Below are 57,671 nucleotides of genomic sequence, written 5' to 3' on the forward strand. Positions count from 1 at the left end.
TCCTAGTCAAGCACATAAACAGCAGAACATAAAACTTAAAAAATGGACAAAGAAAAACCATCAAAAGCTAGCTTTTGATGGTTCAAATATTAATACTAATTTTATTCAATAATCGGTCAACCTATTTTAGGACGACTCATTTATTTGATTACTACTCTATAAAAAGAGTTCTATATGATCATGCATTACTCAGAATAAAACGAGCTAATCTCTCAAAATACTTCTAGAGATTACAATCTTTTGAATTTCACTAGTGCCTTCATAAATCTGTGTAATTTTGGCATCTCTCATAAGGCGTTCTACATGGTATTCTTTAACAAAACCATTGCCCCCATGAATTTGAACTGCTTCAACGGTATGTTTCATGGCTACTTCAGAAGCATAGAGCTTAGCCATAGCACTAGAACGGTCGTAATTATTTCCAATATCTTTATCATTAGCGGCTTTCATAACCAATAATCTGGCTGCTTCAATTTCAGTATACATGTCTGCTAGTTTAAAGGCAATAGCCTGATGATTGGCTATTTCAGTACCAAAAGCTTTTCGTTCCTTGCTGTATTTTAACGCCAATTCATAAGCGCCTTGAGCAATGCCCAAAGCTTGCGCCGCAATACCAATGCGTCCGCCAGATAAGGTTTTCATCGCAAATCTAAATCCAGACCCATTGGCACCAATTCTGTTTTCTTTTGGGACTTTAACGTCATTAAACTGCAGTGTATGGGTGTCACTACCTCTAATGCCTAGCTTATCTTCTTTAGGCCCAATATCAAATCCTTTCATACCTTTTTCAATAATAAAAGCATTGATACCGTGAGAACCTTTGTCTCTGTCGGTTTGTGCTATCACCAGATAAATTTCAGCACGCCCACCGTTGGTAATCCAATTTTTAGTACCATTTAAAAGGTAATAGTCCCCTTTATCAATGGCTGTGGTTTTTTGTGATGTAGCATCACTTCCTGCTTCGGGTTCACTTAAACAAAACGCTCCAATGCATTCTCCTTTGGCAAGTCGTGTTAAATATTTCTCTTTTTGAGCTTCAGTTCCGTAAGCTTCCAAGCCATAACAAACTAATGAGTTATTTACAGAGACTATGACTGAAGCCGAGGCATCAATTTTAGAAAGCTCTTCCATAATTAGAACATAAGATATAGTGTCCATGCCACTTCCGCCATACTTCGGATCTACCATTACCCCCATGAAACCTAATGCCCCCATTTTTTTTACTAGCTCATCTGGGAATACTTGATTATTATCGCGTTCAATAACACCTGGTAATAATTCGGTTTGCGCAAACTCTCGAGCTGCATTTTTAATCATGATATGTTCTTCAGAAAGCTTAAAATCCATAACTTCAATAAATTACTGATTTAATAAAATTAATAACAAATATAAATATTTGGTACAATATTTTTAACAAATATCTTTATTTTTGTGAATATGATAAAATACAACTATAAAATCATAGGGGTCATGTCGGGAACCTCATTGGATGGTATCGATTTGGTTTATGTTTCTTTTGAATGTAACAACATTTGGGAATTTCAAATTCATCTTGCAGAAACAATTCCGTATAGCAGTCATTGGAAAATGGTTTTGGCAGATTTAACGTTAAGATCCTCAGAGGATTTATATCAAATAGATCGAGATTATACGGACTATTTAGCTTCAGTTATTTGTGATTTTATAAACAGGCATGATATTATTGATATTGATGCTATTTGTTCACATGGGCATACTGCTTTACATCAGCCAGAAAAAAAACTAACCTATCAAATTGGGAATTTACCTCTTTTAGCCACTTTAGTAAACAAAAGAGTGGTATGTGACTTTAGAATTCAAGATGTTATACTAGGTGGACAAGGAGCTCCTTTGGTGCCTATTGGAGATAAGTTCCTTTTTTCTGAATATGATTATTGTATCAATCTTGGTGGGTTTGCTAATATCTCCTCTGAAGTCAATAACAAGCGTATTGCTTATGATATCTGTCCGGTTAATATTGTTCTAAATCATTATGTGAAAAAATTAGGTTTAAATTATGATGATAAAGGACAATTAGCTTCCAAGGGAAACCTTAATTTTGATTTGATAGAAGCGCTAAATACACTAAGTTTTTATGAAAAGTTGCCACCTAAATCCTTAGGATTAGAATGGGTAAAACGCTATGTGATACCCTTGGTTGATTCCTTTAATTTAGAAATAAAAGATGTATTACGCACTTTTGTAGAGCATATAGCTATTCAAATTTCAAAAAGTATTTCAGAAATTCCTAATGGTTCTGTTTTGGTAACTGGTGGAGGGGCCTACAATACTTTTTTAATAGAAAGGGTAAAAGAACTTTCAGGGAATAAAATTATTATTCCTTCAAAAGAGATTATAGAGTTTAAAGAAGCATTAATTTTTGGTTTTTTAGGTGTTTTAAAACTAAGAAACGAAATAAATTGTTTAAAAAGTGTCACTGGAGCATCAAAAAACCATAGTTCTGGAAAAGTTTTTATTCCTTAAAAATAACAGCAAATTAATATTAAAGCTGCCAAGTTTTTTATATTTGTTACTTAATGAAATCAAAAAATGCTTATACAAAATGACTCAACTTTAGTTACAACAAATTCATGATTCTAGTCTCAAATAAGTTGACTTTATGTTGAATTAATGCTGTATAACAAATGAAAGATTTATTAAAACGTTACGAAAACAAAGAACCAGAAATAGTTTTTAATTGGAAAGACTCCAAAACAGATGCAGAGGGATGGGTAGTGATAAACTCTTTACGGGGAGGAGCAGCTGGTGGTGGAACACGCATGAGAAAGGGGTTGGATATGAATGAAGTGTTATCGCTAGCAAAAACTATGGAAATTAAGTTTACAGTTTCAGGACCCGCTATTGGAGGTGCTAAATCAGGTATTAATTTTGATCCCAAAGACCCAAGAAAAGAACAGGTTTTAGAACGTTGGTACTCTGTGGTTTCACCATTACTAAAAAGCTATTATGGTACTGGAGGCGATATGAACGTAGATGAAACTCATGAAGTTATTCCAATTACAGAGCAAAGTGGGGTTTGGCACCCACAGGAAGGCGTTTTTAATGGACACTTCAAACCTACCGAAGCTGATAAAATAAATAGGATTGGTCAGTTACGGCAAGGTGTAATAAAGGTTATTGAAAACCCTATTTACTCACCAGATGTTTCCAGAAAATATACTGTTGCAGATATGATAACCGGTTTTGGTGTTGCTGAAGCCGTAAAGCATTATTACAATATTTATGGCGGTGACATTAAGGGAAAACGAGCTGTAGTTCAGGGGTTTGGAAATGTTGGGGCTGCCGCCGCGTTTTATCTGTCTCAAATGGGAGCTAAAATTGTTGGTATTATTGATATTGCTGGCGCCCTGATAAATGATGAAGGTTTTTCATTTAATGATATAAGTCATTTTTTTCTAAACAAAAAGGGTAATACTTTAGCTGGTGAAAATTTAGTTTCTTTTGAGGAGGCCAATGAAAAAATTTGGGGCTTAAACACAGAAATTTTTGCTCCTTGTGCTGCATCACGTTTAATTACTATTCATCAAATTGATGAAATGATAGATAGCGGATTGGAAGTAGTGTCTTGTGGAGCCAATGTGCCTTTTGCTGATAAAGAGATTTTCTTTGGACCCATTATGGAGCATACAGATTACCGTGTGAGTTTAATTCCAGACTTTATTTCAAACTGTGGAATGGCAAGAGTTTTTGCCTATTTTATGGAACGTAGAGTACAAATGACAGACGAAGCAATTTTTAACGATACATCAAATACAATAAAAAAAGCCATGGAGAAAGTATATAGCAAAAATCCTGCTAAAACAGGATTGAGTGCTACCGCTTTTGAGATAGCGCTTAACCAACTTATTTAAATAAATTTATGGAAGCAGCAATTATTTTAGTTTTTGTAATGGGTTATTTAGCCATTACCCTTGAGCACAGTATAAAAATAGATAAATTAATTCCTGCTCTGGTGATGATGGCCATTTGTTGGGCCTTAATAGCTTTAGGATTAGAGCATTTTTCACAGTGGTTTGATTCTGGAAAGCATGCCCTTTTAGAGAATTTTGGCTTATTGGAGCACGAAGAAAAGGTGCATTTAATGGAGGAAACCCTGTTGCATCATTTAGGGAAGACTTCCGAAATTCTGGTATTCCTTTTAGGCGCTATGACCATTGTTGAAATTATTGACTATTTTGATGGGTTTGCAACCATCAAAGGATTTATTAAAACTAAAAAGAAAACCAAGATTTTATGGATTTTTTCAATCTTAGCATTCATTCTTTCAGCTATTATTGATAATCTTACGGCAACCATCGTACTTATTTCAATCCTTCAAAAAATTGTAAAAGATAGAAATACAAGAATATGGTATGCTGGTTTAATTATCATTGCTGCCAATGCAGGTGGTGCTTGGTCTCCAATTGGCGATGTAACCACTACTATGCTTTGGATAGGTAATAAAGTATCTACTGGAAATTTAATAGCTTATTTATTAATACCGTCGTTCTTCTGTATGGCGGTTCCATCTTTAATAGCTTCCTTTTTGCCAGCTTTTAAAGGTGAATTAGATATTGAAGAGGTAGATGATAAGCCAAAGTCTAGGTTTAGTTCCACCATGCTATATTTAGGATTGGGAGCTATTGTATTTGTGCCAATTTTTAAAATGGTAACACATTTACCTCCTTACGTTGGAATGATGCTTTCTTTAGGTGTAGTAGCAACATTTGCCGAAATTTACAGTAGTTCTAGGTTTACTATGACTATAGTTGATTCACATGAAAGCGATGCGCATGCACATCATAGTCCAGTGCATTATTCATTGTCAAAAATTGAATTACCAAGTATACTATTCTTCTTAGGAATTTTGATGGCTGTAGCCGCTTTGGAATCTTTAGGAATTTTATTTGGGGCAGCTGATTGGTTACGAGAGAGTACTCCGCAATTAGGAACTGAAATTGAGTCAAGAGGTGTGTCAGATTTGGTAGTTATGTTTTTAGGAGTTGGGTCTGCGGTAATAGATAACGTGCCTTTGGTGGCAGCTAGCTTAGGTATGTTTTCAGAACCATTAGACAATCAACTTTGGCACTTCATTGCATTTTCTGCTGGAACGGGCGGAAGTATGTTAATTATTGGGTCTGCTGCAGGAGTAGTTGCTATGGGAATGGAAAAAATAGACTTCTTCTGGTACTTACGCAAAATATCTTGGTTAGCATTCATTGGTTTTGTTATAGGTTCTGCTGCATTTATGGTGATGAGAGCCATTCTTTAGATAAATTTTTGTAATATTTAGCATTTGGTCTAATAATTGTTTGTCTGGTTTTAATCAAAAGCTATTTTTGTTATACTTTAACAAAAAAAGTGACGTTATACAGTTGCAATAAATTGATATTATATGCTAAACCTATTTTTAACCTTACCAAATGCTCAAGAAGGAGCAGAAGCAATAGCTGAAGGAGAATCAGTAGAAAAAACCTTATCTATAATTGAACTAATAACCAGCGGTGGTGCAGCAGGACAAGTTATTATTGCTATCCTGTTCTTGTTATTAATATTTGCTGTTTATATTTATTTTGAAAGGTTATTTGCTATTAAAGCAGCATCAAAGGTTGATTCAAATTTCATGAATCAAATAAAAGACCATGTTAGTAATGGCAAAATAGATTCAGCACAGGTACTATGTGCTCAGGTAAATACACCAGTTTCAAGATTAATAGGAAAAGGTATTACCAGAATTGGTAAACCTCTTGCAGATATTAATACAACCATAGAAAATGCTGGTCGTTTAGAAATTTACGGATTGGAAAAGAACGTTAGTATTCTGGCTACTATTTCGGGTGCAGCTCCCATGATTGGGTTCCTTGGTACGGTTGTTGGAATGATATTGGCAATATTTGAACTGGCCAATGCTGGAGGGTCTATTCAAATGGATGTCTTAGCTGGCGGATTGTATACAGCAATGACCACTACCGTTGGTGGTTTAATTGTGGGTATTGTTGCTTACATTGCTTACAACCATTTAGTGGTTAGAACCGATAAAGTGGTGTATCAAATGGAAGCTAACTCTTTAGAGTTTTTGGATCATTTAAACGAACCTACGTAGTATGAATTTTAGAGGAAGAAATAAAGTTACACCAGAATTCAATATGTCGTCAATGACAGATATTGTATTTCTGTTATTAATTTTTTTCATGATTGCTTCTACTTTGGTGTCTGCAGAGGCTATAGATTTATTGTTGCCTAAGTCGTCTAGTAAAACTACTCAGGTAAAAAACATATCAGTAAGTGTCAACCAAAAGCATCAATATTTTGTAGATATGAAAATGGTACCCAAGAGTCAGCTAGAAGAGACTATTCTCAAGGCTATACAAGGTAGTAGTACATCGTCAATTACGATTAGATCGGATCAAGACGTTGAAATGAAACATGTGGTTTATATCATGGATATTGCTAATAGAAATAGGATTAAATCTACCTTGGCGGTAAAGTCTGCTAATTAAATTCTAGGATTAGAAAATCATTAATAATGAAGTATTTTGAAACAAAACATGAAAAGGATTCGGCAAAAATAACGTTGCTGATTACCTTGATTTTGTTACTAATGATTTTTGTCATGGGACCACAATACATGGATCCGCCAGAAGAATATGGGGTAGCCGTTAACTTCGGGAATTCAAGTGTAGGGCAAGGAAGAATACAGCCAAAAAAGCCAGTTAAGTCTGAACCTAAACAAATAGAGCAACCCCCGCAACCTGAGGCTTCAAAATCAGAACCAACAAAATCTTCCGAAGTAAAAGAAGATATTTTAACCCAAGAGGATGAAGAAGCCATCACTATTCAAAAACAAAAGGAAGCCGAGGCTAAGGCAAAAGCCATTGCAGAAGCTAAGGCAAAGGCAGAAGCTGAACGTATTGCTAAAGAAAAGCGTGAGCAAGAAGAAAAGAAGAAAAAGTTAGACGCCTTGATTGGAGGCGTTAGTAACTCTGAAGGTTCAGAAACAGGAAGTGAAGGTAATGACAATACCCCAGGTGATAAAGGCCAGCTAGATGGGAATCCTTATGCATCAAGTTATTTTGGTGACCCCGGAACTGGTAGTGGTGGTGTTGGTTACGGGCTTAATGGACGTGGAGTGCCTACTCGTGAAATATTTAAACAAGATTGTAACGAATCTGGATTGGTGGTGGTGCAAATAGAAGTTGATAGAAACGGGCGAGTTACAAAGGCTATTCCTGGAGTAAAAGGCACAACCAACAATGCGTCATGTTTACTAGAACCTGCAAAAAAAATAGCACTTTCTCACAAGTGGCGCCCAGATTCTAAAGCGCCTTCAAGACAAATAGGTTTTGTTAGTGTTAACTTTAACTTGGGGCAATAATTCATGAATTATAAAGATACTCTCAATTGGATGTTTTCGCAACTTCCCATGTATCAGCGTCAGGGTAAATCAGCTTACAAAGCAGATTTAAGCAATACGCATTTATTAGTAAACCATTTAAAAAATCCGCATAAAAAGTTTAGGTCTGTTCATGTGGCAGGAACTAATGGAAAAGGTTCTACCAGTCATATGTTAGCCTCCATCTTACAAGAGGCAGGATATAAAGTGGGACTATATACGTCACCTCACTTAAAAGATTTTAGAGAACGTATTAAAATTAATGGGCAAGTAGTTAGTAAACAATTTGTAATTGGTTTTATAAAGCGTAATAAACCTTTTTTTGAAGCACATCAGTTGTCTTTTTTTGAAATGACCGTTGGAATGGCTTTTGATTATTTCGATAAACAAAAAGTTGATATGGCAGTTATTGAAGTTGGTATGGGAGGACGTTTAGATTCTACCAACGTTATTATGCCTGAAGTTTCCGTAATTACCAATATAGGTTTAGATCACACCCAATTTTTAGGAGAGACACTAGAAAAGATTGCGACCGAAAAAGGCGGTATTATTAAACCTAACATACCTGTTGTTATTGGTGAGACCCAAAGTGAAACGAAAGAAGTCTTTAAAGAACTAGCTCAACTAAATAACTCCAAAATTGTATTTGCCGATAAAGAAATTGATGTGGTTTTAGAAAGTGATTTAAAAGGAACTTATCAACCTAAAAATATTAAAACAGCAGTTCAAACTATTCAAGAATTGAGGTTAAAAGGATATCATATTTCCGAAGCACATTTAAAAAAAGGACTATTAAATGTAGTTAAAAACACCAATTTACAAGGACGTTGGCAAGTTTTAGGGTCTCAACCCAAAGTGGTTTGTGATACGGGGCACAATAAAGAGGGACTTAGTTATGTAATGTCTCAAATTTCAAAAGAAACCTTTCAGAAATTACATATTGTTTTTGGTGTGGTAAACGATAAGGATGTCAATTCTATTATTGATTTATTACCAAAAGAAGCCACCTACTATTTATGTAAACCAGAAATTTCTAGAGGGCTACCAGCTAAAGACCTAAAACAGTTTTTTAATGACTATGGATTAAAAGGGGAAGCTTATAACTCTGTAAATAAGGCGTATAAAAAAGCCTTAAAGAACGCTTCATCTGAGGATTTTATTTTTGTAGGAGGGAGTACTTTTGTGGTGGCTGAAATAATTTAAATTTTCTTTAAAAAAGTTTTTGGAATATTAAAAACTAGGTTATATTTGCACACCTATTTATAGGGCGCGTAGCTCAGTTGGTTCAGAGCACTTGGTTTACACCCAAGGGGTCAGGGGTTCGAATCCCTTCGCGCCCACAGAAGCTTCCAGAAATGGGGGCTTTTTTTTTTGAATATGAAATACTTCCTATATATCCTTTATTCTCAAAGTTTAGACAAATATTATGTAGGTTCAACTTCAAGCGTTGTTGATAGGCTATCAAAACATTTATCCAATCATAAAGGGTTTACTTCCAAAGCTAGAGATTGGATAATTAAATATTCAGAAGGTTATACAACTAAGGAGGATGCTTTAAAAAGAGAATTACAAATAAAAAAATGGAAGAGTAGGAAAATGATAGAAAAGTTAATTAATGGAAAGTAATTAGCTCTGATTCAGAGCATCCCGATTTTACATCGGGAGGGTCAGGGGTTTCCCGAAGCTAGTTCGGGACAAGCTGAATCCCTTCGCGCCCACAGAAGCTTCCAGAAATGGGGGCTTTTTTTTTGAATATGAAATACTTCCTATATATCCTTTATTCTCAAAGTTTAGACAAATATTATGTAGGTTCAACTTCAAGCGTTGTTGACAGGCTATCAAAACATTTATCCAATCATAAAGGGTTTACTTCTAAAGCTAAAGATTGGATAATTAAATATACAGAAGGTTATACAACTAAGGAGGATGCTTTAAAAAGAGAATTACAAATAAAAAAATGGAAGATTAGGAAAATGATAGAAAAGTTAATTAATGGAAAGTAATTAGCTCTGATTCAGAGCATCCCAATTTTATATCGAGAGGTCAGGGGTTTCTCGAAGCTAGTTCGGGACAAGCTTAATCCTTTCGCCCACAACAAGTAAATGTCCGATTTGAAAACCCAAGTCGGATTTTTTTTAGATAGTACAATATTCAAGCAAATTGTTTTTCTAAAAACAAAAACTTAAAATGAACCATTGATGGCGTATTGCAATTATACTTGTGGGGTTGGTTTTACTTCAGGATATTCCACTTCACTTATTAAAAAGTTTCTAGAGCTATAATAATTTCTTTTATTCATAATTTTCAGACAATATACATAAGGTAAATCTACTGCTATAAATTTTATTTGTATATTTAATTATCCTCCCAATGTTTACCTGAAGAAAATCCCTAGTTATGGGGATAGTATTAGACTAAAATTTGAACTACATTTAAAAATATTTTCGATAATTATTAATATTAATTACTAAAGTGATGAGCAAAACAATTTATAGAGCTTTCGGTATTAGATACAAACAAAATTATGCAAAGACAAAAGAAGTTGAACTTCCTGGAGGAGGTTCAAATATTTATTTAGAAGAATTAAGTTTTAAATTTTACCATCCAGAGGATCTAAAATTTAAAGGAGTTATAGGAAAGTTAGAGGTGAAAAATGATATGATTATTTTAAGACTTGGATTTCAAGGAGGAGAGTCTGATAAGAGAGAGAAAGCCTTAAAATCTAAGAGGTCTTGGAATCAACTAAACTTAAAGAATGTTTTGAATGAAAAAATAGTTTTAGATAAAAATATTGAAATACAGTTTATTTGGCAAGGATACAACAATAAGGATGAAGTTACGGGTTATATGCCGGAGACAACAGGTAAAAGTATTCTGATTTCTCCATAAAACCTTGAAAAATATTAAAATAAATACTATGTTATTTACAGCAAGCCTCTGTCTTGCTGTTTCCTCTTTTGCCCAGAATAAAGCGTTAAAAGTAGTTGATAGCCTAGTTGAGAATAAACAGATTAAAGAGGCTTATCTATGGTTAGAAAAAGTAGATACCACCAAGTTATCAACTCCAAATAAAGCCAATTATTATTACTTGTTAGCTCAAAATTCACTTCTAGATAATCAAGCCAACAAAGCTTATTTAAACTATTTGAGGTCAAAGAAGTTATACCTTCAAATGGAAGATAATGAAAAGGTAGCAGATATAAATTTAGATCTTGTGGTCTTATTAAACGCAACAGACTTTGAGAACTTAAATTATCAACCTTTTTTAAATGAGTATTTAGACTATGCCAAAAGTAAAGAGGATCCTTTATTATTGGCCAAAGCTAATATGCAGGTAGGTAAGTGTTTTATTAACTCACAACCAGAAAAGACTATTTATTATTTTAAGGAAGCACTTAGGTTTGGCAAACAAACTAAAGACACTTTGCTAAATGCCAAAATTAATCATAATGTAGGGGTGTTATATGCAGAACATACATCGCATTTAGATTCGGCTTTATATCATTATGACATTGCATTTAAAGAGTATAAAAAGCATGATTTAATTGATTATATGTCTTATATCTATAATAATAGGGCTACGGTTTATGAAAAGCAGAAAAAATTTGATTTAGCTATTCAAAATTATCTAAAAGCAGATTCACTTCCTATAAAAGAATTTAGAAAAAAGAACAAACAGCTGTTATATGGTTTTGTGGCAGATGCTTACGAAAAGAATGCTCAGTATGATAAGGCCTTGGAATATTTAAAACTTCATTTAGTCTATAAAGATAGTGTTGGAGAAGATGTGCAAAACACTCAAATATTTGATATACAAACTAAATATGAAACAGAGAAAAAGGAAAAGGAAAATCTAAAACTCAAACAAAATAAATTATGGCTTTTAATAGCTTTAGCCATTGCGTTATTACTACTAACAACAAGCTATTTTGTACTTCGTCATCAAAAGAATAAAAAGAAAATTACTCTTAAAGAAAAAGAAGTGCAACAGGAAAAATTAGAAAAACTTCTTAAAAGTCAGGAGTTACTGAGTATTGACGCTATGATTGAGGGGCAGGAAAAAGAACGCCAACGTATCGCAGACGATTTACACGATAATTTAGGTAGCCTATTAGCCACTTTAAAGCTTCATTTTCATAATTTAAAAGTAAAGCGAGATAGATTAAAAGATGAAGAAGATATGTTATTCAAAAAAACAGATGATCTAATAGAAGAAACCTATCAAAAAGTAAGAGGGATGGCACATGCAAAAAATGCGGGTATTGATGTGAATGAAAGCTTATTACCCGCCGTTAAGAATTTTGCCTCTAAAGTTTCTATAATTAATAAGTTGGTTATAGATGTTATAGATGATGGTATGGATGTAAGGTTAGATAGTGCTTTAGAAATGACATTGTTTAGAATTATACAAGAGTTAATAACAAATATAATTAAGCATGCCAATGCTTCAGAAGCTCAAATACATTTAACACATTATGGTAATGCTTTAAATATTTTAGTAGAAGATGATGGCGTAGGTTTTGATGTTTCTAAAATTGAAAATAAAGAGGGCATGGGCTTGTATTCCATTCAAAAAAGAATAGAACATGTAGATGGAACCGTTACCATAGAATCTATCAAGGAAAAAGGAACCAGTGTCATTATAGATATACCAATAACATGATAAAATTAGCCATTGCCGAAGATCATAACGCCTTAATTGATGGTGTAAAACTTTTTCTTGAATATGAAGATGATATTCAGTTTGTAGGGTTTGCAAACAACGGCAAAGCCCTGTGTGAACTTGTAGATAAAAAGCAACCTAATGTAGTTGTAACCGATATTAGAATGCCTGTTATGAACGGTATTGAGGCTACCAAAAAAATTTTAAAAAAAAATCCAAATATTAAAATTATAGCTTTTACTATGTTTGATCAGGATAAAGCGGTTAATCAAATGATAGAGGCCGGTGCTAAAGGATATATTCTAAAAAATTCAAATCTAAAAGAATTATTATATGCCATAAGGCAGGTTTATAACGGACATATTTATTATGATTCTAATATAAATACCGAGAAAGCATCTATAAAGACTAAAACTAAAGGCATTTTAACTAAACGACAAATAGAGATATTAAAACTTATTGCAGAGGGTAAAACCAATCAAGAAATAGCAGATACCTTATTTATTGGTAAAAGTACCGTAGAGACACATAGAAAAAATATGGTACAAAAATTAAAGCTTAAAGGTACAGGAGGTCTATTACGTTATGCCATGGAAAGTAAATATAAGTTTTAAGAATTTTTTAGTACATCTTAGCAGCACTAACAAAAACAAGGAGTATTTTATTGTTTTAGTTTACAACAACATTCTAGACTTTTTAAAGCTAACAAAATAAATACCCAGAAATGGGTATTGTTTGCTTTCATGTTCAACCTTAAATTTGAAATGCTATTAATTAATTCTTTGGGAGAATTTATGAGTGCCTGTTAGAAAAGACATTTTTAGCAGGCATTCTTTTATTGAAAAACTTTATATAAGTAGTTTCTATAATACTCATTTAAGTATTCCTACAAAATAATTATTTTTTTGTAGATTTAGGCAATTGCTATTAACATGATAATAAAGGATATAAAACTTGCTTACCAAGACATTTTTAAGTCTTATGATAACCCAGCGTTAGAAAAACACATCCATAAAATTATAGAAATGGATGCTTACTGGCCTTACAGCTCTACCTTTTTTTGCATAACTAATACCCAAGATCTAACTTTTGAGTATATAAGTAAAAGCATGACTTCTTGTTTAGGTATTGATGCTAAGAAATTACTAGAAGGAGGCATGAAATATTTTTGGAGCCGAATACACCCAGACGATATTGAACCATGGCTCAAAGCTCTCAACGATCTAATGAATTTTACTCTAGATGCCATATCTGAAGAAGATAGAAAACGTATGAACTACACCTGGAATTACAGATTCAAAAATGCTAAAGAAGAGTATGTTAACGTTATTCAAAACACAACACCTTTAGAGCTAGACAGTAAATTAAAACCAGTTATAGGGCTGGCACATTATACTGTTTTAAATGCTGGTATGAAGCTAGATATTACAGCTACAGCTAAGTTATTAAATGCTAAAAACGAATATGAAACCAAGTATTACAATAACTTCTCGCAAAAATTACTAATAGATGGCTTAAGTAATAGAGAGCGCGATGTTATTAGGTTATTGGTACTTGATTATTCAAGTAAGCAGATTGCTGAAAAGTTTGATATATCGTCTAATACCGTAGATACACACCGACGCAACATTTTAAAAAAGCTTAACATATCTTCTACTGGTGAGCTTGTTGGTATGCTTAAAATGAACAAAAACATCATGTAGCAGGTTTACATTTTGTTGAAATCTTGTTCAGAAAGTTGGTTTGAGTGATTTTTTCTCATCTCGAGCACCGTAGAGAGGAAACAATCGGATTGAGAACTATTAAAAGAGTAAAATTTGTATTCTCGATAGAAATTTCAAAATTCTTCAACCGTAAAATTCACCTGAATTGACAAAATTTTATCAAAATCCAGAACAGTTATACTTTAATAATTGTTTTGGATTGCCAAAAAGTGTGTTTTACCTAATTTACGACTCGTTTCATCGAAAAAAAGGGTGCAATACTCAAATTGAGTATTGCAGCACTAAACAATTAGTACGAAATTTACATTGCTATTAATTAGTTCTTAGGGAGAATTAAAAAAAGAGTTGCGGATTTTTTAGAAATGAAGCAGCTCTTTTTGTTTTATAATGCATGCACCACTCTCTCTAAAGCCATGCCTCTAGAACCTTTTATTAGAAGGGTTGAATTTTTAATTTGAGACATATCAAAATTGGTTTTAAAAGTATCAAACGACTTGAACTTTGAAGCTTTAGTGGTATTTACGCTAGTCTTGAAAAAGTTTTCTCCAATAAAAATAATTTGGTTAATATTTAAATAAGAGGCTAAATTGACTATGTTTTGGTGTTCGGTTTCAGCTTCACCTCCTAATTCAAACATATCACCTAGAATAGCAATTTTAGTTCCTGCTTGTTTTTCAAAGTTGAGCAACGCAGCTTTCATGCTAGTAGGATTGGCATTATAGGCGTCTAAAATAATTTTAATGCTTTCTTTTTTAATAATTTGAGAACGGTTGTTACTTGCAATGTAATTTTCTATAGCGGTTTTAATGTTGGTGTCATCAACTTTAAAATAATTACCAATAGCTATTGCAGCTGCAATATTGCTAAAATTATAAGCGCCAATTAATTGACTTTCAATAACTAAATTGTTGTATTTAGATTTAACATAAGGCTGGGCATCAATTAAAGAAATAGTCACATCAGAATTAGTATTGCCAAAACTATAAGTTTGAGCATGTTTAGTTTTTTCAACCTGAATAGAATCATTAGCATTTACAAAAATGGTTTTCCCTCTAGGGATTAAATGATTATACATTTCGCTTTTACCTTTTATAACACCTTCAATGCCTCCAAAACCCTCTAGATGCGCTTTACCAAAATTAGTAATATATCCATAATCGGGTTTTGCGATATTACATAAGAATTCAATTTCCTTTTGATGGTTGGCTCCCATTTCTATAATACCTATTTCGGTATCTTGATTCATTGAAAGTAAGGTTAAAGGCACGCCAATATGATTGTTTAAATTGCCAGCAGTAGCTGTAGTTTTAAATTTTTTTGATAATACAGCATTTATGAGTTCTTTAGTGGTGGTTTTACCATTACTTCCCGTTAGCGCAATAATTGGAATGTTTAAATAGTCTCTATGAAATGTTGCTAGTTTTTGAAGACTTTCAAGCACATTATCTACTAAAATAATATTAGTACTATTTGCAAAATCCGCTTCATCAACCACAGCGTATTTAGCGCCCTTTTCTATGGCTTGTTCTGCGTATTGATTGCCATTAAAGTTTTCGCCTTTTAAGGCAAAGAACATATCACCAGCGTTAATTTTTCTGGTATCTGTATTTACAGAATTACAGCTTAAATATAGTTTATGTAATTGTTCTATTTTCATGAAATAAATGTATTAAAAAAGTCCTAACAATCTAGTCAGGACTTTTTTAATTTATTATCAAACGGAAGTTTTAATTCTTAGTCTTGTGTTTTCTTTTGGTTTTAGAACCTACGCGAGACATAGCACATCTAAACCCAATATAATCAGTAGCCATATCTTCAGGATAATAGCGTCTTTGTGCTGGGTCTAACCAATATTCTCTGTCTTTCCATGAGCCTCCTTTATAAACTCTTACTTTATCATTGATTAAAGAAGTTCTATTGCTGCTTTTGTCGTATTCTCTGATTAGATTGCCTAAGGAGTCTCTTTCAACGGTGTGTCGAGGTGAGTTATACATTTTTCTAGTATGCGTACCTTGAGCTTCTTCTTCATCATCTCCAAAATTTTCATAATATCTTGATGAACGTCTATCACCATCTCTAAAATTTATATTGTTACTTCTGTCAAAGTTAGTACGTAAATATGTTTCATCTTCATCAACCTTTACTTGTAATATTTCTCCAGGTAAATTTCTGGCAATCAATTTACCAGTTGATAAAGTATCATAAACAATATCTTCAGTAGTTACAATTTTAACAGAACCATCTTCATCAATAGCATTTTTGGTATAAACATTACCTCTATAATAGTTGAAATCGTTAAACTCATCATCTACTATTGGGCGGTAAACATCAGCAACCCATTCTGCCACATTGCCTGCCATATCATATAAACCATAGTCATTTGGGTCATAAGATTTAACAGCGTTAGTAATATCAGCGCCATCATCAGACCAACCGGCAATACCTCCATAGTCACCTTTACCTTGTTTAAAGTTAGCTAATTGATCACCACGTATTCTGCGTTTACCAGCACGGGTATATTGTCCATCCCAAGGATATTTTTTTCTTCCTCTATAAATATTATAGCTTCTTACTTCGCTTAATCCTAAAGCAGCATATTCCCACTCTGCTTCAGTAGGTAGTCTGTATTTTAAAGGTAATATTCCAGATTCTCTTTTGGCATAAATGTTAACAGGGTTACCATCAGCATCTAATTGTGCATTTCTGGTGTTTCTTCCTCCGTCAGGATTGATAACTTCTTCATTGCCACCGTAGGTTAAAGTAGGAGCATTAATATAGGTGTCTATGTCGAATGTAGCATCTGCAGATACATCTGTTAAATGCGCTCCTCTTTTAGCATACCCCTCTTTTTGTAGAGCCATTTCACCAACACGGTTAGATCTCCAATTAGCAAACTCAACAGCTTGAATCCAGCTTACACCAACTACAGGATATTCAGCATAACCTGGATGACGTAAATAGTTTTCGGTCATAATTTCATTAAAACCTAAACGATTTCTCCAAACAAGAGTATCAGGTAAAGCACCATGATAAATAGCTCTGAAGTTTTCATCAGTAGGTGGATACACTCTTTTAATCCAATCTAAGTACTCTAAGTACATAACATTGGTTACCTCGGTTTCATCCATGTAAAAAGATTGTACATGCTGTTGATTTGGAGTGTTGTTCCAATCATGCATCACATCATCCTGAACTTTACCCATGGTAAAGGTGCCACCTTCAATAAATACTAATCCAGGAGAAGTTTCTTGTTCTTCAAATCTAGTATTGTATTGAAAACCACCCTCTCTATCGTTTATTTGCCATCCAGTAGCCCTAGATGTATTTTTAGAACTAGAGGACTTTTTACTACAACTTAATGCGGCCAAAGACAAGGCTAAAATAAACAGTGTCTTTAAAGTTGTTACTTTTCTCATATCCATATCTTTAAGTAAGCTAATATTATTTTGGTGCTGCAATATAAGAATTAAACCCAATAACGCAAGCTAAATTTTACATTTTAACCAAAAAAAAGTGTATTTCATCTTATTTTTAATGTATTTCATCGATGATTTTATTGTTTTTTGGTGCTCCATTGTGATGTATAAACGTACATTTTACTAAATTATTATTGTATTTTTACTGCGACTTTTAAAATTATTATTTTTTTTAATAATAAGATATTCATAAGGGCGTTATTTTAGCAATGAAAAAGAAATACTTATTAGTTTTTTTAATTACTTCAATGTTTGGCTTTTCCCAACAAAAGCAATACAATTTAGATTGGGATGGTGTAAAAACCATTTCAGGAAGCAACTTTAAACTTGAAATCCCATCATTTAATACCCATCATTTTAGTTATAGTTTTGATGAAGGTTTACTGTTTACAGATCAATGGGAAGCAAATGGAATGATTAATGAAACTTCTGCTTCTGTTAGCAATGTATCCTATGAAACAATTTCAAAGAATGAATTGAAAGATATAGATTTAACTACAATTCCAAATAATCTTGAATATGATTTAAAAAATTCAATAGGAAGAAATAAGACGTTTGCTTTTTTTCAACTTTCCCCTATAATTAAGGATGCTAGTGGAAATTATAAAAAAGTCACCTCGTTTCAATTAAATTATAGCTCTGGTTTTGGTTCAAAAGTTAGGTTAAATAGAAAAGGATTTAATGCTTCAAAAGTTATTACTAACTCGGTTTTGAATTCTGGTGAGTGGTACCGGTTTTATGTTGATACAACTGGAGTTTTTAAATTGTCAAAGGCTTTTTTACAGCGTTTAGGAGTAAATGTTAATAGCGTAGATCCTAGAAATATTAAGGTATATGGTAATGGCGGACGAATGATTCCTTATGCTAATTCAGAGCCCTATCCATTTGACATCATGGAGAATGCCATCAAGTTTGTTGGTGAAGCTGATGGGGTTTTTGATAACGATGATTATATTTTATTCTATGCTCAAGGGCCAAAGGAGTATAATCAGGAGAGTAATACCCATATTAATTGTTATACCGATAAAACCTATTATTTTATTAATATAGGCCCTGGACAAGGGAAAAGAATCCAGCCTTTTAGTCAACCTAATGGAGCTATTGATATGCAAATCAATAATTATGATGATTATCAATTTTATGAAGTTGACCAGCATAACATTGCTTTTTTAGGCAGACGATGGTTTGGAGACAGGTTTGATATTGATACTCAAAAAACATTTGAATTTCAAATGCCAGATTTAGTGACTTCACAACCTATTAGCTTGAGAGTATATGTAGCAGCGGTTTCGTCAACTGCTTCTTCTATGGGAGTTTCTGTGAATGGAAATAATGTAGCACTACTAAATATGTTTGGAGCTTCAGGTTCAATTTTGGGTAGTGGTAATTCTTACAATGGTGCTGTAAATGTTAGTGCTCCAACTATTACTGTTAGTTTGGATTATAACAACCAAGGAAACCCTAGTGCCTTGGCATATTTAGATTATATCTCTGTTGAAGGAAAAAGAGCGTTGAGGTTTGATGGTAACCAATTTCAATTTAAAAATAATGATGTTCTTACTGCTTCAGGTATTGGGCAATACAATATTACAAATGCTTCAGGAATTTCTGAAATATGGGATGTTACAGATATTTATAATGTAACTAATTATTTAAATCAAGATTCAGTTAATAATCTTAGTTTTACTTCTTTATTAGGAAGCTTAAAAAAGTATGTGGTTGTAACTCCTCAAGACTACTTTGAGCCTAAATTTGATGCCAAAACTACCATCTCTAATCAAAATATAAAGGGAACTATTTTTCAAGATAGTCAAGGAAATTTTAAAGACGTTGATTATATCATTGTATCTCCCAATAATATGCTTAGTCAAGCTGAAAGGTTGGCAGAAATAAACAGAGAGCAGTACAATTTGAATGTAAAGGTTTTAGGGTTAGATGAAATCTATAACGAATTTAGTACAGGTAATCAAGATGTAGGAGCTATTAGAAATATGGTTAAGTATGTGTATGACAATGCCAGTAGTACCGAAAATAGGATTAAGTACTTGTGTTTGTTTGGTGATGGTTCTTTTGATTATAAAGATAGAATACAAAATAACACTAATATAGTCCCATCCTGGTACTCTTACAACAGTTTTAATCTAACAAGTTCGTTTGTTTCAGATGACTTTTATGGTATGATGGATGATAATGAAGGTACTATGTCTACAAACAATAGGTTAGACATTGCAGTTGGTAGAATTTTAGCCGATACCCCTCAGCGAGCTAAAGAGATGGTAGATAAAATAGAGTCTTATTATACGAAAGAATCTTTAGGTGGCTGGCGCAATAATTTTGTTGTGGTGTCAGATGACGTTGATCAAGATTGGGAGGGACTCCTGCAAGAAACCACCGATAATGTAGGCAATTTGGTAACACAAGAGAAGCCCTTCATTAATGTTGTGAAAATACATAGCGACGCTTTTCAGCAAGAAACTTCGGCTGGAGGTGATAGGTATCCACAGGTTAATAATGAATTTGTAAATGCAGTTGATAATGGAGCCTTGGTTGTAAATTACTTTGGGCATGGAGGTGAAGATGGACTTGCTCAAGAGCGTATTTTGTCAAAAACTGATGTAAATGGACTTCGTAATTTCTGTAAGCTTAACTGTTTTGTTACAGTAACCTGTGAATTTACAAAGTTTGATAATCCCTTCAGGGAAACAGCAGGTGAGTTTACTTATTGGAATAAACAAGCAGGGGCCATTGGACTTATTACAACCACGAGACAAATTTTTGTGAATTTTGCTATTACGTTCAATAATATTCTTGGACAATATCTGTTTTCATATAGTGATAATGACACCTATAGTGATTACGAATACCCAACCATGGCAGAAGCGTTAAGACTAGTAAAAAATGACCCGTCTATTTCAAATAATAGTCAAAGACGATTGATTTTCTATATTGGGGATCCGGCCATGAAATTGGCTTTTCCAAAACCCAATATTCGCTTAACAAGAATTAATGATGTTCCTGTTACTCAAGCAACAGATACTTTAAAGGCGTTAAGTAAAGTTAAACTAGCTGGAGAAGTTCTAGATGCTTCAGGTAATTTATTATCTAATTACAACGGAACGGTTTTAACCACTATTTATGATAAACCCATAAATAGGGAGACTTTAGCCAATGATGGTACTCGTTTAAATGGAGAGCTAGTAAAACTTAATTTTACAACTCTAGGTGAAATTATTTTTAGAGGACAAGCATCTGTTACAAACGGTAATTTTGAATTTGACTTTGTAGTACCAAAAGATATTGGCATTCCAGTTGATTATGGTAGAGTGAGTTTTTATTCAAAAAATGAAGCGCTCACCGAAGATCAAGCTGGAGCAACTAATAATACTATAAGAATAGGTGGTGTTAATGAAAACGCAGAGGAGGATAATATTGGTCCTGTCATTACTTTATACATGAACGATGAAAATTTTGTGTCTGGAGGAATTACTAATGAATCCCCTACGTTATTAGCTAAATTAGAAGATTCTAATGGCATAAATACAGCTAGTGGTATTGGGCATGATATTGTAGCTATTATTGACGGCGATGAAACCAATCCAATCATCCTTAATGATTACTATCAAACAGAAATTGATAATTATCAGAAAGGGGTAGTGAGTTTCCCTTTTAGAGATTTGAAACCAGGACTGCACACCTTAACTTTAAAAGCTTGGGATGTTTATAATAATTCGTCTATTGCAGAAATTCAATTCATTGTTCATGATCAAGACCAAGAGTTAGTCATTAATAATGTGCTTAACTACCCAAATCCGTTCGTAAATTATACAGAATTTTGGTTTAATCACAATAGTTCGGAGGCTTTGGACGTTTCTATACAGATATTCACCGTATCAGGTAAACTGGTAAGAACCATAAATGGACAAACATCCGGAGGTTTTAAATCTACCAGTTCTTTATCTAGAGATTTGGTGTGGGATGGAAGAGATGATTTTGGCGACAAAATAGGAAAAGGTGTTTATATTTATAAACTCACCGTACGTTCGCCTATGTTAAATAAGAAAGTAGAGAAGATAGAAAAACTTGTAATTCTATAGTTTTTTATGTGATTCATGTGTGTAATCGATAAATTTGGTAGCTTAAAGAAATAAGCATTTAGTTCTAAAATAAAAATTATATTTGTTAAGATAAATTTGATATATGAAGAATAAAGTATTGTTATTGTTGACTTTTGCGTTTGTGTTAAACATGAGCGCTCAAACAATTATAGAACCTAATTCAAATGACTCTAGAGTTATAACAACGGGAATTCCATTTGTTTTAATTGCTCCCGATGCCAGAGCGGCTGCCATGGGAGATATGGGCGTGGCGACGTCAGTAGATGCATTTTCACAACAATGGAACTCCTCAAAATATGTGTTTTCTGAGACAAAATCTGGAATAGGGGTTAGTTATACACCTTATCTAAGTAAATTAGTTAACGATATATTTCTGGGAAACATTACTTATTTTAACCGTATAGACGAACGTAGTGCTTTTGCAGCCAGTTTAAAATATTTTTCTTTAGGAGATATTGAGTTTGTACCAGACGAATTTGCGACACCTTTAATTCAAAGACCCAATGAGCTTACTATTGATGCATCTTATGCTTTAAGATTGTCAGATCAGTATGCTATGTCTGTAGCTATGCGCTACTTAAGATCTGATTTAAGATTGGATGGTGTAGACGGCGATGCCACTCCTGCCAGTACTTTTGGAGTAGATATTTCAGGATACTATCAAAGTGAAGAAGAAGCTTATGCTGATTTTAATGGACGTTGGAGAGCAGGTTTTGCCATACAAAATATTGGTCCAAAATTTAAGTATGATGAAGGTGGGCAAGAAAATTTCCAACCAACCAATTTAAGGTTGGGAGCTGGGTTTGATTTTATTTTTGATGATTATAATAAAATAGCGGTAACATTGGAAGTAGCTAAATTGTTAGTGCCAACGCCACCCATATTAGGAACAGAGTTTGAAGATGTAAATGGAAATGGAACTTATGAGCCTGGAGAAGATAATTTGGTTGCAGAGAATGTTATTTATAAAGGGCAATCCCAAGACGTAAGTTTTTTATCAGGTATTTTCCAGTCATTCGGTGATGCTCCAGGAGGGTTTAGTGAGGAGTTAAAAGAGTTTACTTGGGCCTTAGGAGCAGAATACTTATATGAAGATTCATTTGCTTTTAGAGCGGGTTATTTTAATGAAGCAGAAGAAAAAGGCGCTAGAAAGTTCTTAGCCTTAGGAGCTGGTTTTAAAGCTAATGTAGTTAATATAGATTTATCTTATTTGTTCTCGGCTTCAAAAGTACAAAGTCCTTTAGAAAATACACTGAGATTCTCTTTAACGTTTAACATTGGAGAAGGGGAATATCAGGAATATTAATAATGTTTTAAAAAACACTGATTTTCAAAAAACTATTGCCAAAAGCAATAGTTTTTTATTTCAAGATATTTTTGTCTCTTCTGTTAAGGTAGTTTTGTAAATTTATAATTGCATTGGCTTATTGTTTAAATTTACATCTAATGAAAAAAGTAATCATAGAATCTACCATATTTGTCTATAAAAATAAGGAGGCACTACCAGAAGATGTGTCTTCATTAATGCAAAAGGCCATTGAAGCTCGTACTAAAGCCTATGCGCCTTATTCAAACTTTCAGGTTGGGGCAGCACTTCTTTTGGATAGTGGAGAAATAATCACAGGAAATAACCAAGAAAATGCTTCTTACCCATCGGGTTTATGTGCAGAAAGAACGGCTATTTATTATGCTGGGTCTCAATTTCCGAAAGCAAAAATTATGAAAATGGCACTTACAGCAGGTTCTGAAAAAAAGGAATCTAATGAGCCTGTGCCTCCTTGTGGAGCATGCAGACAGGCTATAGCCGAATATGAGATAAAACAAAAATCTCCTATTGAAATTTACTTCATGGGAAAAACTGGGAAAGTCGTAAAATCTAATTCATTAGCAAATTTACTTCCGTTAGTTTTTGAGAAATCCATGCTATAACCAACTTAAAATTAAGTTGAATTTTTAATATTATACAATTACATAAAAAAAATTAATAAATCAATAACATTCATGGTTGGCCGCCTTTTATTTGACATTTTTTGATACTTTAATTAAATTAGGTTTTTGCAATAAAACTCAATGTATTACTTTTGTACTCCGCATAATTAAAACCTATTATTAGTAGATGCAAAAGATCACTAAAGAAACATACCTAAAATGGTATGAGGATATGCTGTTTTGGAGAAAGTTTGAGGACAAACTTGCAGCAGTATACATACAACAAAAAGTTAGAGGATTCCTTCATTTATATAATGGTCAAGAAGCTGTATTAGCAGGTGCTTTACACGCTATGGATTTGACCAAAGATAAAATGATAACAGCCTACCGTAACCACGTACAACCCATTGGTATGGGTGAAGACCCAAGACGCGTTATGGCAGAATTGTACGGAAAAGCTACAGGAACATCGCAAGGGTTAGGTGGTTCTATGCACATATTTTCTAAAGAACACCGTTTTTATGGTGGTCATGGTATTGTGGGGGGGCAAATTCCTTTAGGTGCTGGTATTGCTTTTGGTGATAAATATCATGAAAGGGATGCTGTAACACTGTGTTGTTTTGGTGATGGAGCAGCAAGACAAGGCTCATTACACGAAACGTTTAACCTAGCTATGCTATGGCAATTACCAGTTGTTTTTGTTTGTGAAAATAACGGTTATGCCATGGGAACCTCCGTAGAACGTACTGCTAATCATGATGAAATTTGGAAATTAGGTTTAGGTTATGAAATGCCTTCTGCACCAGTAGATGGTATGAATCCTGTAAAAGTAGCAGAAGCTTTTGATGAAGCTATACAACGTGCTAGAAAAGGTGGCGGACCTTCATTTTTAGAATTAAAAACCTATCGTTATAGAGGGCACTCTATGAGTGATGCGCAGCATTACAGAACAAAGGATGAGGTTGAGGAATACAAGAAAATTGATCCTATTACTCAGGTAAAAGACGTAATTCTGGATAAGAAATATGCTACTGAGGATCAAATCAAAGAAATAGATAAGAACGTTAAAGCTAGAGTGGCAGAATGTGAGAAATTTGCAGAAGAATCTCCATTCCCAGAGAAAAATGTTATGTATGACGTTGTTTATGAGCAAGAAGATTATCCATTTATACAACACAAATTATAAACTATGGCAATAGTAGTAAATATGCCGCGTTTGAGCGATACCATGGAAGAAGGTACCGTTGCAAGCTGGTTAAAGAAAGTTGGAGATAAAGTAGAAGAAGGTGATATTTTAGCTGAAATTGAAACTGATAAGGCTACCATGGAGTTTGAATCTTTTAACGAAGGGACTTTGCTTCATATTGGAGTTCAAGAAGGTGAAACTACCAAAGTAGATGAGCTTTTGGCCATTATTGGAGAAGAAGGTGAAGATATATCAGCGCTTTTAAATGGAGGTGCTGCCGAAGCTAAAGAAGAAGTTGCAGAAACTCCTGTTGCTGAACCGGCTCCGACTGTTGAGGAAAAACAGGATGAAGCTCCTGCACAAGAACTTCCTGAAGGTGTTGTAGTGGTTACTATGCCACGTTTAAGTGATACCATGGAAGAAGGAACGGTAGCTCTTTGGATTAAGAAAGAGGGAGATACCGTTGAAGAGGGTGATATTTTGGCAGAAATAGAAACAGATAAAGCTACTATGGAGTTTGAATCGTTTCAATCAGGAACTTTACTTCATATAGGTTTAGGAGAAGGAGAATCTGCTAAAGTAGATGAACTTTTGGCTATTATTGGTCCCGCAGGAACTGATGTGTCTGAAGTTGCAAAGAACTTTAAAGTAGTAGCATCAAATGAAGCGCCAAAGACAGAAGCTCCAAAGGTAGAGACTCCAAAGACTCAAGCAGAACCAGAACCTAAAGTTGAATCTAAAAAGGAGGCTAAACCCAAGAAACCAGTTAAGGGAGAACGTATTTTTGTATCGCCATTAGCTAAAAAAATGGCCGAAGAAAGAGGTATTAATTTATCTCATATTACAGGAACTGGTGAGAACGGACGCATTGTGAAATTTGATATAGAGAATTTTGTTCCAGGCTCAGGTGCGGGTACTGTTGGTAAGTTTGTACCAGCTGGTCAGGAAGATTATGAAGATGTTCCTAACTCACAAATGCGTAAGGCAATTGCTAAGTCACTAACAAAATCTAAGTTTTCTGCACCTCACTATTATTTGGCAGTAGAGTTTGATATGGATAATGCCATTACATTTCGCAAACAATTCAATTCTATACCAGATACTAAAATTTCGTTCAACGATATCGTAGTTAAGGCTTGTGCATTAGCATTAAAGCAACATCCGCAGGTGAACTCACAGTGGTTTGATGATAAAATGCGTTTAAACAATCATGTGCATATTGGTGTAGCCGTTGCTGTACCAGATGGGTTGGTTGTTCCTGTTGTACGCTTTGCTAATGAGCAATCATTACCACAAATTGGGGCTGAGGTTAAGGAATTGGCGGGAAAAGCTAGAAATAAAAAATTAACTCCAGATGAAATGTCTGGTAGTACGTTTACAGTTTCTAACTTGGGTATGTTTGGTATAGATTACTTCACATCTATCATTAATCAGCCCAATTCTGCAATTTTATCGGTAGGTTCCATTGTTCAAAAACCAGTGGTTAAAGAAGGTCAGGTTGTAGTTGGAAATACAATGAAGTTAACCTTGGCTTGTGACCACAGAACTGTTGATGGTGCTACTGGAGCTGAGTTTTTGCAAACATTAAGAGGATATATTGAAAATCCTGTTACTATGTTGGTTTAAACAATAAATACAAGGTATTATTATATAAACAGGCCTGATTGATTATGTTAATCAGGCCTCTCTTTTTTTATTCAGATGTAACAGGATCTATAATGGTCATAACTTCTTTTATAGAATTTGCTGGAAACCCACCTTGGCTAGCATGTTCTAGGACCATTTCTTTGTTAGGAGCAATATAAACACAGTAAATTTTGTCTCCAGTTACATAGCTATGTATCCAATTAATTTTAGGTCCTAAATTTTCTAAAACACCACATGAAGTTTTTGAAATTTGTTTTAATTGCTCTTGAGTTAATTTTCCAGCTCCCGGAATTTCTCTCTCAATAATGTACTTTGGCATAGTAAAGTTTGTTTAAATTAGTTATAATAATATTTTATCTTGAACCATAAGATATCAAAACCGTTTTTTCTTTATTCTTTTCCAGAATAAACTGTATACAATAAATAGATAGTAGTTTATAGATAGTGTTAGGGCAAGAAATTATAGAGAATGTTGTTGAAGGTATCTTGAAGGTAATATTTCAAACCTATCTTTAAAACATTTGCTAAAATAACTAGGGTTAATAAAACCGCTATGCTTGGCCACTTCTGATATTTTATTCTTTCTAAAGTACATCAAATGCATTGCTTTATTTAAGCGGTAATTCTTAATAAAAGTACTTAAAGGAACTCCTGTTAAAGAAACCATCTTCCTATAAATTTGTGATTTTGAATAGCCAAGTGGTTCATGAAAGTCATCAATACTGAAGGTTGGATTGTTCCAAACAGTTTCAATGTAATCCATTAATTTAGTTAAGAAAGTAGTTTCCGAAACTTTTAAAGTTCTAAAATGATCCTTATTTATGAAAGCGTTTTTGTTCTCTTTCTGATAAGCATTTTTTACCCTTGCTTCAATAACAACTTGATCTTTTATGGTTTCACACATTCTAGTTGCTAAAGTGCTACCTTTTCCATTGCCTTCCTCATAGGCAATGCCAATTTTTAGACGTCTTATTGAGTTGTCAAACTTAGGTGTTATATACTTAAAATTATATTGCAGTTTTATGGCGCATAGAATGGTGTCTGTAACTTGATTAAAAGATGTTTTATAAGTATTATCACTCTGGCTAATAATACGGCCTTTAAATTTATTTAATACTTTGGAAATTCCATTATGGAGTTTTTGGGTAAATAAATTGAACTGATTTGCCTCTAGCCTGTGCAAGTAATCACTGGTTTCTATTACCATTATATAGGTATCTTGTAATTTCATAGAGATTGTTCTCACGTCACCTCTACAAGTTAGTGATTTTTAAGGAATTAATAAAACGCTTAAATAACTAAATAAAAGAAACTAAAAAAATAATTATAGGTTAAAACGGTTTTAAATGCTTAAGGATTTTTATATTTAGTTTTTTAAGTTATAGCTATGTATAAAGTATTAATTGCGGGAGTTATTGTTTTGTTTACTAATTGCAAAACATCAAACTCTGGTTATTCAAGCGTTAGTGATTATGGTGCTACAGAAAATACAAACTTATCTCAAGATATAAGTCCACAAGACAATACAACTACCCTAGAAGCTAGTATAAAAGCCAATATGGAATATTTGTCTTCGGATGAATTGGAAGGTAGAAGTACGGGATCTAAGGGAATTGAAAAGGCAGCTGTTTTTATTGAGAGATTTTTTAAAGAGAATCATATCAAGCCATATTTCAAAACTTATAGAGATAGTTTTAATATTAAAAAGATTGTTGGATATAATATAGTTGGCCTTATAGAAGGCAATGATCCAAAACTTAAAAATGAATTTATTATTCTAGGTGCCCATTATGATCATATTGGAACCACTGAAGTGGTTGATGGAGATACTATAGCAAACGGAGCTAATGATGATGCTTCCGGAACGGTAGTTGTTATGGAGTGGGCAAAATATTTTGCTAAAAATAAAAGTAATAAACGCAGTATGCTTTTTACGTTATATGATGCAGAAGAAATGGGGCTTAAAGGCTCTAATCATCTAGCAAAAAGATTGCAAAGGGAAGGTTTGAATCTTTACACGATGATCAATTTTGAAATGATAGGTGTACCTAGGGGTAAAGAAGAAATCATGGCTTACGTAACAGGATACAATAAATCTAATATTTCATCCAAGTTAAATGAGTATGCTGGTTCAGAAATTATTGGATTTTTTCCGAAAGCTCATGAATATAAATTATTCATGAGATCAGACAACTATCCCTTTTACAAGCAATTTGAAATTCCAGCACACGCTATTTCAACTTTTGATTTCACAAATTTTGACTATTACCATCATGTGGATGATGAAGCCGATAAAATGGATTATACACATATGACTAATTTTGTAAAAAGTATGATTCCCGCTATAGAGGGAATGACTAATAGTATGTCTAAAGAAATTAAATTGAACAATGAGTAACATCAAGAACGTCATTATTACAGGAACTAGTAGAGGGATTGGTTTTGAATTAGTGAAACTATTTGCAGCGGCTGGTCATAAAGTATTGGCATTATCGAGAAATGAAAAACCAATTTCAGATTTAGGCTTAAATAATGTGACTGCGTTTTCATTCGATTTAAGTAATCCTTTAGATTATAAGCGTGTTGAGACATTTATAGAACTGAAATTCAAAAAGGTTGACATACTTATTAACAACGCCGGAGCATTACTTAACAAACCGTTTTCAGAAACAACCATTACAGATTTTGAGCAAGTTTATAAGACTAATGTTTATGGTGTTTCAGAAATGATTAGAACCTGTTTACCTTTTATGAAAAATGAAAGTCATGTGGTTACTATAAGCTCTATAGGAGGTGTTCAAGGAAGTCTAAAATTTCCAGGTTTAGCGGCTTATAGTTCTAGTAAAGGAGCTGTCATTACGTTAACAGAATTGTTAGCAGAAGAATATAAGGCATCTGGAATTTCATTTAATGTACTGGCTTTAGGGGCTGTTCAAACCGAAATGTTAGAAGAAGCTTTTCCTGGTTACCAAGCACCCATAACTGCATTTGAAATGGCTGCTTATATTTTTGATTTTTCACTTACTGGAAATAAATACTATAACGGAAAACTATTGCAAGTGGCAAACTCTACGCCTTAATTTATGAGCAAGTACAAATGTATTATTTTCGATTGTGATGGTGTTTTAATTGATAGTGAATCTATAGCTATTGGTATTATGGTAGATATGGCTAATGAATTGGGGGCTAATATGAACTTTAGAGAATCATTAATCAATTTAAAAGGAAAGTCGTTTAACTCATGTATGGCGTTTATTTCAGACTTAATAGGTAAACCTCTGGATAAAGATTTCGAAAAGGAGTATCGAGTCAATACTTTTGAAACTTTTAAAAAGGAAGTTAAACCTATTAAAGGAATCAAAGAAGTCCTTGATAGTTTGACAACGCCGTTTTGCGTGGCATCTAGTGGGCCAGAAAATAAGATTAGATTAAACCTAGAAGTCACCGGTTTATTGCCTTATTTTGGCGACAATATTTTTAGTTGTTACACCATTCAAAAGTGGAAGCCAGAACCCGATGTGTTTCTTTGGGCTGCTAAAACCATGGGGTTCAGTCTAAAAGACTGTCTTGTGGTAGAAGACAGTTTTTCGGGTGTAAAAGCTGCTATAGCTGGTGGTTTTGACGTGTTTGGATATACAGAACACGATTACAAAAACGAATTAGAAACTTTGGCTACACAAACTTTTGATAGTATGGATGAGTTTTTAAGAATGATTTAATACTCATTATATAAACAAAAAGCTTCCTAATTAGGAAGCTTTTTTCAAATCTTTTAGTGGTTCAAAATTACTTTTGTCCTTTTTTAAATCCATAGATATTTTGTCCTATAAAATCTTTAGGAAATTTATCATCACCTTTAAATCCAATTTCTATAGTACCACTATCCTCAGGAATGTAGTTTGTTTTAAATATGTAATCCCAAAGGCTCAAGCTAATGCCATAATTAACGCCATACTTTCCTTTTGGTAATGTGTAGGCATGATGATATAAATGCATGACAGGGTTATTGAATATGTATTTAAGAGGACCCCAAGTAATTTTAATATTAGAGTGGTTAAAATGCCCAATGGCAATGGTTATGAAGTGAATAATAAATGCTTGTTCTGGTTCAAAGCCACCAATAAGCATAACTCCAAATGTTTTAAGTGGTTTATATAATACATTTTCCATCCAGTGGTATCTTAAATGTGCTGCAAACCCCATTTCCTTTACACTATGATGCACTTTATGAAACTTCCAAAGGAAAGCATATTTGTGAAGTAAAACATGAGTAAACCATTGAACAAAATCAAGAATAATGAAGAATATTAAAAGTTGTCCCCACATGGGCCATTCCGAAATATCAAACAGAGCAAATGTTTTTGCTGTAATATTTATTTCGGCAAATAGGAGCCCTAAAACTTTATAAAATCCACTGATAACAATGGAAAAGATGAAGAAATTAAAAAACATATAGAAACCATCTAACCAAAAATCTTTCCTAAAGATAGATTGATTTTTTCTCCAAGGAAATGCTATTTCTAATAACCAAACGGCAAGAGAAATAACTACAAGACCCCAAAAGTAATTTGTATACCATGGTACTTCAAAAATTATGGATTTCCATGTCCATTCAACTGTGCCCGTAAATGCATCAATAAATGCGTCTAAATATTTATTCATAACTAATTTATATTAATGGTTTTTACATTTAATCTTTTAATTCATACCAATCTATATCTGATAAATTGGCACGTCTTCCTAATTCTGGTGGTGGGTAATTGGTTACCAGATAGTTTACAATGATGCTTTGGTTATTGCCTAAATCCCAAAGGTTTTGTGTTTCTTGCATCCATTTTATGGTGGCATTCCACCGTTCTTCATTCATTCTATTTTGAATTACCAGTTTCGCTGAGTGACAATTGGTACAATTATTAACAACGGTCATTAACCCTTCAGCATCAACTAATCCCGTTCTCACGTGAATTCCGTTTTCAATTGTATCCTCGTCTTCTTCAATGGCAACATAGACTGGTGTTGTAGATTCTTTTCTAAAATTGAAGAAATCTGGATTTACTGAATATATAACAAGAATGCCACCAGCAATTATAAATAGACCAGAAAATAATGCTGTAAGCCTATAAACCTTCTTTATATATTTTCTAAAATCTTCTTCTTTAGACATTTATTTTACTTTAACAGCTATTCTATGACAGGCATTATTTAAATAGCCTTTAGGGTTCCACCCAGGTAATAACATAGGTTGAGATACACCATTGGAGTCTGTAGCTTTAGCCCAAACTTCGTAATAGCCTTTTTTGGGAAATTTAACTTCTGCTTTAAAATGTTGCCATGCCAATCTGTTTACAGGTTTTTCAATTCTGCATACTTGCCAAGTAGCTCCAAAATCAATAGAGTATTCCGTTTTTCTAACTTCCAATTCTCCTGCCCAGGCATGTCCTCTTATGTTTAATGTATTTCCTTCATTAATAATAGCTCCAGTTTTTGGGTAAGTAATTAAAGATTTTACGGGCATTGATTCTATAATGCACATATCTTCATCTTTTACTTTTTCACCAGGAGCAACGGGCTCACAAGGCACTCTGTAAGCAGTTCCAGTCATTTTGGTGCCATCATGAACTTTGTTTCTAATACTAATTCTATTTATCCATTTTCCTGAAACGGAAGCAGGCCATCCTCCAGCAACTAATCGTAAAGGATAACCGTGAGCTATTGGAATATCTTCACCATTCATTTTAAATGCTAAGAGTGTTTCGTCTTGAAGCGCTTTAGATATAGGACAACCCCTTGAAATAGGTTCTTTTGTGGGATCCATACTTAAATGAACATCTGTGGCGTGGTATCCTATGTAGACAGCGTTACTTTTTATACCTGCATCCTCTAATACATCTTTTAAGCGAACACCCGTCCAATTGGCAGAGTGTACCGCACCAACACTCCATTGATTTCCTTTAGCAGGTGGGTTAAACTCATTTCTGCCATTTCCACCACATTCTAATGTTAACTGGTAGGTATACTGCTTGAATTTAGTTTTTAAATCTGCTAAAGCATAGGTTTTTTTATTGGTCACAGATTCTCCATCAATGGTCAATGTCCAAGCTTTAGCATCAATATCTTTGGGTATCAGCCCATTATTTCTAATAAACATACAAGAGTTTGGCGTAACAGCATCATCAAGAAGATGAGCTTGTGCTTCAATATTCCAAGGTTTATCATTTAAAACCACCATTTCTTTATGTTTATTGAACATTTTAAATGGGTCTGGGTCTTGTAATGCCAAAGGGCTATAGTCTTTAGGCAGATTGATACCATAGACAATTTCTGCTCCAATTATTGTTGAAAGTGTAGTTAACCCTGCTTTATTTATGAATTCTCTTCTCTTCAAAATTATTTATCTAAAATGTAATTAATGTTCTAAACATGCACCGAATTTGATGTAAGTTAATTAAAAAAATAAACCCTTATGAAACAAAAGTTACATTACAAGTCATTGTTGTGTAGTAATTTACAAAAGATTAAAATGTGTTTATTATGAAAAAAAATTTTGAAACTAAGTTTACAGGATGGTCATTCATTGCTGCAGCTCTTATGTTATGGGGTGGTTGGGCATTATCCTCACACCATGTTGGTGAATATTTTGTAGCTGAAGATTTTACAGCCATTGGTGAAAATGTTTGGTATTGGATTTGGATGTACCGCATACATATTTTTGGTTGGGTTACAATGGCCATAGCTATGTTTGCATTAGTTGCGGTTATTAGTAAGAGACCATTTAGGGTGCTCATATTGCCAGGAGCAGGTATGGTGGTTGTAGGTACTTTTACTTTGGCAATTGCAAATGCCTATTATTACAATTATGGTGCTTGGGGTGTTGGTCAAACTGCTGGTAAAACGGTTGCTGAAATACAAGAATTTATAAATAGTATTTTGTACACAAATCAATACGTTACATGTTTTATACGCTTTGGGCGAATCTTCTCTGGTGTAGGTTTAGTATTGCTAGGTGCTGGTTTAGTAAAATGGAAAATTGTTAGCATATGGTTGGGTTGGTTTACAATTTTATTTGGTTTGGCAGCTATGGGGATTATTTTATTGATTGCCGATAATTTTGAGATATACAAACCAATGTTTCATGTAAAAGTAATCTGGTTAGCAGTTATGGGTGTTTTCTTGTTAAGAAAAGGTGTTAACCTTTCTGAATAATAGCTTTAATTTTAATGTGACTAACTCTAAAAGGCTTCCTTGTATTTTGAGGAGTCCTTTTTATTGTTCAAAAGGATATATTTTAAAATTATATTATATTCTTCAGTGAATTCTTGTAATTTTACCTTAATGCAAACCCAAATTCAAGAATACATTCCGAAATCAGCCATATCTCAGGTTTTAAAGTTGTTAGAGCATGACAATTTGGTAATTAAAATTAAAAGAGAACGTAAAACCCGTCATGGTGATTATAGACCTTTACCAAATGGTAAGCATCAAATAACGGTAAATTCTAACCTAAACAAGTATAGGTTTTTAATAACTCTCATACATGAAATAGCCCATTTTGAGGCTTATAAAACTTACGGAAGGTTAATTAAACCGCATGGTATGGAGTGGAAACGTACCTTTCAGCATTTAATGTTGCAATTTATAAATCCTGAGGTTTTTCCAAATAAATTATTGCCTTTATTGGCTCATCATTTTAAAAACCCCAAAGCCAGTAGTGATACCGATGTTAATTTAGCATTAGCATTAAAACAATTTGATAAACCCAATAATAAAACCTATATTTTCGAGGTGCCGTTTGGTAGTTTATTTAAACTCTACAACGGAAAGATATTTAAACAAGGTAAAAAGCGGGTAAAAAGATTTGAATGCTTAGAAATTAAAACAGGCAAGTTATATCTTTTTAACCCCAATGTAGAAGTAGAAATATTAAAAGATGAATAAAAATTATTACGCCATTTTAATGGCAGGAGGTGTAGGCTCAAGATTTTGGCCAGTAAGCACCCAAGATTTTCCAAAGCAGTTTCATGATATGTTAGGTACGGGAAATACCTTAATTCAAAAAACATTTCAGAGGTTATCACATGTAATCCCAAAAGAGAATATTTTCATTTTAACCAATGAGCGTTATAATGATTTGGTGTTAGAGCAGTTGCCAGAAGTGGCACAACGCCAAGTAGTTTTAGAACCGGCCATGAGGAATACAGCACCTTGTATTTTATATGCTGCATTAAAAATTCAGAAGGAAAATCCCAATGCAGTAATGATAGTAGCCCCAAGTGATCATTGGATTGAAGACGAAACTACTTTTGCTAAAAACGTACAAACAGCATTTGATTTCTGTGAAGAAAATGATGTATTAATGACACTTGGAATTAAACCAACCTTCCCCAATACTGGCTATGGCTATATTGAGTATGATAAAACCACTTCTGATGAAATTAAGTCTGTAAGCCAGTTTAGAGAAAAACCAGATTACGAAACCGCAAAACAATTTTTAGCTCAAGGAAATTTTTTATGGAATGCCGGTATTTTTATGTGGAGTGCCACAACAGTAATTAAGGCTTTTCAAAATAATCAACCTGAGTTATATGAACTATTTGAGTCTGGAATTGAAGCTTATAATACAGATAATGAAAATAACTTCATAAAAGAAAATTATCCAAAGGCAGAAAATATTTCGGTAGATTATGCTATCATGGAAAAATCTAATAATGTATTTGTTATTGGTGCTGAGTTTGATTGGAATGACCTTGGTACTTGGGGAAGTTTATACGATAAGCTTTCTAGTGAAAGTCACAAGAATGTTATATTGAATGCTAAGTGTTTAGCTGAAAATTCAGAAGGCAATATTATTAGAACACCAAAAGATAAAGTAGTGGTTGTTGACGGTTTGCATGATTATATTATTGTTGACCACGATAATACTCTACTTATTTATCCAAAGAGTAAAGAACAGGGTATAAAGCAAGTACAACAGCAAGTAAAAAATAAGTTCGGATTAAATTAAATGTAACTTATTCCAAAAAATAATGTCTATATTGGTGTGTATAAGTTAATCCAGTATCTCTATGGAAGAAAGTAAATTTAACTTCAGTGATGAAGAGACTTTGGGAAAAGATCAAGTGTCTCAAAGCAAAGAGGCTGTAAAGAAAGACGCCCAAGGACTTTTTCAGAGTATTAGAAAGTTTTTAAATGAGTTATTAGCATTTAGAGAAGATACAGATAGAGATGCCACCATTAATGCCATAAAAGGCGATATTCCTTTTAAAGGAGCTACAGCTTGGATTTTAATCTGTTCCATTTTTGTGGCCTCGGTTGGATTAAATGCAAATTCTACAGCAGTGGTGATTGGAGCCATGCTTATATCGCCATTAATGGGCCCCATTTTGGGGGTTGGTATGTCTATTGCTATTAATGATATTGATTCACTTCGAAAATCATTAATCAATTTGGCGGTGATGATTGTGTTAAGTTTAATCACCGCTTATTTATTCTTTAGATTTTTTCCTTTAGGAAGTCAAGAAACTTCAGAACTTTTAGGTAGAACCAAACCTGATTTAAGGGATGTGTTTATTGCATTTTTTGGTGGTTTGGCTCTTATAATTGCACGCACTAAAAAGGGTACAATAGCTTCGGTTATTTTTGGGGTAGCCATTGCTACAGCTTTAATGCCACCTCTTTGTACAGCAGGTTATGGTTTGGCCAAAGGGAATTTTGACTACTTTGGTGGTGCTATGTATTTATTTGGTATTAATACCATTTTTATTGCATTGGCAACATTTCTGGTTTTAAAGGTGCTTCGGTTTCCAATGCTACGGTATGCTAACTCTAAAAAGCGTCGTAATATCTCCAGATTGGCACTGTTAATTGCTGTGGTAGTTATGATTTGGCCTTTATATACATTTATCAAAGTGTTTAAGGAAAGCCAAATGGAAAATGAATACGAGTTATTCTTAACCCAAGAGGTTGAATCAAATGATTCGTTATGGCTTCAAAGACAAAAATTTGATGCCGAGAATGAAAAGATTACGCTTTATTTTAATGGTGATATTAACGAAGCTGTTGAAACGGATTTAAGAAATGAGCTCAATAGATTTGAACACCTTAAAGATTTTAATTTGGTTATTAACGGTAACAAAAATGTAAGTGCAGAACGATTAATGGATTTATATGATAGGGCTCTAGGAGGTATTGAGGAAAAAGATAGTATTATTAATTACCTCAATTTAACAATTGAAACGCTTAATTCTGAACTAGGCTCTAATAGAGGAATGCTTAGTATTGAAGATTTTACAGATTTAGCTAAGGATGCCAAGATTAAGTTTACAGATTTACAATATTTTGGTTTTGCTAAAATGCTTAGATCTAGTGATTTTAAAAAGGCCGATACTGTTGCACTTGCCAATATTAAATGGAAGTCATCTTTAACAGATAGTGTAATGTCTTCTAAAGAAAAAGAGTTGTCTTTATGGATTAAGGAAGAGTTAAAACTTAAAGACGTTGAGATTAAACGAGATTAATCTACATGTTTAACCTAGTAATAGAATATTACTCGTTTTCTTCTAAGTACATTTGCCGTACTTTTTTAAACAGATTAGATGAGTAAACAAAATCTGTAACAGCTTGATTATCGGTTTTGAATATGGTTTTATTAGAGCCTTCCCATTCTTTTATGCCATATCTTAGAAAAACAATTTTTTCTCCAATTTCCATAACAGAGTTCATATCATGTGAGTTAATAACTGTTACAATTTGATATTCATCAGTTATTTCCTGAATTAAGTTATCTATAACAATAGCTGTTTTAGGGTCTAAGCCAGAGTTTGGTTCGTCACAAAATAAATATTTAGGGTTATTCACTATAGCACGTGCAATGGCAACACGTTTCTGCATACCTCCCGATGCCTCACTTGGCATTTTGTGATGTGCATTAGGCAGGTTTACCCGTTTCAAAACAAAATCGGCTCTGTCTTCCATTTCGCTTTTGCTCATTTTGGTAAACATTCTTAAAGGAAACATTACATTTTCAGCAATGGTCATAGAATCAAATAAAGCACTGCCTTGAAATACCATGCCAATTTCGGCACGTAAATCTCTTTTTTGACCTTCAGAAAGGTTAGAAAATATTTTTCCATCATAAGAAATAGTACCTTCCTCATAAGGGAAAAGACCAAGTAAGCACTTTAAAAAAACAGTTTTTCCAGAGCCACTTTGTCCTATGATTAGGTTAGTTTTTCCTTTTTCAAAAGACGTACTGATACCTTTTAAAATTTCTGCATCGCCAAAAGATTTATGTAAATTTTCTACTAGTATCATTAGCCTAACATCATTCCGGTTAAAATATAATTTAATAGAATTATAACCACCGATGTCCAAACAAAAGCAGTGGTACTTGCTTTACCTACTTCTAAAGCGCCTCCTTTCATATAGAATCCGTAAAACGAAGGAATGGTAGCTAAAACAAAAGCAAAAACATAAGTTTTAATAAAAGAATAGGTAACGTGGAAACCATCAAAATCTGTTTGCAAACCTAAAATATAATCTTCTAAACTGGTATAACCACCAAAAACACAAGCGGCCATACCACCTAAGATGCCTAAAAACATACCAATAGCAATGGCAAAAGGGTATAGCATTAATGCTATGGTTTTAGGAAATACCAAATAATTTAAAGAATTAATACCCATGACTTCCAACGCGTCAATTTGTTCGGTTACTCGCATGGTTCCAATACTAGATGTGATGAACGAACCCACTTTACCTGCCATAATAATGGAGGTAAAGGTTGGTGCAAACTCTAATATAACAGACTGCCTAGTGGCAAAACCAACTAAGTATCTTGGAATAAGTGGGTTTTCAATATTTAAAGCCGTTTGAATGGTTACAACACCACCCACAAAAAATGATATGAAAGCAATAATGCCCAAAGAGCCAATTATTAAATCATCAATATCTTTTAAAATTAAAGTTCTCATAACCGACCATTTAGTTGGTTTACGGAACATTTCGGCAATCATTAAAAAATACCGACCAATATTATGAAGATATCGCATATAAAAATTTCTTGTTGCTAAAGTAAAAAAAGTTAATGGTATTTAACCTTAATTTTAAATTATGATGTCTTAAAAACAGTATTTTTGAAGTAATAAATAGTAACTAAAATGAAGCAAATAGCAGTATTGTTTTTGGTTTTAACCATAAGTTTTTATTGTAAAGCACAGAAAAGTATTCATAAATCTGAAACAGAAATGATTAAGGTTTCTAATGATAAACCAAAATTAGTAGTTGGCATAGTTGTAGACCAAATGCGGTATGATTATTTAACACGTTTTAAAAACAAATATGGGGAAGGTGGTTTTATGAGAATGATTAATAATGGCTTTAATTGCAAAAACAATCATTTTAATTATATACCCACTAAAACAGGTCCGGGACATGCTTCTGTGTTTACTGGAACAACACCAAAAATACATGGTATTATAGCCAATGATTGGTACGATAAGCAAACTAAAAAAATGGTATACTGTGCTGGAGATACTACTGTATTGGCTGTTGGTAGTAGTTCTGAATCTGAGCGCATGTCTCCACACCTTATGAAGACAACCACTTTTGCAGATGAAAACCGCTTGTTTACTCAAATGAGGGGGAAGAGCATTGGTATATCAATAAAAGACAGAGGTGCTGTGTTGCCTGCAGGCCATTCGGCAAATGCAGCTTATTGGTTTCGGGGAAAAAAAGAAGGTAATTTTATAACCAGTACATATTACATGAACGAATTGCCAAAATGGGTGCAGGATTTTAATGAATCTAAAACGGCTGAATCATATTTGAAAGTATGGAATACATTATACGATATCACAACCTATAATGAGAGTGGTGCTGATTTAAATGATTTTGAGCGTGGGTTTAAAGGAAAGGAAACAGCAACGTTTCCTTATGATTTAAAAAAACTGAGCACTCAAAATGCTGGTTTTGATATTATTAAAAGCACACCTTATGGTAATAGTATTGTAGCAGATTTTGCAATTGCAGCTTTAAAAGGAGAAGATTTGGGAAAAGATGATGATACCGATGTTTTAACGGTAAGTTTTTCAAGTACAGATTATGTAGGTCATAATTTTGGGGTAAACTCCAAAGAAATACAAGATACTTATCTGCGCTTAGATAAAGATTTAGAACGTTTTTTTAATGAACTTGATGCAGAAGTTGGAAACGGGAACTACACCGTATTTCTAACAGCTGATCATGGTGCTATAGATGTTCCATTGTACTTAAAATCTGTAAAAATACCTGCTGGATATTTAGAGTTTGATGAGACCAGAAAAAAACTAAGAACTTTTATGTTGAATAGATTTAAGTCTAACGATTTAATTGAAAACATAAGCAATAACCAAATATTTTTAAACAGAGTTAAATTAAAAAGTTTAGGTTTAGATTTAACTGAAGTTCAACAAGCTATTGTAAATGAAATTATTAATTATGAGCATGTCTACAAAGCATATTCTGCAACTACTTTAAGTACTGCTTTTTTCACTGAAGGAATAGAAACCTTATTACAAAATGGTTATAATCAAAAAAGATCGGGTGATATTTTGGTTATTGAAGACCCCGCATTTATATCCTATCCAAAGACAGGATCAACACATGGAAGTGGTTTAAATTATGATACCCATGTACCTTTATTGTTCTTTGGTAATGGTATTCAAAAGGGAGAAACACTACAGAAAACAGTAATCCCAGATATTGCTCCAACCATGTCTGCCCTTTTGGGTATTAGTTTCCCAAATGGAGCAACAGGTACACCTTTAGAAATTGTTTTAAAATAAAATGCGCAGAAAATCAGGTTTTACTTTGCTTGCTGTTCTTATCTTGTTAGGTGTTTTTGCTTATGAGTATGTCTTGGAAGAAAAGGAACAGACCCATATTATTGTTGAAGGTGAAAAGGTAAAGAGAAATACCAACGCATATTTTTTACCAACCAGTACAACAGGTCAAATTATTCATCATAACAGCTATTCTTTATCCTATCACGAAGACCACGAACAAGCAGAGTGGGTTGCTTATGAGTTAAAAAAGTCCCATTTATCTAGCACGAATTTCAAGAGGCCTTATTTTGAAGTTGATAAAACGGTGAAAACGGGTGCAGCTCATTGGCGCAGTTATAAAAATTCAGGTTATGACCGCGGACACTTATGTCCAGCTGCAGATCGTAGCTATAGTAAGGAAGCACATGATGAAACGTTTTTAACCAGTAATATTAGTCCGCAAGACCATGACTTTAATTCTGGTATCTGGAATAAATTAGAGCAAAAAGTACGGTATTGGGCTCATAAGTATGACGGGGTTTTTGTAGTAACAGGTGGGGTTTTAAAAGAAAAAATGGAGACCATTGGAGAAGATGCTGTATCGGTTCCAAATCAGTTTTATAAAGTACTTATTGATAACAATAACGGACCAATAAAAATGATTGCTTTTTTAATACCTCATAACGATTCAGATAAACCTTTACATGAATTTGTAGTGCCTGTTGATGAAGTCGAAAAATTAACAGGAATAGATTTTTTTCCAGAATTGGAAGATGAATTGGAAAATAAACTGGAAGCTTCAAGTAATTATAAAGATTGGAGTTTTAATTGACACTTTACCGTCATCCTGAACTTGTTTCAGGATCTCATCCTTTTTAGTTTGCCTATTATTCCTTTCCAACGAACATCTCTAATAAATTTACCTTCTTCATCTGAAACCAAAAAGTTCACCTTTTCTTTTTTTGCTTTAAAATAGCCACCCATATAGTCATTAAATAATCTTAGGCTTCCCTTTTTAAAGGCCAATTTTACTGCTGATATGAATGTGATAACTAACCCGTAACGCATTTTGTACATGGCTTCGCCTTGTAAATATTTAGAGGCTTTATTGTAGCTTATACCGGTTGGTTTTAGGTGTTTTACGTGTAGACTTTCATCGGTTATTATTTTCCAATTATAGTATTTAGCCAATAGTTCGTCAACTGTGTCCCAACCCATAGATCGTTTAAGTTTACCTATGTCTAAAAAACATTCTTTTCTATAAGCCTTTAGAGCGCCTCGAATATGATCTTTTCTGGTGAGGCTTTCTAAAACCCAACGACCATTTTTTTCAACATAGCAAAACCCAGAAGCCATACCTAGGTGTTTGTTTTTTTTAAAATGATACGCTAACTCTTCAAGGTAGTTGTCTGGAAAAACCAAGTCGGCATCAAACTTACAGATAACATCATAATGGTCATCTAAAATGGCGTAGCCTTTATAAAATGCATTAATGATTTTAGCTCCTGGTAAATGTTCATTTGATGATTTTGAATTAATAAGTTTAATAAAATCATATTTAAATGAAAAGCCTTCAACTATATCTTGAGTATTATCGGTTGAATTATCATTAACCACAACTACTTGCTTTGGTTTTAAAGTTTGATTGACCAAAGAATCTAAAGTTAGCCCGATGGAGCTTTCTTCGTTATGAGCGGGTATGATAATGTAGAATTTCAAAAAGTGAATCTCAAGATAAAAAGAATTATTTTAAAACTCTTTCAGCATAAACAATATAGTATCTTGGAGTAAACCATCTTAAAATTGGCCTAATACCAATTTTCTTAGTTGGGTTGGTCCATTTTTTAGCATCTATAATCTTCCACCCGGTTTTTTCTAATAACCAATCAAATTGCCAATCTTCAAATTCATGATAATGTCTATCCCATGTATCGGTTTTACTTCTATAGGCTGAAGAAAACCATAATTTAAGAGGAACACTGGCAACCATTTTGTTAGCCTTTATTTCTTTTAGAACAGTATATGGACTTAATAGATGTTCAAAAATTTCAAAGGCGGTTACAACATCAGCTTTTGAGTTTTTAATATTAGATTGATTTTCATCTAAATCTTCACCTTTAGTATTTTCAACAGTGTATCCATGTTCTATCATGATTTTAGAAAATGGATTCTCTACACCTAAATCTAAAATGCTTTCAGATTTTGAAATATGTTTTTTTAAAAATGAAAAGGTATGCTTAAAGCGCTTGTTAGGATATGATTGCTCGTACATTAATTAATATTTGTAAACAATAGCGTTGATGTGCATGCCAGCACCTACACTTGCAAATATAACAACATCACCTTTGTTTAAGCTGTGGTTTTTCATTTTGTTATTTTTAACCAAATCGAAAAGAGTAGGAACCGTTGCAACAGAACTATTTCCTAAAGTTTGAATACTCATAGGCATAATATGCTCAGGAATATTGGTTCTGTATAGTCGGTAAAAACGTTTTAAAATGGCTTCGTCCATTTTTTCATTGGCCTGATGGATAAAAATCTTTTTTACATCTTTAATGCCATAACCACTATTATCTAAACACGTTTTCATTGCTTTTGGAACGTTTACCAAGGCAAATTCATAAATTTTTCTGCCATCCATTTTAATGTATCGGGTATCTCTACAAAGGTCTTGATTATTGGAATTTCCAAAGTAGAGATAATAGGCTTCGTCATAGGTAAAACTTGCAGTTTCATGAGCTAATATACCACCGTCTTCGTCAGTTGCTTCCAAAATAGTGGCACCAGCACCATCAGAAAAAATCATAGAATCCCTGTCATGTTTATCTACAACTCTAGATAAGGTTTCTGTGCCTATAACCAAACAACGTTTAGCCATACCAGATTTGATATAGGCTTTAGCTTGAATAACACCTTCTATCCAGCCAGGGCATCCAAACAGTATATCATAAGCTATGCATTTGGGATTCTTAATTCGAAGGCTATGTTTAATACGAGATGCCAAAGATGGCAACATATCACTTTGAATAGTGTTGTTTTTTACATCTCCAAAATTGTGCGCAACTATAATGTAATCAATAGTTTCAGGGTCTATGTTGGCATCTTCAATAGCTTTTTCGGCTGCAAAAAATCCAAGGTCAGACGAATTGTGATGAGGCTTTGCATAACGACGTTCAGCAATGCCTGTAATGGCTTCAAACTTTTCTACTATAATTTCGTTGGGAGCATTTATGTTAGAACCATCAGAATTTAAAAACTCATGATTATGAAAACTTTCATTTGTCTCAATGGTATCTGGGATATAACTTCCAGAACCTGTAATCTTGATATTCATAGAACGTGTTTTGCTATTAATTTTAAACTTTAAAAGCTAATATACTGGCATTAAACAAAAAATATGTTTTAAAGTATTATTCATTACGATGTTCAACAACCTAAATTAAGCCTCTGCATATTCTTCAATTGGAGCACAGGAGCATATTAAGTTTCTATCTCCATAGGCATCATCAACACGTCTTACACTTGGCCAAAATTTATTGCTTTTGAGATATTCTAAAGGAAATGCTGCAGCATTTCTTGAATACGGGTAGTACCATTCGTCTGCAGTAATCATTTCTAAGGTATGGGGTGCATTTTTTAAAACATTATTAGTATTCTCTTTTGAAACACCTTCTATTTCATTTTTTATAGAAATCATAGCATCACAAAAGCGATCAATTTCTTCTTTACTTTCACTTTCGGTTGGTTCAATCATTAAAGTGCCAGCTACTGGGAATGACACCGTTGGTGCATGAAAACCATAATCCATTAAACGCTTTGCAATATCAGTCACTTCAATACCATTAGCCTTAAAAGGGCGGCAGTCTACAATCAATTCGTGGGCAGCTCTACCTCGTTCTCCAGAATACAATGTATTATAATATCCGTCAAGCCTGTGCTTTATATAATTGGCATTTAGGATGGCTACTTTGGTAGATTCTGTTAGTCCCTCAGCACCTAACATTTTTATATATCCGTATGAAATTAAGCATGCCAAAGCAGAACCAAATGGTGCAGCAGAAATTGCAGTTATTGCTTTATTACCTCCAGTTTTAAATAGTGGGCTCCCTGGAAGGAAAGGCGCTAGTTGTTTAGCAACACAAATAGGGCCAACACCAGGGCCACCGCCACCATGAGGGATAGCAAAGGTTTTATGAAGGTTCAAATGGCACACATCAGCACCAATATTTCCTGGGTTGGTGAGGCCAACCTGCGCATTCATATTGGCTCCATCCATATAAACTTGCCCGCCATTATCGTGAATTATTTTTGTAATTTCTTTTATATTCGATTCAAAAACCCCGTGAGTTGATGGGTAGGTTACCATTAAGGCTGCTAAGTTATCCTTATGCTGAATGGCTTTTTCAAGCAAATCATTCACATCAATATTGCCCTCATCAGTTGATTTGGTTACCACTACTTTCATGCCTGCCATAACCGCACTAGCTGGATTAGTGCCGTGAGCAGATGAAGGGATCAGGCAAATATTTCGATGAGCTTCATTACGAGACTCATGATATGCTCTTATTACCATTAAGCCAGCAAACTCACCTTGAGCACCTGAGTTTGGTTGTAGCGATGTAGCTGCAAAACCGGTGATTTCAGTTAATTGATTTTCTAAAGTTTTTAGAACTTTTCTATAACCTCTAGCCTGTTTTTTAGGCGCGAACGGATGGATGTTTCCCCATTTAAACCAACTTAGAGGAAGCATTTCAGAGGCCGCATTTAACTTCATGGTGCAAGAGCCCAAAGAAATCATAGAGTGGTTTAACGATAAATCTTTACGTTCTAAAGATTTAATATAACGCATCAATTGTGTTTCTGAATGATGCTGATTGAACACATCAAGTTCCAAAAATGAAGAAGTCCTTTTAACAGATGTATCAATATTATCTGCTGGAGATACTTCAGATATAACAACCGTTTCTTTATTAGCAGCTTCAGCAAAAACCGAAATTAAATAATTAAGATCTCTGATAGAGGTGGTTTCATTAATAGAAACGGTAACTGTGTCTTTATCTGGGTAGCAAAGATTAACTTTTTTTCTGGTTGCTACTTTCTTAATTTTTCTGGCTTTAGTTTTTATTTGAAGTGTATCAAAAAATGAGGTATTTACTTGTTTATATCCAAAACTTTCTAAAACGTTGGCTAATTTTGAAGTCTTATTATGAACTTTGTTAGCTATGAATTTTAATCCTTTTGGGCCATGATAAACGGCATACATACCCGCCATAACTGCCAGTAAAACTTGAGCAGTACAGATGTTGGAGGTTGCTCGGTCTCTTTTGATATGTTGCTCTCTGGTTTGTAAAGCCATTCTAAGTGCCCTATTACCATTAGTATCTTTTGTAACTCCAATAATACGTCCTGGAATATCTCTTTTGTAAGCTTCCTTTGTAGCGAAATAAGCCGCATGCGGACCTCCGTACCCCATAGGAATTCCAAAACGTTGCGTAGTACCAACAACAACATCAGCACCAAAATTACCAGGAGCTTCCAGTTTTACTAAACTCAAAATATCAGCGGCTACGGCTACTTTTATCTGAGCTTCTTTAGCATTTTTAATAAAAGATTTGATATTAGTTATTTGACCATCTCTTCCGGGGTATTGTAAAATAGCCCCAAAGAATTCTGAAGAGAAATCGAAACGCTTTTCATTACCAACAACCAATTCAATACCTATTGGGTTTGCTCTAGTTTTTAGAAGCGATAATGTTTGTGGTAAAATATTATCCGAAACAAAAAACTTGTTGATACCTGCTTTCTTTTGATCACGTTCACGAACAGCAAATAGTAAACTCATAGCCTCAGCGGCAGCTGTACTTTCATCAAGAAGTGAAGCATTGGCAATTTCCATTCCAGTTAACTCAGAAATCATGGTTTGAAAATTCAAAAGAGCTTCTAAGCGTCCTTGGGCAATTTCCGCTTGATATGGTGTATAGGCTGTGTACCAACCTGGATTTTCTAAAATATTTCGCTGAATAACTGCAGGCATAACAGTTGGATGATATCCCAATCCAATGTATGTCTTATAGGCTTTATTTCTTTTAGATAAATCATGAATATGAAGCAAATATTCATGTTCTGTCATTGGCTCTTCTAAATTCAATCCGTTTTTTAAACGGATATCATCTGGAATGGTTTCATTTATTAATTGATCTAATGATTCAAGACCCAAAGTCTCTAACATTTGTTTTTGATCATTTTCATTAGGGCCAATATGACGTAGAGCAAAAGCGTTTGTGTTCATTTAGTTGCAATTTGATATACAATTTGCAAAAATACGCATTATTTAATGCTGCTTATTTCTATAAAAGGAAAGTTTTTAACCATTTGATAACGTTATTAACAGTTTATTTATTTTTGTTTGATGAAGGTGATTAAACAACTGCTTAATTTTTATATTAATAGTAGCATTCATGTGGCTTTGGCGGTTTGTGCATTAACTTGGATTACGTTTATTGAATTTCACCTCCCCACAGATAAAACACTTGTGTTTTTTATATTTTTTTCTTCTGTTACAGGATACAACTTTGTAAAGTACTTTGGAATAGCAAAATTTCATCACAGACGTTTAGCAAATTGGTTAAAAGCTATCCAGGTTTTCTCTTTTTTTTGCTTTTTCCTAATGATTTACTTTGCTGTTAAATTACCCGTCAAAACTTTGCTATATACTCTTGGACTTGGGGCAGTAACTTTTTTTTATGCCATTCCGTTTTTACCAAAACGTTTTTTTGTTGATAAGCAACAGAATTTACGAAGTATAGGTGGACTTAAAATTTACTTAATCGCTTTTGTTTGGAGTGGGGTTACAGTTTTTATTCCTTTAATTAATGGCAATTTTCCGTTATCTGTGGATGTTTTTATAACTGGTTTTCAACGTTACATGTATGTAATTGTTTTAATGCTACCTTTTGAAATTAGGGATTTAAGGTTTGATAACTTGAAACTATCAACTATTCCACAGAAAATAGGAGTGAGACGTACCAAGGTTATTGGAACCCTATTGTTATTGCTGTTAATTGCTTTAGAGTTTTTTAAAGCCGAATTTAAGCTAACTCAACTATTCATTATTACAGTGATGGCGTTTTTTACTTGGGTTACAGTTAGGTATGCTGAAACAGATCAGGGAAAATATTACAGTTCTTTATGGGTAGAAGGATTACCTCTTTTTTGGCTTCTATTATTATTGTTGTTTTATTAGTTTACTTGCTTTTTTATAGCTTTATCAAGCTCTTTTTTCATATTCTTTTTGCTAGCTCTATCTAAACATTCTACTTTAGATTCTTTTATCCTTTTTGTTAGCATAGTATTACTTTTGTAGTAGGCTCTAGTAATCTTACAATAGGATAGTCTTATTTTTAGTTTGAACTTTTCCCAAGGGCTAGCTTCATCATATTGTGCTTTATCACAAATATGTTGAGCTTCATCACAGCTTACAAATAAAAAACTTTGCTTCTTCATTATTAAAACCAATTTTCTTTTAGGCAATCTGCCATAGCGGTTCTTGCTCTATGGATAATTACCCAAAGGTTAGACGCTGTAATATTTAGTTCATTACAAATAACTTCGGTTTCAATACCTTGAATTGTTTTCATTTTAAAAACGTCTGCTTGTTTTTCAGGAAGTTTACTTAAACAATTGTATATAGCGTCTCCCAATTCACTGTTTTGCATGGTGTCTTCAGCAGTTTTATCAAAGGGGTCTGCAACCCGTTCTTCTAGCCAATCGCCTTCAGTTTCTTCATCCCTGTAATTAATTCTTACTTCGGCCTTACCTTTGTTAGAATTAATTTTACGATAATGGTCAATAATTTTTCTTTTTAAAATAGATATAAGCCAAGTGCGTTCACTAGCTTCACCTTTAAAATTTTTCATTGACTTTAAGCCCGCCAAAAAAGTATCTTGAACTAAATCCTGAGCAACTTCTCTATCACTAATACGTGCAATAGTATAGTTGTAGAGATAATCAGAATATAAATCGATCCATTTATTCGGGTTAATTTCGTGTTTGGGCATTTTCTAGCAAATCTTTTTAACGTAACCAAAAATAAGATAAAAAAATGAATATTTTACACTGTTTATGATATACTAACATTTATTGAAGAATTCCTTTTTGAACTTTTACTTTTGATCCATTTACTAGGTATGTTGATACATGTTTAAGATGTTTAAAGTGGGGTGGTAACAGATCGAGCAGTTTCGAGTTGTAGTTTGATGTTAACCTAGTATACGTTTTCCATGGTTTGTGGTAAATATTCTATTTAATACCCGTTGTGCATTTTGGACAAAAATTGGATTTCAATGTCAGTTCGAGTGATTTTGAGGCACGAAAAATCGTATCGAGAACTTCTTAAGAGGCTAAAATTCTTATTCTCGATACAAATTTCACTCATTTCAATCGTAAAATTTACTCGAATTGACAGAATTTCATCAAAATGCACAACGGGTTATTTAATGATTATCTTTTTATCCCAGCATCAAAAAAGAAGGCAAAGGTTCTCTTCCAAGAGTTTTGGCAAGTGGTGGAACAATTACAATGCAGAAAGTTAAATAAAGAATAGGAAATATATAACGTTTTTTCTTTTTTATTTTTCTTGAAATTAACAGAGATAGCAACCATACTAAACCACCAACTTGGGTTAATAGGGTCAAAAAAGTAGTGATAAATAAATGTCTAATAATTCTATAAAATGTCATTAACACCAAAACGCAATTAAGTATTGAATTATTTCAACAACCCTGCACGTTTTAATAAAGCTTCTGGTTTTGGTTCTTGCCCTCTAAAACGCTTGTATAAGGTCATAGGGTTTTCGGTACCTCCTTGACTTAATACATGGTCTTTAAATTTATTAGCAACCTGTTTATTAAAAATACCTTGCTCTTTAAAATATTCAAAAGCATCAGCATCTAAAACTTCGGCCCACTTATAGCTGTAGTAACCAGAAGAATAACCTCCTTGAAAGATATGAGCAAAAGCTGTACTCATACAGTTTTCTTGAACATCAGGATAAAGATTTGTGTTTTTAAATGCGTTTAATTCATGGGCTTTTACATTCTTGATTGATTCTGGTGAATCACAAGCATGCCAACTCATGTCTAATAAACCAAAACTTAACTGGCGTAGTGTTTGCATCCCTTCATGAAATGTAGCAGATTCTTTTATTTTTTCAACCAAATCCATAGGGATAAGGGTATCTGTTTCATAATGTCTTGCAAAAAACTCTAAAGCATCTTTTTCATAACACCAGTTTTCCATTATTTGGCTAGGTAACTCCACAAAGTCCCAATAAACACTAGTGCCAGATAAACTTGGGTAAGTTGTGTTGGCTAACATGCCGTGCAGAGCATGCCCGAACTCATGAAATAACGTAGTAACCTCATTAAAAGTTAATAAGGAAGGTTTAGTTTTAGTGGGTTTTGTAAAGTTACAGACTATAGAAATATGAGGTCTTGAGTTTTCCCCATTTTTGATATATTGAGGTTTAAATGAGGTCATCCACGCACCGTTTCGTTTTCCAGGTCTTGGAAAGAAGTCAGCATAAAAAACGGCTATAAAATCTCCATTAGTGTTGGTAACTTTATAAGTTAAAATATCCTTATGGTATTTATCAATATCATTAATTTCTTCGAATTTTAAATCGAAAAGTTTATTAGCAATTGTAAAAGCCCCATTAATTACATTTTCAAGTTTGAAATAAGGTTTAAGTTTTTCGTCATCTAAACTAAATAACTCTTGTTTTAGTTTTTCAGAATAATATGCGCCATCCCATTTTTCAAGTTTTTCAATACCGTCAAGTTCTTTAGCAAAGTTACCTAAATTTTTAAACTCTCTTTCGGCAGCTGGTTTTGCTTTTTCTAATAATTCATTTAAAAAATTTTGAACTTTTTCGGGGGTTTCTGCCATACGTTCTTCTAGAACGAAGTGTGCATGTGTTTGGTAGCCTAAAAGTTTAGCACGTTTATGACGTAGTTTTACAATGTCTAAAACTATTTGTTGATTGTCTAAATCATCACTTTTAAAGCCTTTACTTCCAAAGGCCAGAGACATTTTTTTTCTTAACTCTCTATTGTTAGCATAAGTTACAAATGGAATATAGCTTGGGTAATCTAAGGTGAAAAGCCAGCCTTCTTTCTCTTTTGATTCAGCTAGTTGTTTAGCTGCTTCTATGGTGCCTTCTGGTAACCCAGATAAATCTTCTATATCTGTAATAATCATTTCAAACTTATTAGTTTCGGCTAAAACATTTTCACCGAATTTAAGTTTTAATTGACTTAACTTTTTATCAATTTCTCTGAGTTGTACTTTTTTATCTTCAGAAAGATTTGCACCATTTCTTGAAAAACTTTTGTATTTTTTGTCGAGTAAGGTTTGCTGTTCAACAGTTAATTTTAAAGTTTCTTTTTGGTTGTATACCGCTTTAATGCGCTTGAATAAATCTTCGTTTAGCGTTATATCGTTGCTAAACTCTGAAAGAAGTGGCGATATTTCTTGTGCTAATTTTTGGATAGTATCGTTGGTTTCGGCAGAATTTAAGTTGAAAAAAATACTGGAAATTCTATCCAATTGTTCCCCAGAAAAATCTAGTGCTTCTATGGTATTCTTAAATGATGGTTTATCAGTATTACTCACGATTGCGTTAATTTCGCCTTTAGCATTATTGATAGCTTCCTTAAATGCGGTTAAAAAATAATCTTCTTTAATTTTCGAAAAAGGTGCCGTATTATAAGATGTTTGGAACGGTTTGAGTAATACTTTATAAGACATTCTTATGAGGATATTATAAATATTTATAATTTACTATGCGTACATAATAAATTTTTTATATTTTTGTTTGTGAAAATTTTAAAGAGTGACTAACTCAAATAAAATTATATATTAATATAGCTAGTAAAATCCCGAATGTTTCATTCGGGATTTTTTATTGTAAATCTTTTGTAGATTCGTTTACTTTAATTTTTAAGCCTTCTTTATAAGCAGCTATTTTGTCTAAAACACATTTATCTGAAGAACCAATAATTTGAGCCGCTAAAATGCCTGCATTTTTTGCGCCATTTAATGCAACGGTTGCCACTGGAACACCACCTGGCATTTGTAAAATAGACAATATAGAGTCCCAACCATCAATAGAGTTACTGCTTTTTACAGGAACCCCAATAACAGGAAGTGGAGATAATGAAGCAATCATCCCGGGTAGATGAGCAGCTCCACCAGCCCCTGCAATAATTACAGAAAATCCACGTATGTGTGCGTTTTTTCCATAGTCGAATAGTTTTTCTGGTGTACGGTGTGCAGACACTATATCTACTTCAACTTCTATGTCAAATCCTTTTAAGATGTCTATGGCATCTTGCATAACAGGAAGGTCACTTTTACTTCCCATAATTACGCCTACTTTCATAATGGTTTATTTATTGAGTTGTTTATTTGATGAGTTGTATTTAGCAACTCAACAAATCCACTATTAAACGATTATATTTTACTTACTTATAACTTTTATACTTTTCTTTACCTCTTCTGCTATACGTCTGGCTTGGTTTAAGTCTTCATTTACAATGGTAACGTGCCCCATTTTTCTAAATGGTCTGGTTTGCTTTTTTCCATAAATATGTGGGGTCACACCATCCATTTTCATAATAGTTTCAATATTTTTATAAACAACATTTCCTGTATAACTTTCGTCACCAACCAAATTCACCATAACGCCACCTACTTTACTGTCTGTTCTTCCTAGCGGCAAATTTAAAATGGCTCTTAAGTGTTGTTCAAACTGAGAGGTATAACTAGCTTCTATTGTTTGGTGGCCAGAATTATGTGGCCTTGGTGCAACTTCGTTAACTAAAATTTGATCATCTTTAGTTTGAAACATTTCAACAGCTAGTAATCCCACATGATTAAAAGCTTCAGAAACTTTTAAAGCCACTGCTTTTGCTTTTTTGGCTACATCGTTATCAATTCTTGCAGGACAGATAACATATTCAACTTGATTAGCTTCTGGGTGAAACTCCATTTCAACAACCGGATAGCTTTTAATATCACCAGAAATATTTCGGGCAACAATTACCGCCAATTCATTTTTAAAAGACACCAAGCTTTCGGCTATACATTCTACGTTTGGTAATCCATCTAAATCAGCAATCGTTCTAACAATTTTAACACCTTGTCCATCATATCCAAATTGGGCACTTTTCCAAACGAACGGTAGTGATAAACCACCATGATTTACAGCTTCCTTTATTTCAGAAGTGTAAGCAAACCTTGAGAAGGATGCTGTTGGTATATCATTATCAACATAAAATAGTTTTTGTTTCGCCTTATTTTGAATAATTTTTAAAGTTTTAGAGGCGGGATATACTTTAATACCTTCTTTCTCTAATGCTTCTAAAGCATCAACATTTACATTTTCAATTTCAATGGTAAGTAAATCTACTCTTTTACCAAAGTTGTATACCGCATCGTAATCCATTAAATCACCAAGTGTAAACTCATTACAGGCAATTTTACAAGGTGCCTCGTTACTTGCATCCATTACAGAGGTGTTAATATCAAACTTTCTAGTATTGTAAAGTAGCATTTTACCTAATTGTCCACCACCTAGGATTCCGAGTTTAAATTCAGAGGAAAAGTAATTCATTTGTTTTTTTTCAGAAACTATTTTAAGGTTATGCAAAAGTACATGAATTTTTTCATTTGAATATTTGATTAATCAAATGAAAAAAATACATTTAAATATAAAATTAGGTTCTAAATCCTAACTCAAAAAATCGGTATTACTTAATCTATATGATTATCTTTGCTGCTCAAAACAAGTTTAGGGTGATAAAATTACACGACAAATATTTTAAACCTTTTATTTCTGCAGTACAAATTGAAAAGGCTATCGATAGGTTGGTTGAAGAAATTTCTACTGATTTAGGTGATGAAATTCCAGTATTTGTGGGTATTTTAAATGGGTCTTTTATGCTAACAAGCGATTTTGTGAAGAAGTACCCAAAACCGTGTGAAGTTACTTTTATTAAACTAGCCTCATACGAAGGCTTGAAATCCTCTGAAGATATTCAGCGTTTGATAGGACTTACACAAGATCTTACAGAAAGAACGGTTATTATTCTTGAAGATATTATAGATACAGGAAAAACGTTGGCAGAAGTGCATAGGATTTTTAAGAATGAAAAAGTAAAAACTCTTAAAATAGCAACACTTTTTTACAAACCCGAAGCTTATAAAAAAGACTTTAAATTACATTATGTAGGTATTGAAATTCCTGATAAATTCATAGTTGGATACGGATTAGATTACAATAATTTAGGAAGGGATTTACCAGAAGTATATCAAATAAAAGAAACGCAACACATGACAAACTTAGTGCTATTTGGCCCTCCAGGAGCTGGAAAAGGAACGCAAGCAGAATTTTTAAAAGGAAAGTATAATCTGGTACACATCTCTACTGGTGATGTTTTTAGGTATAATATTAAAAATGAAACCGCTCTAGGGATGTTAGCAAAATCTTATATTGATAAAGGTGAACTAGTTCCTGATCAAGTAACTATTGATATGTTAAACGCTGAAGTTGAAAAGAATACCGATGCCAACGGGTTTATTTTTGACGGATTTCCACGTACCAATGCCCAAGCAAAAGCATTAGATGAATTAATGGATAGTAAAGACTCAGCTATCAATGCTATGATTGCTCTGGAGGTTGATGATGAAGTATTGGTTAAACGTTTGCTGGAAAGAGGTAAAACTAGTGGGAGAGCTGATGATGCCAATGAGTCAATTATTAGAAACAGAATTAAAGAATACTATAATAAAACAGCTATCTTAAAAGATTACTATTCTGCCCAAAGTAAATATTACGGTGTTGATGGTGTAGGGAGCATTGAAGACATTACAGTGCGTTTAAGTAAGGTAATTGATTCATTATAGTTGAGACGTTTATTTGTTTAGCTGTTAAGTTGCAACTAAACGGCTTAACGAATAACAAATAAACATAAAAATGACTGAAGGGAATTTTGTTGATTATGTAAAAGTCTATGTGTCATCTGGTAACGGAGGTAAAGGGTCTGCGCACTTACATAGAGAAAAGTATATTGCCAAGGGTGGACCTGATGGGGGTGATGGTGGCCGCGGCGGTCATGTGATAATTCGGGGTAACACCAACATGTGGACCTTATATCATTTAAAATTTAAAAAACATTTTAGAGCAGGTCATGGTGGTCATGGTGGCAGTAGTAGAAGTACTGGTGCCGATGGAGAAGATATCTACATTGATGTGCCTTTGGGAACGGTTGTTCGAGATACCGAAAGCAACCATATTCTGTTTGAAATTACTGAAGACCAAGAAGAAAAAATTATAGCTGAAGGAGGAAAAGGTGGCTTGGGAAACTGGAATTTTAAGACAGCAACAAACCAAACACCGCGTTATGCACAACCTGGTTTACCACTTGAAGAAAAGCATATTACTTTAGAGTTGAAAGTATTAGCCGATGTTGGTTTGGTTGGTTTTCCAAATGCTGGTAAATCTACTTTGCTTTCAGTGATAACATCTGCTAAACCCAAAATTGCCGATTACGAATTCACCACTTTAAAACCCAATTTAGGAATTGTTGAATATCGTGATTTTCAAACTTTTGTAATGGCTGATATTCCTGGTATTATTGAAGGTGCTTCTGAAGGAAAGGGTTTAGGGCATTATTTTTTACGTCATATTGAACGTAACTCGGTACTTTTATTTTTAATTCCTGCCGATGCTGATAATATTAAAAAGCAGTATGATATTCTTCTAGATGAACTAAGACGTTACAATCCAGAAATGCTCGATAAAGAACGACTCATAGCCATATCTAAAAGTGACATGCTAGATGATGAGTTAAAAGCAGAACTTAAAAAAGAACTTGACAAAGAACTACCCATAAAATACCTTTTTATTTCCTCAGTAGCACAGCAAGGTATGATACCACTTAAAGATGCTTTGTGGAACATGTTGAATGCCTAGTATTTTAAGCTTTTCTATTTGGCAGTATTTTTTGAGTACCTTTAATGAAAAATTTGCTTCAAATGAAATCATTAAAACTCATATTATTTGCTTTACTCCTAGTTGGTTGTGCTCCCATTCGTGTAAATTACGATTTTGATAGAACTACCAATTTTTCCAAGTACAAAACCTATCAGTATTACGGTGATATGAAAACGGGTTTAAGTGAATTGGACACTAAGCGCTTGTTGGATGCTATAGATTCAAAAATGAACACTTTGGGATTTGAAATTTCTGAAACGCCAGATTTTTTAATAGACATTAGAAGTACGGAGTTTCAAGGAGCACCAAGGAACACTGTTGGTGTTGGTTTAGGAGGTGGCGGGCGTAATGTTGGTGGAGGGATTTCAGTTGGTATACCTGTTGGACAGTCTAATGTAAATAGGCAAATTACTATTGACTTTGTTGATGAAAAGGGTAAAGGTTTGTTTTGGCAAGCGGTTAGTGAATCTAGTTTTAATCCTAATGCTTCTCCTGAGAATAGGGAGGCTCGTTTAAAAGCTGTCGTTGAGAAAGTGTTGGCTAAATTTCCTCCCAAGAAAAGTTAACTTGATTATATCCTAAGTATTTATATTTTTATGGATTAAATGAATTAGTATCTATGATTGGTTCAAATTATTTTTATGCAAGACTTTAAAATTATCAGGTATTCTAAAGAGTATTCTAGTATTTGGAATGATTTTGTTTCAAAATCTAAGAACGCAACATTCTTGTTTTATAGAGATTTTATGGAATACCACAATGATAGATTCGAAGATTATTCATTATTGGTTTTTAAGAAAGACAAATTAATAGCTGTTTTACCTGCCAATATTTCAGAAGATAAAGTATTGTATTCTCATCAGGGTTTGAGTTATGGAGGGTTTATCTTGCCAGAAGATATAAAGTTTGAAATTGTATTATTTGCCTTTGCAGAAATTTTAAAACACTTACACCGTAAGGGTATCGATGTTATAGAATTAAAAATAACACCTTCAATTTATACAACACTACCTTGTGATGAAATAAAGTATTTGATGTTTATACTAAATGCTAGATTGATTAGGCGAGATATATTGTCTGTCATAAATTTAAAAGAAAAGTTTAAAATTTCTAGAAACAGGGAAGAAGGTATTAATAGAGGAAAAAAGCATAATTTAATTATTAAAGAAGAAAATACTTTTAACTTGTTTTGGAATTATATTTTAATTAAGAACTTAAAGGAAAAACATGGTACTTCACCAGTACATAGCTTAAATGAAATAACTTTATTAAAAAAGCGTTTTCCAAATAATATAAGGCAGTTTAATGTATATCACAATGATGAGATTGTTGCTGGAACAACAATTTTTGAATCGAAATACGTAGCACATTCTCAATATATTTCAGGGAACCATCATAAAAATGTTTTGGGGAGTTTAGATTTTTTACACCATCACTTAATTAGTGAGGTGTTTAATAATAAGGTGTATTTTGATTTTGGGACATCTAATGAAAATAATGGTTTACATATTAATAAAGGTTTGCAGTTTTGGAAAGAAGGTTTTGGGGCAAGATCACTGACTCAAGATTTTTATGAAGTTGAAACTAAAAATTACAAGTTATTAGAGAATATCATGATATGATAAAGTTTTTAGATTTAAAGAAAATTAATAAAAGATATGAAGACGAATTTAAAGATGCTTTTAGTAATTTTTTAGATAGTGGTCAATACATACTAGGTAACCAAGTTTTGAAATTTGAAGAAGCTTTTGCTTCCTTTTGTGGTACAAGATATTGTGTTGGAGTTAGTAATGGATTAGATGCTTTAACATTAATTTTTAAGTCTTACATAGAACTTGGAAGGCTGAAGCATGGTGATAGAGTATTTGTGCCAGCAAATACCTACATAGCATCAATTTTGGCCATAATAGACGCAGGTCTTGAACCTGTTTTGGTCGAACCTCGCTTAGATTCGTTTAATGTTAACCCTCTTGAATTAGAGAAACATATGGCGGATAATGTGAAAGCCATTTTGGTAGTACATTTATATGGGCAATTATGCGAAATGAATGCTTTACAAAATATTGCAAAAGCAAAAGACTTAATTATTATTGAGGACGCTGCACAAGCTCACGGAGCAAAAGATTTAGAACTAAATAAAAAGGCTGGTAATTTAGGAGATGCTGCGGCATTTAGTTTTTATCCAACTAAAAACTTAGGTGCATTAGGAGATGCTGGAGCTGTAACTACTAATGATTATAAATTGGCAAAAACTATTAGAAAGCTTCGAAATTATGGAAGAGAAGGAAGGAATACAAATGATATGCTTGGTAGGAATAACAGGCTAGATGAAATTCAAGCTACATTTTTATATATTAAATTGCAGTACCTAGAAGTCGAAAATAATAGAAGACGTGAGATTGCAGTTCGCTATCTAAATGAAATAAAAAACGAAAAAATCACATTGCCTTATTGGAATGGTAGTGAAAACCATGTGTTTTATGTTTTTTCTATTAAAACTGAAAAAAGGAAGATGTTACAAGACTACCTAAGGAAAAATGGTATAGAGACACTCATTTTTTATCCAATTGCACCTCACAAACAAGATGTTTTTAAGGAATGGAATAACTTGTCTTTTCCTGTTACTGAACAAATACATAACGAGGTTATTAGTATACCCTTAAATG

52 protein-coding genes and 1 tRNA gene (1 of these 53 running past the window's edge) are annotated in these 57,671 nt (G+C 33.4%); 34 read left to right on the forward strand and 19 right to left on the reverse strand.

Annotated elements, in window-relative coordinates:
- Positions 1 to 204: 204 nt before the first annotated feature.
- Positions 205 to 1,347, reverse strand: a complete 1,143-nt coding sequence (locus E1J38_RS11730; protein WP_133357043.1) for an acyl-CoA dehydrogenase — start codon at positions 1,345 to 1,347, stop codon at positions 205 to 207.
- 90 nt (positions 1,348 to 1,437) lie between these two features.
- Between E1J38_RS11730 and E1J38_RS11735 the strand changes: the two genes are divergently transcribed.
- The 14 genes from E1J38_RS11735 (at position 1,438) to E1J38_RS11800 (ending at position 13,777) form a co-directional block, all read left to right on the forward strand.
- On the forward strand, positions 1,438 to 2,502 hold the full coding sequence (locus tag E1J38_RS11735) for an anhydro-N-acetylmuramic acid kinase (RefSeq protein ID WP_133357044.1): 1,065 nt from the start codon (positions 1,438 to 1,440) through the stop codon (positions 2,500 to 2,502).
- A 161-nt stretch (positions 2,503 to 2,663) separates the two neighbouring features.
- A complete protein-coding gene (locus E1J38_RS11740; RefSeq protein ID WP_133357045.1) occupies positions 2,664 to 3,890 on the forward strand; it encodes a Glu/Leu/Phe/Val dehydrogenase dimerization domain-containing protein in 1,227 nt (408 codons plus the stop codon).
- 8 nt (positions 3,891 to 3,898) lie between these two features.
- Entirely contained in the window at positions 3,899 to 5,290 is a 1,392-nt protein-coding gene (gene nhaD, locus E1J38_RS11745; protein WP_133357046.1) for a sodium:proton antiporter NhaD, read from the forward strand.
- 123 nt (positions 5,291 to 5,413) lie between these two features.
- Positions 5,414 to 6,121, forward strand: a complete 708-nt coding sequence (locus E1J38_RS11750; protein WP_186525863.1) for a MotA/TolQ/ExbB proton channel family protein — start codon at positions 5,414 to 5,416, stop codon at positions 6,119 to 6,121.
- A gap of 1 nt (position 6,122) precedes the next feature.
- Positions 6,123 to 6,518: an ExbD/TolR family protein gene (locus E1J38_RS11755; RefSeq protein ID WP_133357047.1), complete on the forward strand. Its 396-nt coding sequence runs from the start codon at positions 6,123 to 6,125 to the stop codon at positions 6,516 to 6,518.
- A 26-nt stretch (positions 6,519 to 6,544) separates the two neighbouring features.
- Positions 6,545 to 7,393, forward strand: a complete 849-nt coding sequence (locus tag E1J38_RS11760) for an energy transducer TonB (protein ID WP_133357048.1) — start codon at positions 6,545 to 6,547, stop codon at positions 7,391 to 7,393.
- Positions 7,394 to 7,396: 3 nt separating this feature from the next.
- Positions 7,397 to 8,614, forward strand: a complete 1,218-nt coding sequence (locus E1J38_RS11765; RefSeq protein ID WP_133357049.1) for a bifunctional folylpolyglutamate synthase/dihydrofolate synthase — start codon at positions 7,397 to 7,399, stop codon at positions 8,612 to 8,614.
- A 62-nt stretch (positions 8,615 to 8,676) separates the two neighbouring features.
- Positions 8,677 to 8,751, forward strand: a tRNA-Val gene (locus tag E1J38_RS11770).
- Between the two features lie 37 nt (positions 8,752 to 8,788).
- Positions 8,789 to 9,037 (forward strand): GIY-YIG nuclease family protein, encoded by a 249-nt coding sequence (locus tag E1J38_RS11775; protein WP_133357050.1) that lies wholly within the window; start codon positions 8,789 to 8,791, stop codon positions 9,035 to 9,037.
- Between the two features lie 128 nt (positions 9,038 to 9,165).
- Positions 9,166 to 9,414 (forward strand): GIY-YIG nuclease family protein, encoded by a 249-nt coding sequence (locus tag E1J38_RS11780; RefSeq protein ID WP_133357051.1) that lies wholly within the window; start codon positions 9,166 to 9,168, stop codon positions 9,412 to 9,414.
- A 472-nt stretch (positions 9,415 to 9,886) separates the two neighbouring features.
- Positions 9,887 to 10,300 (forward strand): hypothetical protein, encoded by a 414-nt coding sequence (locus E1J38_RS11785; RefSeq protein ID WP_133357052.1) that lies wholly within the window; start codon positions 9,887 to 9,889, stop codon positions 10,298 to 10,300.
- Between the two features lie 28 nt (positions 10,301 to 10,328).
- The gene (locus tag E1J38_RS11790; protein WP_133357053.1) at positions 10,329 to 12,074 is read left to right on the forward strand and encodes an ATP-binding protein; all 1,746 of its coding nucleotides are present in this window, start codon (positions 10,329 to 10,331) and stop codon (positions 12,072 to 12,074) included.
- Positions 12,071 to 12,688 carry a response regulator gene (locus E1J38_RS11795; RefSeq protein ID WP_133357054.1) on the forward strand — a complete coding sequence of 206 codons (618 nt, stop codon included), beginning with the start codon at positions 12,071 to 12,073 and terminating at the stop codon, positions 12,686 to 12,688. Before E1J38_RS11790 ends, E1J38_RS11795 begins: the two co-directional genes overlap by 4 nt.
- A 318-nt stretch (positions 12,689 to 13,006) precedes the next feature.
- Positions 13,007 to 13,777, forward strand: a complete 771-nt coding sequence (locus E1J38_RS11800) for a helix-turn-helix domain-containing protein (protein WP_133357055.1) — start codon at positions 13,007 to 13,009, stop codon at positions 13,775 to 13,777.
- Positions 13,778 to 14,180: 403 nt separating this feature from the next.
- On the opposite strand, the gene E1J38_RS11805 is transcribed toward E1J38_RS11800, so the two are convergent.
- Both E1J38_RS11805 and gldJ read right to left on the reverse strand, forming a co-directional pair.
- Positions 14,181 to 15,455 carry a UDP-N-acetylmuramoyl-tripeptide--D-alanyl-D-alanine ligase gene (locus tag E1J38_RS11805; RefSeq protein WP_133357056.1) on the reverse strand — a complete coding sequence of 425 codons (1,275 nt, stop codon included), beginning with the start codon at positions 15,453 to 15,455 and terminating at the stop codon, positions 14,181 to 14,183.
- 70 nt (positions 15,456 to 15,525) lie between these two features.
- Positions 15,526 to 17,220, reverse strand: a complete 1,695-nt coding sequence (gldJ, locus tag E1J38_RS11810) for a gliding motility lipoprotein GldJ (RefSeq protein WP_133357057.1) — start codon at positions 17,218 to 17,220, stop codon at positions 15,526 to 15,528.
- Positions 17,221 to 17,483: 263 nt separating this feature from the next.
- Here gldJ and porU point away from each other — a divergent pair, with 263 nt between their 5' ends.
- From porU to E1J38_RS11835, 5 genes are all read left to right on the forward strand, one after another.
- Positions 17,484 to 21,368 carry a type IX secretion system sortase PorU gene (gene porU / locus E1J38_RS11815; protein ID WP_133357058.1) on the forward strand — a complete coding sequence of 1,295 codons (3,885 nt, stop codon included), beginning with the start codon at positions 17,484 to 17,486 and terminating at the stop codon, positions 21,366 to 21,368.
- A gap of 103 nt (positions 21,369 to 21,471) precedes the next feature.
- On the forward strand, positions 21,472 to 22,695 hold the full coding sequence (gene porV / locus E1J38_RS11820) for a type IX secretion system outer membrane channel protein PorV (protein ID WP_133357059.1): 1,224 nt from the start codon (positions 21,472 to 21,474) through the stop codon (positions 22,693 to 22,695).
- A gap of 140 nt (positions 22,696 to 22,835) precedes the next feature.
- Positions 22,836 to 23,318, forward strand: a complete 483-nt coding sequence (gene cdd, locus E1J38_RS11825) for a cytidine deaminase (protein ID WP_133357060.1) — start codon at positions 22,836 to 22,838, stop codon at positions 23,316 to 23,318.
- A 187-nt stretch (positions 23,319 to 23,505) separates the two neighbouring features.
- Entirely contained in the window at positions 23,506 to 24,504 is a 999-nt protein-coding gene (pdhA, locus tag E1J38_RS11830; protein WP_133357061.1) for a pyruvate dehydrogenase (acetyl-transferring) E1 component subunit alpha, read from the forward strand.
- 3 nt (positions 24,505 to 24,507) lie between these two features.
- Complete coding sequence (locus E1J38_RS11835) at positions 24,508 to 26,130, forward strand: pyruvate dehydrogenase complex dihydrolipoamide acetyltransferase (protein WP_133357062.1); 1,623 nt, start codon at positions 24,508 to 24,510, stop codon at positions 26,128 to 26,130.
- Positions 26,131 to 26,197: 67 nt separating this feature from the next.
- Here the strand turns inward: E1J38_RS11835 and E1J38_RS11840 are convergent, their stop codons facing one another.
- Both E1J38_RS11840 and E1J38_RS11845 read right to left on the reverse strand, forming a co-directional pair.
- Positions 26,198 to 26,470, reverse strand: a complete 273-nt coding sequence (locus E1J38_RS11840) for a DUF4242 domain-containing protein (protein ID WP_133357063.1) — start codon at positions 26,468 to 26,470, stop codon at positions 26,198 to 26,200.
- Between the two features lie 141 nt (positions 26,471 to 26,611).
- Positions 26,612 to 27,382: an AraC family transcriptional regulator gene (locus E1J38_RS11845; RefSeq protein WP_133357064.1), complete on the reverse strand. Its 771-nt coding sequence runs from the start codon at positions 27,380 to 27,382 to the stop codon at positions 26,612 to 26,614.
- Between the two features lie 156 nt (positions 27,383 to 27,538).
- Here E1J38_RS11845 and E1J38_RS11850 point away from each other — a divergent pair, with 156 nt between their 5' ends.
- The 3 genes from E1J38_RS11850 to E1J38_RS11860 are packed head-to-tail and all read left to right on the forward strand — an operon-like array spanning position 27,539 to position 29,870.
- On the forward strand, positions 27,539 to 28,549 hold the full coding sequence (locus tag E1J38_RS11850; protein WP_133357065.1) for a M28 family metallopeptidase: 1,011 nt from the start codon (positions 27,539 to 27,541) through the stop codon (positions 28,547 to 28,549).
- Complete coding sequence (locus E1J38_RS11855) at positions 28,542 to 29,231, forward strand: SDR family NAD(P)-dependent oxidoreductase (protein ID WP_133357066.1); 690 nt, start codon at positions 28,542 to 28,544, stop codon at positions 29,229 to 29,231. The genes E1J38_RS11850 and E1J38_RS11855 overlap by 8 nt, the downstream gene beginning before the upstream one ends.
- 3 nt (positions 29,232 to 29,234) lie before the next feature.
- Positions 29,235 to 29,870 carry an HAD family hydrolase gene (locus tag E1J38_RS11860; RefSeq protein WP_133357067.1) on the forward strand — a complete coding sequence of 212 codons (636 nt, stop codon included), beginning with the start codon at positions 29,235 to 29,237 and terminating at the stop codon, positions 29,868 to 29,870.
- Positions 29,871 to 29,937: 67 nt separating this feature from the next.
- On the opposite strand, the gene E1J38_RS11865 is transcribed toward E1J38_RS11860, so the two are convergent.
- Genes E1J38_RS11865 through E1J38_RS11875 form a run of 3 tightly spaced genes read right to left on the reverse strand, consistent with a single transcriptional unit; the run spans position 29,938 to position 32,536 of the window.
- On the reverse strand, positions 29,938 to 30,813 hold the full coding sequence (locus E1J38_RS11865) for a sterol desaturase family protein (protein WP_133357068.1): 876 nt from the start codon (positions 30,811 to 30,813) through the stop codon (positions 29,938 to 29,940).
- A gap of 28 nt (positions 30,814 to 30,841) precedes the next feature.
- Positions 30,842 to 31,315, reverse strand: a complete 474-nt coding sequence (locus tag E1J38_RS11870) for a monoheme cytochrome C (protein WP_133357069.1) — start codon at positions 31,313 to 31,315, stop codon at positions 30,842 to 30,844.
- Positions 31,316 to 32,536 carry a sulfite oxidase gene (locus tag E1J38_RS11875; RefSeq protein WP_133357070.1) on the reverse strand — a complete coding sequence of 407 codons (1,221 nt, stop codon included), beginning with the start codon at positions 32,534 to 32,536 and terminating at the stop codon, positions 31,316 to 31,318. It lies immediately after the preceding gene.
- Positions 32,537 to 32,682: 146 nt separating this feature from the next.
- Here E1J38_RS11875 and E1J38_RS11880 point away from each other — a divergent pair, with 146 nt between their 5' ends.
- The 4 genes from E1J38_RS11880 to E1J38_RS11895 all read left to right on the forward strand — a co-directional run bounded on the left by E1J38_RS11880 (position 32,683) and on the right by E1J38_RS11895 (position 36,665).
- Positions 32,683 to 33,354: a hypothetical protein gene (locus tag E1J38_RS11880; RefSeq protein WP_133357071.1), complete on the forward strand. Its 672-nt coding sequence runs from the start codon at positions 32,683 to 32,685 to the stop codon at positions 33,352 to 33,354.
- 129 nt (positions 33,355 to 33,483) lie between these two features.
- A complete protein-coding gene (locus E1J38_RS11885) occupies positions 33,484 to 34,086 on the forward strand; it encodes a SprT-like domain-containing protein (RefSeq protein ID WP_133357072.1) in 603 nt (200 codons plus the stop codon).
- The gene (locus E1J38_RS11890) at positions 34,079 to 35,152 is read left to right on the forward strand and encodes a mannose-1-phosphate guanylyltransferase (RefSeq protein WP_133357073.1); all 1,074 of its coding nucleotides are present in this window, start codon (positions 34,079 to 34,081) and stop codon (positions 35,150 to 35,152) included. The genes E1J38_RS11885 and E1J38_RS11890 overlap by 8 nt, the downstream gene beginning before the upstream one ends.
- A 61-nt stretch (positions 35,153 to 35,213) precedes the next feature.
- A complete protein-coding gene (locus E1J38_RS11895) occupies positions 35,214 to 36,665 on the forward strand; it encodes a DUF389 domain-containing protein (RefSeq protein ID WP_133357074.1) in 1,452 nt (483 codons plus the stop codon).
- 28 nt (positions 36,666 to 36,693) lie between these two features.
- Here E1J38_RS11895 and E1J38_RS11900 read toward each other — a convergent pair whose 3' ends face one another.
- Both E1J38_RS11900 and E1J38_RS11905 read right to left on the reverse strand, forming a co-directional pair.
- Positions 36,694 to 37,461, reverse strand: coding sequence for an ABC transporter ATP-binding protein (locus E1J38_RS11900; protein ID WP_133357075.1), 768 nt, complete (start codon positions 37,459 to 37,461; stop codon positions 36,694 to 36,696).
- Positions 37,461 to 38,198, reverse strand: coding sequence for an MlaE family ABC transporter permease (locus E1J38_RS11905; RefSeq protein WP_133357076.1), 738 nt, complete (start codon positions 38,196 to 38,198; stop codon positions 37,461 to 37,463). The genes E1J38_RS11900 and E1J38_RS11905 overlap by 1 nt, the downstream gene beginning before the upstream one ends.
- A gap of 108 nt (positions 38,199 to 38,306) precedes the next feature.
- On the opposite strand from E1J38_RS11905, the gene pafA reads away from it, so the two are divergent.
- Both pafA and E1J38_RS11915 read left to right on the forward strand, forming a co-directional pair.
- Complete coding sequence (gene pafA, locus E1J38_RS11910) at positions 38,307 to 39,971, forward strand: alkaline phosphatase PafA (RefSeq protein WP_133357077.1); 1,665 nt, start codon at positions 38,307 to 38,309, stop codon at positions 39,969 to 39,971.
- Between the two features lies 1 nt (position 39,972).
- Positions 39,973 to 40,782, forward strand: a complete 810-nt coding sequence (locus E1J38_RS11915) for a DNA/RNA non-specific endonuclease (protein ID WP_133357078.1) — start codon at positions 39,973 to 39,975, stop codon at positions 40,780 to 40,782.
- Between the two features lie 26 nt (positions 40,783 to 40,808).
- Here E1J38_RS11915 and E1J38_RS11920 read toward each other — a convergent pair whose 3' ends face one another.
- From E1J38_RS11920 to gcvP, 4 genes are all read right to left on the reverse strand, one after another.
- Positions 40,809 to 41,669 (reverse strand): glycosyltransferase family 2 protein, encoded by an 861-nt coding sequence (locus tag E1J38_RS11920; protein ID WP_133357079.1) that lies wholly within the window; start codon positions 41,667 to 41,669, stop codon positions 40,809 to 40,811.
- 25 nt (positions 41,670 to 41,694) lie between these two features.
- Complete coding sequence (locus tag E1J38_RS11925; RefSeq protein WP_133357080.1) at positions 41,695 to 42,222, reverse strand: class I SAM-dependent methyltransferase; 528 nt, start codon at positions 42,220 to 42,222, stop codon at positions 41,695 to 41,697.
- Between the two features lie 3 nt (positions 42,223 to 42,225).
- On the reverse strand, positions 42,226 to 43,284 hold the full coding sequence (locus tag E1J38_RS11930) for a 3-oxoacyl-ACP synthase III family protein (RefSeq protein WP_133357081.1): 1,059 nt from the start codon (positions 43,282 to 43,284) through the stop codon (positions 42,226 to 42,228).
- 105 nt (positions 43,285 to 43,389) lie between these two features.
- The gene (gene gcvP / locus E1J38_RS11935; protein ID WP_133357082.1) at positions 43,390 to 46,239 is read right to left on the reverse strand and encodes an aminomethyl-transferring glycine dehydrogenase; all 2,850 of its coding nucleotides are present in this window, start codon (positions 46,237 to 46,239) and stop codon (positions 43,390 to 43,392) included.
- Between the two features lie 120 nt (positions 46,240 to 46,359).
- On the opposite strand from gcvP, the gene E1J38_RS11940 reads away from it, so the two are divergent.
- Positions 46,360 to 47,193, forward strand: a complete 834-nt coding sequence (locus E1J38_RS11940; protein WP_133357083.1) for a UbiA prenyltransferase family protein — start codon at positions 46,360 to 46,362, stop codon at positions 47,191 to 47,193.
- Here the strand turns inward: E1J38_RS11940 and E1J38_RS11945 are convergent.
- From E1J38_RS11945 to E1J38_RS11965, 5 genes are all read right to left on the reverse strand, one after another.
- On the reverse strand, positions 47,190 to 47,453 hold the full coding sequence (locus E1J38_RS11945; protein ID WP_133357084.1) for a hypothetical protein: 264 nt from the start codon (positions 47,451 to 47,453) through the stop codon (positions 47,190 to 47,192). The two genes, E1J38_RS11940 and E1J38_RS11945, sit on opposite strands and share 4 nt — an antisense overlap.
- A 2-nt stretch (positions 47,454 to 47,455) precedes the next feature.
- The gene (locus tag E1J38_RS11950; protein WP_133357085.1) at positions 47,456 to 48,007 is read right to left on the reverse strand and encodes a sigma-70 family RNA polymerase sigma factor; all 552 of its coding nucleotides are present in this window, start codon (positions 48,005 to 48,007) and stop codon (positions 47,456 to 47,458) included.
- A 709-nt stretch (positions 48,008 to 48,716) separates the two neighbouring features.
- A complete protein-coding gene (locus E1J38_RS11955; RefSeq protein WP_133357086.1) occupies positions 48,717 to 50,756 on the reverse strand; it encodes a M3 family metallopeptidase in 2,040 nt (679 codons plus the stop codon).
- A gap of 154 nt (positions 50,757 to 50,910) precedes the next feature.
- The gene (gene purE, locus E1J38_RS11960) at positions 50,911 to 51,393 is read right to left on the reverse strand and encodes a 5-(carboxyamino)imidazole ribonucleotide mutase (protein ID WP_133357087.1); all 483 of its coding nucleotides are present in this window, start codon (positions 51,391 to 51,393) and stop codon (positions 50,911 to 50,913) included.
- A 75-nt stretch (positions 51,394 to 51,468) separates the two neighbouring features.
- Complete coding sequence (locus E1J38_RS11965; RefSeq protein WP_133357088.1) at positions 51,469 to 52,623, reverse strand: 5-(carboxyamino)imidazole ribonucleotide synthase; 1,155 nt, start codon at positions 52,621 to 52,623, stop codon at positions 51,469 to 51,471.
- Positions 52,624 to 52,772: 149 nt separating this feature from the next.
- Here E1J38_RS11965 and E1J38_RS11970 point away from each other — a divergent pair, with 149 nt between their 5' ends.
- From E1J38_RS11970 to E1J38_RS11990, 5 genes are all read left to right on the forward strand, one after another.
- Complete coding sequence (locus tag E1J38_RS11970; protein WP_255449883.1) at positions 52,773 to 53,915, forward strand: adenylate kinase; 1,143 nt, start codon at positions 52,773 to 52,775, stop codon at positions 53,913 to 53,915.
- A 70-nt stretch (positions 53,916 to 53,985) separates the two neighbouring features.
- On the forward strand, positions 53,986 to 54,984 hold the full coding sequence (obgE, locus tag E1J38_RS11975; RefSeq protein ID WP_133357089.1) for a GTPase ObgE: 999 nt from the start codon (positions 53,986 to 53,988) through the stop codon (positions 54,982 to 54,984).
- Positions 54,985 to 55,046: 62 nt separating this feature from the next.
- Positions 55,047 to 55,571: a DUF4136 domain-containing protein gene (locus tag E1J38_RS11980; RefSeq protein WP_133357090.1), complete on the forward strand. Its 525-nt coding sequence runs from the start codon at positions 55,047 to 55,049 to the stop codon at positions 55,569 to 55,571.
- Positions 55,572 to 55,646: 75 nt separating this feature from the next.
- Positions 55,647 to 56,627 (forward strand): GNAT family N-acetyltransferase, encoded by a 981-nt coding sequence (locus E1J38_RS11985; RefSeq protein ID WP_133357091.1) that lies wholly within the window; start codon positions 55,647 to 55,649, stop codon positions 56,625 to 56,627.
- Positions 56,624 to 57,671, forward strand: partial view of a DegT/DnrJ/EryC1/StrS family aminotransferase gene (locus E1J38_RS11990; protein ID WP_133357092.1) — the 5' portion only. 56 nt of this gene lie beyond the right edge of the window; the window shows 1,048 of its 1,104 coding nt (coding positions 1–1,048); it begins with the start codon at positions 56,624 to 56,626; its stop codon lies off the right edge, out of view. The genes E1J38_RS11985 and E1J38_RS11990 overlap by 4 nt, the downstream gene beginning before the upstream one ends.

The sequence above is a fragment of the Seonamhaeicola sediminis genome (assembly GCF_004358095.2).
GTDB classification, from domain to species: Bacteria; Bacteroidota; Bacteroidia; order Flavobacteriales; family Flavobacteriaceae; genus Seonamhaeicola; species Seonamhaeicola sediminis.

What these genes read in the sequence shown, in the direction of transcription:
- E1J38_RS11730 (WP_133357043.1), bottom strand. Translation starts at nt 1,347, where the DNA reads ATGGATTTTAAGCTTTCTGAAGAACATATCATGATTAAAAATGCAGCT.
- E1J38_RS11735 (WP_133357044.1), top strand. Translation starts at nt 1,438, where the DNA reads ATGATAAAATACAACTATAAAATCATAGGGGTCATGTCGGGAACCTCA.
- E1J38_RS11740 (WP_133357045.1), top strand. Translation starts at nt 2,664, where the DNA reads ATGAAAGATTTATTAAAACGTTACGAAAACAAAGAACCAGAAATAGTT.
- nhaD (WP_133357046.1), top strand. Translation starts at nt 3,899, where the DNA reads ATGGAAGCAGCAATTATTTTAGTTTTTGTAATGGGTTATTTAGCCATT.
- E1J38_RS11750 (WP_186525863.1), top strand. Translation starts at nt 5,414, where the DNA reads ATGCTAAACCTATTTTTAACCTTACCAAATGCTCAAGAAGGAGCAGAA.
- E1J38_RS11755 (WP_133357047.1), top strand. Translation starts at nt 6,123, where the DNA reads ATGAATTTTAGAGGAAGAAATAAAGTTACACCAGAATTCAATATGTCG.
- E1J38_RS11760 (WP_133357048.1), top strand. Translation starts at nt 6,545, where the DNA reads ATGAAGTATTTTGAAACAAAACATGAAAAGGATTCGGCAAAAATAACG.
- E1J38_RS11765 (WP_133357049.1), top strand. Translation starts at nt 7,397, where the DNA reads ATGAATTATAAAGATACTCTCAATTGGATGTTTTCGCAACTTCCCATG.
- E1J38_RS11775 (WP_133357050.1), top strand. Translation starts at nt 8,789, where the DNA reads ATGAAATACTTCCTATATATCCTTTATTCTCAAAGTTTAGACAAATAT.
- E1J38_RS11780 (WP_133357051.1), top strand. Translation starts at nt 9,166, where the DNA reads ATGAAATACTTCCTATATATCCTTTATTCTCAAAGTTTAGACAAATAT.
- E1J38_RS11785 (WP_133357052.1), top strand. Translation starts at nt 9,887, where the DNA reads ATGAGCAAAACAATTTATAGAGCTTTCGGTATTAGATACAAACAAAAT.
- E1J38_RS11790 (WP_133357053.1), top strand. Translation starts at nt 10,329, where the DNA reads ATGTTATTTACAGCAAGCCTCTGTCTTGCTGTTTCCTCTTTTGCCCAG.
- E1J38_RS11795 (WP_133357054.1), top strand. Translation starts at nt 12,071, where the DNA reads ATGATAAAATTAGCCATTGCCGAAGATCATAACGCCTTAATTGATGGT.
- E1J38_RS11800 (WP_133357055.1), top strand. Translation starts at nt 13,007, where the DNA reads ATGATAATAAAGGATATAAAACTTGCTTACCAAGACATTTTTAAGTCT.
- E1J38_RS11805 (WP_133357056.1), bottom strand. Translation starts at nt 15,455, where the DNA reads ATGAAAATAGAACAATTACATAAACTATATTTAAGCTGTAATTCTGTA.
- gldJ (WP_133357057.1), bottom strand. Translation starts at nt 17,220, where the DNA reads ATGGATATGAGAAAAGTAACAACTTTAAAGACACTGTTTATTTTAGCC.
- porU (WP_133357058.1), top strand. Translation starts at nt 17,484, where the DNA reads ATGAAAAAGAAATACTTATTAGTTTTTTTAATTACTTCAATGTTTGGC.
- porV (WP_133357059.1), top strand. Translation starts at nt 21,472, where the DNA reads ATGAAGAATAAAGTATTGTTATTGTTGACTTTTGCGTTTGTGTTAAAC.
- cdd (WP_133357060.1), top strand. Translation starts at nt 22,836, where the DNA reads ATGAAAAAAGTAATCATAGAATCTACCATATTTGTCTATAAAAATAAG.
- pdhA (WP_133357061.1), top strand. Translation starts at nt 23,506, where the DNA reads ATGCAAAAGATCACTAAAGAAACATACCTAAAATGGTATGAGGATATG.
- E1J38_RS11835 (WP_133357062.1), top strand. Translation starts at nt 24,508, where the DNA reads ATGGCAATAGTAGTAAATATGCCGCGTTTGAGCGATACCATGGAAGAA.
- E1J38_RS11840 (WP_133357063.1), bottom strand. Translation starts at nt 26,470, where the DNA reads ATGCCAAAGTACATTATTGAGAGAGAAATTCCGGGAGCTGGAAAATTA.
- E1J38_RS11845 (WP_133357064.1), bottom strand. Translation starts at nt 27,382, where the DNA reads ATGAAATTACAAGATACCTATATAATGGTAATAGAAACCAGTGATTAC.
- E1J38_RS11850 (WP_133357065.1), top strand. Translation starts at nt 27,539, where the DNA reads ATGTATAAAGTATTAATTGCGGGAGTTATTGTTTTGTTTACTAATTGC.
- E1J38_RS11855 (WP_133357066.1), top strand. Translation starts at nt 28,542, where the DNA reads ATGAGTAACATCAAGAACGTCATTATTACAGGAACTAGTAGAGGGATT.
- E1J38_RS11860 (WP_133357067.1), top strand. Translation starts at nt 29,235, where the DNA reads ATGAGCAAGTACAAATGTATTATTTTCGATTGTGATGGTGTTTTAATT.
- E1J38_RS11865 (WP_133357068.1), bottom strand. Translation starts at nt 30,813, where the DNA reads ATGAATAAATATTTAGACGCATTTATTGATGCATTTACGGGCACAGTT.
- E1J38_RS11870 (WP_133357069.1), bottom strand. Translation starts at nt 31,315, where the DNA reads ATGTCTAAAGAAGAAGATTTTAGAAAATATATAAAGAAGGTTTATAGG.
- E1J38_RS11880 (WP_133357071.1), top strand. Translation starts at nt 32,683, where the DNA reads ATGAAAAAAAATTTTGAAACTAAGTTTACAGGATGGTCATTCATTGCT.
- E1J38_RS11885 (WP_133357072.1), top strand. Translation starts at nt 33,484, where the DNA reads ATGCAAACCCAAATTCAAGAATACATTCCGAAATCAGCCATATCTCAG.
- E1J38_RS11890 (WP_133357073.1), top strand. Translation starts at nt 34,079, where the DNA reads ATGAATAAAAATTATTACGCCATTTTAATGGCAGGAGGTGTAGGCTCA.
- E1J38_RS11895 (WP_133357074.1), top strand. Translation starts at nt 35,214, where the DNA reads ATGGAAGAAAGTAAATTTAACTTCAGTGATGAAGAGACTTTGGGAAAA.
- E1J38_RS11900 (WP_133357075.1), bottom strand. Translation starts at nt 37,461, where the DNA reads ATGATACTAGTAGAAAATTTACATAAATCTTTTGGCGATGCAGAAATT.
- E1J38_RS11905 (WP_133357076.1), bottom strand. Translation starts at nt 38,198, where the DNA reads ATGCGATATCTTCATAATATTGGTCGGTATTTTTTAATGATTGCCGAA.
- pafA (WP_133357077.1), top strand. Translation starts at nt 38,307, where the DNA reads ATGAAGCAAATAGCAGTATTGTTTTTGGTTTTAACCATAAGTTTTTAT.
- E1J38_RS11915 (WP_133357078.1), top strand. Translation starts at nt 39,973, where the DNA reads ATGCGCAGAAAATCAGGTTTTACTTTGCTTGCTGTTCTTATCTTGTTA.
- E1J38_RS11925 (WP_133357080.1), bottom strand. Translation starts at nt 42,222, where the DNA reads ATGTACGAGCAATCATATCCTAACAAGCGCTTTAAGCATACCTTTTCA.
- E1J38_RS11930 (WP_133357081.1), bottom strand. Translation starts at nt 43,284, where the DNA reads ATGAATATCAAGATTACAGGTTCTGGAAGTTATATCCCAGATACCATT.
- gcvP (WP_133357082.1), bottom strand. Translation starts at nt 46,239, where the DNA reads ATGAACACAAACGCTTTTGCTCTACGTCATATTGGCCCTAATGAAAAT.
- E1J38_RS11940 (WP_133357083.1), top strand. Translation starts at nt 46,360, where the DNA reads ATGAAGGTGATTAAACAACTGCTTAATTTTTATATTAATAGTAGCATT.
- E1J38_RS11945 (WP_133357084.1), bottom strand. Translation starts at nt 47,453, where the DNA reads ATGAAGAAGCAAAGTTTTTTATTTGTAAGCTGTGATGAAGCTCAACAT.
- E1J38_RS11950 (WP_133357085.1), bottom strand. Translation starts at nt 48,007, where the DNA reads ATGCCCAAACACGAAATTAACCCGAATAAATGGATCGATTTATATTCT.
- E1J38_RS11955 (WP_133357086.1), bottom strand. Translation starts at nt 50,756, where the DNA reads ATGTCTTATAAAGTATTACTCAAACCGTTCCAAACATCTTATAATACG.
- E1J38_RS11965 (WP_133357088.1), bottom strand. Translation starts at nt 52,623, where the DNA reads ATGAATTACTTTTCCTCTGAATTTAAACTCGGAATCCTAGGTGGTGGA.
- E1J38_RS11970 (WP_255449883.1), top strand. Translation starts at nt 52,773, where the DNA reads ATGATTATCTTTGCTGCTCAAAACAAGTTTAGGGTGATAAAATTACAC.
- obgE (WP_133357089.1), top strand. Translation starts at nt 53,986, where the DNA reads ATGACTGAAGGGAATTTTGTTGATTATGTAAAAGTCTATGTGTCATCT.
- E1J38_RS11980 (WP_133357090.1), top strand. Translation starts at nt 55,047, where the DNA reads ATGAAATCATTAAAACTCATATTATTTGCTTTACTCCTAGTTGGTTGT.
- E1J38_RS11985 (WP_133357091.1), top strand. Translation starts at nt 55,647, where the DNA reads ATGCAAGACTTTAAAATTATCAGGTATTCTAAAGAGTATTCTAGTATT.